Genomic DNA, 55,727 nt, shown 5'->3' with positions numbered 1-55,727 from the left:
AGCTGTTCAGCCAGTTGCCGACGGCGTTGCAGAATGTCGTCGGCGGAGCACCGACGACGTTCGAGCAGGTCTTCAACGTCTACAAGTGGATCGACCGCGGTGTGTCGGCGACGGGAGGACGCCCTTCCGGCGCCCTCTCGCCCGCGGGTGCCATCAATGGGCTGTTCTGAGATGGGCGAGTCACTGTCGGAATCCGGGTGGGATCTGAACTACGACGCCGCGTTGTTCATCCCCCTTCCCTCGGCGGAGGAGCTCGCCGCCGATCCGGAGCGCGGGCCGATCTGGGTCGGGGAGGTTCTCGAGCACTACGCGGCGTCGGCACCGCTGACCGAAGGCGATCGCCAGGGTCTGACGGTGACCGCCGAGGCACTCCTGAGCATGGCCGAGCCGTTCGTGATGCGCCTGTGGTTCGCTCCGCCCGGGTTCTACAGCGATGTGCTGGTGAGCCTTGTGGTGACCGACGCCGAAGGGGACTCGGCGAGGGAGATCGTCCAGCGTGTGACCGAGAATCCGGGAGCGACCGCGCCCGACGGGATCGCCATCGAGTCGGATACGCATGGCTCAGGAGTTCTGATCCGCCGCACCGCCGGAGTGCAGGCTCAAGACTCGAGCGCACTGCTGGTCGCCCAGTGGGATCTGCTGCTCCACGTGCACGGTGTGCTCATCGCCGCCAACGTCATGGCCACCACGCTTCCGGTGCTTGCCCAGCTCGAGGGTGAGCTGCTGGCCCTCGTCGAAGGCATCGTGCTCCCCGACGCCGTCATCGCATGATGCCGTCTCGGGGGCTTTTCCTGTGAGGATGGGGAGATGAACGATCTTCGTGTGGAGCTGCGGTACGGCATCCCCCCGTTCCGAATCGCGCTGCCGCCGGGGTGGCATCGAAGGGCTGCGTCGACGGCGACCGAGAAGGCTGACCTCGCACGTGCATCGGAGCTGTTCCGCCAAGCCGGACGCCCCGATCTCGAGGCACAGTATCGGGCGATGATGGCCCGTGTGCGTCAGGGCATGACGCGGGCGAAGGTGTTCGCGATCTACCGGCAGGAGGATGTCGAAGCCGACGAACTCCTGCCGATGTCGATCACGGCGTCGGCGGTCGATGGCGAGGGTGGCCGCAATCTCGACGCCTGGATCACGGATGCGTTCCGGCTGCGTGGAGCGAGCTTCCTCGAGGATGCCAAGCATGTCGTGCGGTGGGAGGGCCCGGCGGCCCAGGCGCCCCGTGGCGCGGAGCTCGAACAGGTGACCGGACGAACGATCACGTACGCCCTGCCGGTGCCGGAGACCGACCGCACGCGCGCGCTGGTGTTCACGACGACCATCCTCACGCCAGACGGTGGCGGGATCTCCGACGAAGCGATTCAGGGCATGACACTGCTCAGCGATCTGATGATCTCCACCGTTGCGTGGGAGCAGGCGATGCCGGAGACGGTCCCGAGCTCGATGTGAGCGAGTGCGGCTTTGTTCCGCCATCCGGTGGGGGACGGGTCGGTGATGGGGAGTTGTCCCCATCGACGGTGTTTGTGGCTGCCGCGTAGGGTGGTGTTATTCGGGCCGGAGGGGTCCGGTTCTTTCGATTTGCGGAGGTGTGGACGATGGCCGATTTCGGTGCGTCTTATGCAGAGATGGAGCAGGTGGCGTCGTCGCTGTCGCAGGCTCGTGATGACATTCAGGGTCAGTTGGACACGTTGAAGGGTCAGGTGGACACTCTTCTGGGTGAGGACTTCAAGACGCAGCATGCGTCGGGGAAGTTCGGTGAGGGGTACACGGAGTTGACGACGGGTCTGAAGACCGCGGTCGACGGGATCAATGACATGTCGGAGTCGCTGCTGGGCATGATGCGTGCGATCCAGGATCTGGATCAGCAGCTCGCCGGTAGCTGACGAACGGCGCGGTTTCACGGAGAGGGTCGACCATGTGGTCGGCCCTCTTCGTCGTCAGCGTGCGGCGTCGGCGAGGTGCCGGGCGTCGTGGCCCAGGACCTTCACGATGATCCCGTGGCGGCGCAGCTCGGCGACGGTGCGGGCGCCCTCTTCGGCGTCGCGGCCGAGAGCCTTGATGTTCACGACGACCAACACATCGCCGTGTGTCAGAGTCGCGATCAGACGCGCGAGACGGTCGTTCCAGCTCTCCAGGATGTCGGGTGCCGGGTGACGGAACCCCTCGATCGGCACGCCGAAGCGGGTGAGGTCTTCGCGCTGCTTGACGACCGATGGCATGCCCTCCCGAGCGACGACGAGACCGACCAGGCGCGAGCCGTCAGGGCGTGCGGTCCAGAAGTTGCGGTTCTGCTGCAACTCGGTGAAGCACTTCGGGCACGCCGCGGCATCATGAGGCAGGTGCAACGGGCTCGTCAGCGCCTCATCGACGGCAGTCGCCTTCATGGGATCGATCGTCTCGCTCATCGCGCACCTCCGGCATCCATTCTGCCCTGTCGGACGGCGCCGCGGCGACCGGATTCACAACAGACCGAGGGCTTGCACCGTCTCTCGCTCCTGGAGCAGTTCCGCGACGGACGCGTCGATCCGCGCGCGTGCCCACTCGCTCAGCTCCAGCCCTTCGACGATCTGCCACGCACCGTCGACGGAGCGCACGGGGAAGGACGAGACGAGACCCTCCGGGACGCCGTATTCGCCGTGCGAGACGACGCCGGCCGAGGTCCAGTCGTCGGTGCCCCGGACCCAGTCGCGCACGTGCTCGATGGTCGCGTTCGCGGCCGACGCCACCGACGACGAACCGCGCACCGCGATGATCTCCGCTCCGCGCTTCGCCACCCGCGGGATGAACGTTTCGTCGAGCCATGCCGGCACGTCGCCGACGATCTGTTCCAGAGCCGGCGCCACCGGACGGCCGGCGACTGTGGCGTGCGAGATGTCGGGGAACTGCGTCGCCGAGTGGTTGCCCCAGATCGGCACGCGGCGCACGGTGTGTACCGGGGTGCCGAGGGTCTGCGCGAGCTGGGCCCGCGCGCGGTTCTCGTCGAGTCGCGTCAGGGCGGTGAAGCGCTCGGCGGGTACGCCGTCCGCCGACGCGGCCGCGATCAGGGCGTTGGTGTTGGCGGGGTTCCCGACCACCGTGACGCGCACTCCCGCCGCCGCGTTCGCCGCGATGGCCGCGCCCTGCGGGCCGAAGATGCCGGCATTGGCGGCGAGCAGGTCGGCGCGCTCCATCCCGGGCCCGCGGGGGCGGGCCCCCACGAGCAGGGCGAGGTCGCACCCGTCGAAGCCCACCGCGGCGTCATCCGTCACCTCGACGTGTTCGAGCAAGCCGAACGCGCCGTCCTGCAGCTCCAGTGCGGCGCCCTCCGCGGCACCGAGTCCCTGCGGGATCTCCAACAGGCGGAGCCGTACCTTCTCGTCCGGTCCGAGCAGGTCGCCCGCCGCGATGCGGAACAGCAGTGCGTAGCCGATCTGGCCGCCGGCGCCGGTGAGGGTGATCGTGGTCGTCATGCCCCGAGCATACGTCCGATCACGCCGGTCGTCCCTCGGAGTACCCTCGTCGCATGACCTTCAATCCCGACGCCGACATCTCGGGCAACACGACCCGTCGACGCGGTCGCACCGCAGCCATCGCCGGGGGTGCGGGAGTGGGCGTGCTCGGCATCATCGCGCTCATCGCGGGCCCCCTCCTCGGCATCGACCTGACCGGGCTGCTCGGGGGTGGGGCGCCGAGCGGGAGCGGCGAGCCCGTCGGGGGATCGGTCATCGAGAACTGCGACACCGGCGCGGATGCGAACGCGGACATCGACTGCCGGATGGCCGGCGCGCAGCTCGCGCTCGATGACTTCTGGGCGGAGAACGTCGACGGGTATCGCGCGCCGCAGATGATCGTGGTCGACGGCTCCACACCCACGCAGTGCGGAACGGCGTCCAATGCCGTCGGACCGTTCTACTGCCCGCCCGAGGAGGGGGTCTACGTGGACCCCACGTTCTTCCAGCTCATGCAGCAGCAGTTCGGGGCGTCCGCCGGTGACCTTGCTCAGCTCTACATCGTCGGGCACGAGTGGGGCCACCACATCCAGAACATCACGGGCTACATGGACCGCTACCCGAACAACGGGACGGGCCCGGGCAGCAACGGGGTGCGGATGGAACTGCAGGCGGATTGCTACGCCGGGGCCTGGATCGGCCGGATCTCGGAGGAGACCGACAGCAAGGGTGTCCCGTACCTGAAGCCGACCACCGAGGCGCAACGGGTCGACGCCCTGAACGCGGCGGCAGCGGTCGGTGACGACAACATCCAGGCGCAGTCCGGTTTCGTGAACCCGGAGAGCTGGACGCACGGCTCCAGTGATCAGCGTCAGCGCTGGTTCGCCGAGGGGTACCAGAACGGGCTGGGCGCCTGCGGCCAGGTGTTCACCCTCGCCGAAGGTGACCTCTAGCAAAGGGGCACCCGCGAGGCAGGTCCGTTACGGTGGAAGAGGCAGTACTGCACGACCGGCTGGGGGGCCGATGATGACGAAGACAGACGCACTGTATCCACCGATCGAACCGTACGACACGGGGGAGATGCTCGTCGGAGACGGTCACCGCATGTACTGGGAGGTCAGCGGCAACCCCGAAGGCAAGCCGGTGGTCTTCCTGCACGGCGGCCCCGGCAGTGGAACCTCGCCCTGGCAGCGGCGGTTCTTCGACCCGGAGGCTTATCGCATCGTGCTGTTCGATCAGCGGGGGTGCGGGCGCAGCACACCGCATGCGAGTGCTCCCGATGCCGACTTCCGTCACATCACCACCGCCCACCTGATCGCCGACATCGAGCTGCTGCGCAAGAACCTCGGCATCGATGAGTGGCAGGTGTTCGGCGGGTCGTGGGGGAGCGCCCTCGCACTCGCCTATGCGCAGGCACATCCGTCTGCGGTGACCGAACTCGTGCTCCGCGGGATCTTCACGCTGCGTCGCGAGGAGCTCGAGTGGTTCTACGAGGGCGGGGCAGCGGCCCTCTTCCCGGACCTCTGGGAGAGCTTCCTCGCGCAGATCCCGATCCTGGAGCGCTCGCACCTGATCGAGGCATACCACCGCCGACTCTTCGACCCCGACCCGGCGGTGCACGTGCCCGCCGCGATCGCCTGGTCGACCTGGGAGGCGGCGACCGTGACGCTCACACCGGATCCCGCGCAGATCGCCGCCCTGTCCGATCCGCAGAAGGCCACCGCGTTCGCCCGCATCGAGAACCACTTCTTCGTCCATCGCGGGTGGTGGGACGAGGGGCAGCTGATCGCCGGCGTCGACGCCATCCGCCACATCCCCGCGGTCATCGTGCAGGGTCGACACGACGTCGCGACCCCGATGATGACGGCGTGGGATCTGCACCGGGCGTGGCCCGAGGCGGAGTTCATCGTGGTCGACGATGCCGGTCATGCGGCGACCGAGCCCGGCACGCAGAAGGCGCTACGCGCGGCGACCGACCGATTCGCCCGAGCCAGCCGCACGACGTGAAGGAGATCTCGGGGAACGAAGGAGTGGATGCGCGACCGGCTCCTTCATTCCATGAGTTCTCCTTCGCTTCGCGCTGACCGTCAGGCTCGTTTCGCGCTGACCGTCAGGCTCGTTTTGCGCTGACCGTCAGGCTCGGAGAGCCTTCGTCAAAGTCTTCACGAGCCCCAGGAGACTGCCGTCGACCCGGTAGCGGGTCAGTCCTTCGCTGACGGCCGCACCGGTGCGCGCGGAGACGAACCACGGCGGCTTGGGCAGGATCGTGAACCGTCCACCGCCGTTCGCGATCGGCAGTGAGCGCGGGAGGGGGCGGAACGGTCCGCGGAGCACGGAACGCTCGACCCCGTCGAGCAGGAGCGCGTTGTGCACGATCCCCAGGCCGCTGCCGACCTCGTCGATCGTGCCGCCCGGGAACGCGCCCCAGGTCAGTGTCGGGGTGATGAATGCGAATGCCGTCCAGCTGTTGATGGCGATGGAGCCGTAGTGGAGCGCGGCGATGGCCCGTTCGAATCCGGCACCGAGCGACTTCTCCGTGGCAGGGTCGATCAGCAGGTTCGCGCCGAGGGTGCCCTCCAGCCTGTCGTTCGCATGGGCGACAGCGGCATCCAGGAAGTCCTGGCCGGTTCCCGGCACGGTCACGACTCCCAGCACCGGGGCGAAGTACTCGGTGGTCTCCAGCGCGGTCGCGTCGTCGTCGGCGTCGATCTCGACGAGCAGCCGGTCGCCCAGCACGAGGGCGTCGGGGTAGGCGTCGGATGCGAGCTCCATCCGCGAGGCGGAGCCCGGGTACCAGGTCGGACGTTCGGGGGCGTTGGCGTATGCACGGCGCAGCGCGGCTCGGAACGCATCGGCTTGATCCCACTCCGACGACATGATCACCACTTGGCCCGCGATGCAGTTGTGTCCGCAGTTCTGCAGGCGCATGGTCGCGATGTGCTCGGCGTGGTACGTGAGGTCGGCCTCCGTCCACGCGCCGGGCACCACGATGATCGGTGAGACGCCGCCGAGCTCGGCCGTGATCGGCTTCTTCAAGCGCGGGCGGTTCTCGCGGCGACGGCGCTTCGTGGCCGCGGCACCCTCGCCCTTCGACGGCCCCCACACGATGGTGTCGAACGTCGCGGCGGACCCGGTGATGTGCACGTGCGCGAGTCCGGGGTGGTCGGTGAGGAAGGCGCCGACCGCCGGGCCGCCTCGCACGATGCGCAGGAATCCCGGCTCGATGAGGGGCGCGAGCGCACGCTTGTACACCGGCACGAGAGCGTCCTGAGTGGGGTTCACCTTCAGCAGCGCCGTGCGGTTGTGGGCGAGCAGCTCGTAGAACACGTCGAGGACAGGGATCGAGGTGATGTTGCCGGCACCGAGCACGAGTCCGACGCCGCCCGATGCGGTAGGTGTGCGCTGCGCGAGACCGGCGGATGCGCGCGCGGCGTTCGGAGTGATCCCGGGCTCCAGCCAGACCTCGCCCGTGAAGCCGGACAGCAGGAACCTGTCGATCCCGGTCAGGGGGAAGGCGTGCACCCGGGTACGCCCACCCGGGGCGCGGTCGATCGTGATGCCGTCGAGCGGGTTGGTGCCGTCCGCCAGGCGGGAGAGGGTCGCGATGTAGGCGTCGAGCGCGCCGATCACGCTGTAGGGGCCGCTGAGCCATTCTTCGCCCCGCAGCGGATGCGCCCCGTCGAGGCCCTTGGAGGCGGAGGCCGTGTTCGCCCAGTCCTCGGCGGTGGCGGCGACGCTCGTGCGCACCGCGCGCAGCAGGGTCACGCGTTGAGCGATCGTGAGGGCCGACCACGTGCGTGCACCGGCGTGCAGGTCGTCGACGGCGGTGTCGAGCCGTTCACGCTCGCCCGCGCTCATCCCGGGAGCCTCGGTCTTCGGCGCGCGCTTCGGAGCGGGCGTGGCGGCGGTGGAGGTGCTCGCAGAAGTCATCGATGTCTCCTTCGGACGGGATCCCAGCTTAGGCGTCGAGGCTCGCCACGGCGTCGATGTCTTCCCTGCGCAGGCGATAGCGGCGGAGGGTCAGCAGGCTCGCCGCCATCAGTGCAGCGGGGAGGACGCTGAAGCTCAGGACGATGCCCGTGATCGCGGCCGCCGGTTGCTCGACGGTGGCGCCGGCGACGGTGGAGATGTAGCCGGTGGTGGCGAGGGTCAGTGACACCGCGGTCGCGCCCAGGGCGAAGCCCACGGTCTCGCCCGCGGTCCAGATGCCGGTGAACGTGCCCGCCTGTCCCGGCCCGCTGGTGCGCTCGTCGTGCGAGATGACATCGGGCAGCATCGCCATCGGCAGGGACTGGAGCCCCGCGTAGGCGATGCCGGCGACGGCGACGGATGCGTAGATCCACGCGCCGGGCGTCCAGACCGCGATGACGAGGGTTGCCGCGGCGGCGGTGAACAAGCCGCTGGCGATGGCGAATGCGCGTTCCTTCCCGGTGCGCCGGGCGAGCGCGGTCCACGCCGGCGTCGCGAGCAGCGCGGGTCCGACGAGGGCGACGAACACGAGCGTCACCGCGTCTTCGGATCGCAGGACCCAGGTCGCGACGTACTGGGCGCCGGCGAGCATCGTCCCCGTCGCGAGCGCCTGCAGGACGAAGGTCCCCAGCAGGGCGCGGAACGGTTGACTGCGTCCGAGTGCCCGGAAGCCGGACATGTACTGGTCGCGCCACGTCGAGGACACGATCGGCGCCCCGGGGGCGTGCGCGGTGCGCCGCGCCGCGATGTCCGCCGTGCGGGCGGCGATCAGCATGCCGATGCCGATCGCGAGGCCGGAGGCGATCCCCATCAGGAGGTATCCCAGGACGGGATCGGAGCCGGCGTTGCGCAGCGCCGGACCGCCGGCGCCGAAGAGCAGGATCGCCGCGGTGAGCACGACGACGCGCCAACCCAGCAGGCGGGTGCGCTCGTCGTAGTTGCCGGTCAGCTCTGCGGGGAGCGCGACGTAGGGCACCTGGAACAGGCTGAAGGCCGTCGCGGTCGCGAGGAACGCCAGCAGGACGCTGATGGCACCCGTCACCGGTCCCCAGGAAGGGGGGACGGCGAAGGTGAGTGCGAAGAACAGCGGGAGCGCGAGGGCGCCAGTGACCATGAACCCGCGACGGGACCCCGTGCGTGCGAGCTGTCGATCGGAGGCCGCGCCGATCAGGGGATCGATCAGGACGTCCCAGATCTTCGCCGCGGTGACGATGAGTCCCGCGGCCAGCGCGGCCACGCCGAGGTTGTCGGTCAGGAAGTACGTCAGCACCAGCCCGGGCAGGGTGGCGTAACCGCCGGTCCCCAGCGACCCGATCGCGTACAGCACGATCGTGCGCGGGGAGAGGCGGACGGATGCTCGTTCGGGCCGAGCCTCAGTGCTCATCGCGCCAGTGTAGCGGCGCCACGGCGACCGTTCAGATCAGTGCGAGCTCGCGCAGCTTCGACTCGACATCGGCGTTCGACGGCTCGACGTGGTGCGAGGCGTCGGGGTACACGACGACCGGGATGTTCGTGCGCCCCGAGATGTCCTTCGCGATGTCCGCGGCAGCGGGCTCCGCGACGAGGTCGACATAGGTGTACTCGACGCCGAGCGCATCGAGCTGCTTCTTGGTGCGGATGCAGTCGCGGCACCAGTCGGCGCCGAACATCGTGATGGTGTCGGAGGCAGGAGAAGTCATGCCTCCAGCCTACGGCTGCGTGGATGGGGTGGCGCTGAGAAGCCTCTTGATAGGTAAGGCTACCCTTATCTAAGCTGGTGGCATGAGCAACGCGTGCGAGCACCTGGATGACCCCGACTGGGACAGCATCGAGGGGGCCGTGCTCATCGCCGGCGATGCGGCCGATGCCGGTACCATCGCCGGCATCGCGGCGCGGCTGCCCTGGGACGCCCAGGGGGTCATCCTCCTCGAGGTCGCGGCGCGCATCCAGTTCCGCCACATCGATGTTCCCGAGGGCGTCTCGGTGCGGTGGCTCGTGCGTGGCGACGGCATCCGTGCACACGCTCGCGGTGAGAGACTCGCGAACGCCGTCCACGCCTGGTGCGTGGAATGGGCATGCGGCGAACCGTGGTCCCCGTGGACCGTCTGGCTGGGCCCGCACACCCCTCCACACGTGGCGCGGATGGCGCGCAGCCTTCTCGGCGTCGCGAACTGAGCGACGCCCGAAGGTCAGCGGGTCGCGGCGACGGCCGGGGCGTTCGCGCCGGCCGTGATCGCGTCGAGCGCTCGGCGCAGCGATGAGCTCGAGGTGTGCGCCGTGTACGGGAAGTACACGACCTCGACGCCGACCTCGGCGAACTCGCGCTCGAGGCGCAGGCCCTTGTCGGTTCCGCGCCAGTCGTCGCCCTTGAAGAAGTGCGTGAAGTGCACGTCGCGCCAGGAGTCCATCTTCGATGGTGTGGTCTCCACGTAGACGTCGTCGACGAAGGAGATGTGCTTCACGATCTCCGCGCGCTCGGACGTCGGGATGACGGGCTCGATGCCCTTCACCTGGCGCAGCATCTCGTCGCTGACGACACCCGCGATCAGGATGTCGCAGTGCTGCTTGGCGTGACGAAGTAGATTCAGATGCCCGACGTGAAAAAGGTCGAAAGCACCAACGGCATAGCCGATACGCGTCCCCATGATCTCCCCAGATCAGTAGTCCCCAGTAAGCGGATCCCCACCCGCTCAGCGACTCCCACAGCCGCAAGTCGAGAGTCTAGCAGGTTCGGGTTTCTTTCCCCACAGGAACACATGGAACGATGGAGGCCGCAGGCATTGCGCGTGCGGAAGAGGGGGCTGACGTGGGGACACCGGTCACGGTCATCGTGCCGACGTTCAACGAACGCGACAACGTCGCGGAACTCGTCGCCCGCATCGCCGGCGCGCTCCCCGAGGGGGATGCCGAGATCCTCTTCGTCGACGACAGCACCGACGACACCGCTGCCGAAGTGGCGCGCGTCGCCGCCGATGCCCCGGTCCCGGTGCGCGTCATCCATCGCGCCGAGAACCACGGCGGTCTGGGCGGGGCCGTGGTCGTCGGGATCGAAGCCGCGTCCTTCGACGTCTGCATCGTCATGGATGGCGATCTCCAGCATCCGCCGGAGCTCCTGCCCACCCTGCTCGACCGCTACGACGCGGGGGATGCCGATCTCGTCGCCGCGTCCCGCTACGTCGGTGGAGGGGACACCCGCGGCCTCGGGACGGCCGTGCGGTTCGGCGTCTCGCGCGCTGCGACCTGGCTGACCCGGGCGATGTTCCCGATCCGGCTCGCTCGCAGCACCGACCCGATGACGGGCTTCTTCCTGGTGGACCGGAAGCGCCTCGACGTCGCGAATCTCCAGCCTCAGGGCTTCAAGATCCTCCTCGAGATCCTGGCCCGCAACGACCTGCGCATCGCCGAGGTGCCGATGGAGTTCGCCGAGCGCCGGCACGGCACGTCGAAGGCGAGTCTGCGCCAGGGAGCGACCTTCATCGCGCACCTCGCACGTCTGCGATTCGGGAAGATGTCCTTGTTCGCACTGATCGGCGCGATCGGCGCCGCCGCGAACCTCGGGATCATGTGGGCGCTGACCGCCGCCGGCGTCCCTTACATCTGGGCGGCCATCATCGGCGCCGAGGTCACGATCATCGGCAACTTCTTGCTGCAGGAGCGCTTCGTCTTCGCCGACATGCGCACCGACGCCCGTGGCCTCGGGGTCCGCTTCGCCAGTTCCTTCGCCTTCAACAACGTCGAGGCGGCACTGCGGATCCCCGTGATGGCCTTGATGGTCGAGTCCTGGCACATCTCGAGCGTGCTCGCGACGGCCCTCTCCCTCATCGTGGCCTTCTTCGCGCGGTTCCTGTTCCACTCGCTCGTCGTCTACGCCCCGAAGCGGCGCCGGAACGACGACGCGGCGGCATCCGAGCCGAAGCCGGATACCGCCGCGCTGCGTGTGATTCGGGCGATCGATACCGAAGTGATGAAGCCCGGCGAACTCTAGGGCGCGGAGACCCCGAGGCCCGACCACGGAGCCGTGAGCGCCTCCGGTGCGCGCTGAGACAGGTAGCCGAGGAGGACGACATCGTCGCCGACCGGAACCGTACGGTTCGCCCGCGCGGTCAGCTGCCAGTCGGGCTCCTCGGAGCCGACCGTCCACGCCTTGGCTGACACCTTGCCGTCCACGACGCGAAGGGAGACCTGCACATCATCGCCCGGACCATAGCTCCCGCGACCGCCGACGTAGACATCCTCGAGAACCGTGCTGCGGTTGCCGGTGACGCTCGCCATCGTGAGGCGGAGGGAGCCGGACGCCTTGAGGGATACGGTCGCGCGGTAGCCGTTGCGGCCGTCTTCGGAGGAGAGCACCTGGAGCGAGTGGTACATCACACCGGACCCGATGTTCTCCGGCACGGTGAAGGCGACGGTCGCCTCGGAGCCGCTCGTGTCACCGCTGTCGTAGGCGTGGCGGATCTCCTTGCCGGGCCGCAGCTCGAAGGCGCCGGACTCGATGGCGGGCGGCTGCTCGACCGGAGGTTCGACCACGGGAGGTTCGACCACGGGAGGTTCGACGACCGGAGGTTCGACCACGGGAGGTTCGACGACCGGAGGTTCGACCACGGGAGGTTCGACCACGGGAGGTTCGACCACGGGAGGTTCGACCACGGGAGGTTCGACGACGGGAGGTTCGACGACCGGAGGTTCGACCACGGGAGGTTCGACGACCGGCGGTTCGACGACCGGCGGCTCGACCACGGGGGGCTGCTCGTCGGGGTTCGCCATGCGCCAGATCTTCAGGCTCGACAGGTTGATCGTGCCACCCTTCCAGCCCTTCGCGGGGAGACCGATGCCGCAGTCGGGCTCCACCGGGGCGCAGCCGATCTGGAGCGTGACCCGCGGATACCAGGTGGCACCGGGTCGTTCGAAGATGGCGTTCCAGTCGAAGCCGGGACGCACGTCCTCCGGTCCGGCATCGAGCATCACGTGTCCGTCGACGCTGATGACGATGCGGTTCGGCGTCTTCTCCATCACATAGGTATGCACACCGGTGGGGTCGGAGTTCGGCAGTTTCTCCCAGCGGACCGAGCCCTGAAGGCTGCGATGGGTGGGGCCGTACTCATTGTGGATCGTGGCGGCCGGGCGCGCATCGTCACCGAAGACCTCCATCAGATCGATCTCACCGTGCGCGCTGTCGAGCGGCCGCAGCCACATCAGCGCCGGCCACAGCCCGGGTCCGAAGGGCACGGAGCCCGTGGCCTCGACGCGGGAGTAGTTCGGGATCCTGATCCCGAAGCCCTTCGCATCACCGGAGGTGTAGTCGGCGGTGGAGCGGCTCTCTGCCGCGCCTCGAACGCTCAGACCCGAGGGGCCGAACGAGACGTTGCTCGGGATGTCGTATGACGACGTGTTCGACGATTGGCCCGTCTCCAGCGTCCAGCGGCTGGAATCGGACAGGTCGACATCTTCCTGGAAAGTCCATCCAGGAAGATCCTCGTCAGCCGCGACCGCTGGTGCGGCACTGAGGAGGGACAAAGTGAGGATCGTCGCGCCGAGCGCAGCGATCGTCGTTCTTCGCGAGGTTCGCATGATTCGAAAGACTCATTCCGTCGGACCCCCTCCGCGGAAAATAACGAGTTCATCACAGCATGATCGGGCGTCGAGGTCAAATCGGAAGTCGGGCTCAGCTGCGGATGTCGGATGCCGGAGACATGACCACAGCTCCCGCCGGAACGTCTCGGAAGACGACCGCGTTCGGTCCGATCCGCGCGTTGGTACCGACGGTCACCGCGCCGATCACGACGGCCCCGACGCCGATCTCCACCCCGTCTTCGATGACAGGGCAGTCGTCCGAGAGCTTGCGGTTCCCGAGGGTCACTCCCTGTCGCAGCATCACGCCGGCGCCGATCCTGCTCGCCGGGTTGACGACGATTCCGACACCGTGGCGGAGGCGGAGGCCGGGTCCGACTTCGGTGCTCACGGGTAGCTCGATCCCCATGAACCCCTCGGTGACGAGCTTGTAGGAGCCGCCGACCGCGAGGAAGAGCAGCCGGGACAACGGTCCGCTGCCGGCCCGCCAACGCTGAGCCGAACGGAACCAGCGCAACACGAACCTGCTCTTCGGGTAGGCGGCGTTCGCCTTCCGGTCGGCTGCCCACACTGTCCGGAATCGTTCTCGGGGGCTCTGTGCTGTCGTCATGTCGCCACTGCCTTCTCCTCGAGCCGTGCAGACAGCCACGCCCGGCGCTCCGCGAGCTTGCGTCGCAGTGCGCGCTGGGCAGCGGGCGCGTGACCGTGCAGCGCGCTCTCGAAACGCTCGGTGAAGCGGTCCAGCTCGGCCTGCTTCTCATCCGGAGTGCGGGAGTCGTCGATCGACAACGATGTGATCCGTACCGCGGGGGCGCCGATGAGTCGCTCGGCCAGAGCCGAATACGCGGCGGCGAGGTCCGTGTTCTCCCACGATGCGCGACGCCACTGCGCCGATGCGGTCACCTGCCCCGGGTGCACGCGGTAGGCGAGCCCCGGCAGCGCGAGCCTGCGCAGGCGTGCGCCGTTGGCAGCCATACGCAGCCACAGGTCGTAGTCCTCGGTCGGCAGCACCCGGTATCCGCCGACGTCCTGCACGGCCGACCGGCGGGCGAGCATCGTCGAATGCGCGACCGGGTTCGTCAGCAGCAGGTGCAGGCCGAAGTCTTCCTCCGAGATGGCAGACGGGCGCGGAAGACCGGGCACGCCCGAACCCCACGTCACGACGGTGGTGAACACCGCGTCCACGGTGCCGTCCATCGCGCCGAGCTGCCTCCGGAAGCGCCCGGGGAGCACGAGGTCGTCGGCGTCCATTCGGGCGATGTATTCGCTGTCGGTTGCGCCGATGAGATCGTTCAGGGTGGCAGCGACGCCACGATTGGAGCGCGAGAGTACGCGCACGCGGGCGTCCAGGACACCTCGTGCGGCTTCTGCCGTCGCGTCCGAGCTGCCGTCATCGAGGACCACGATCTCGGCATCGCGCGGGAGGGCGTTCAAGGTCGACCGGATCGCCGACGCGATCGTCCCCGCGGCGTTGTAGGCGGGGACGATCACGGAGAGACGAGGCATCTACATACCCCGTCCGCGCTTGTTCAACGCGGAGACCACCCGCTCGCCGGAGACGAACCCCATGCCGACGAGCATCGCGAGGTAGGCGCGCGGCTGACGAGCGTCGTGGCCGATCGCGCGACGCGCCCAGGAACGCGCCTGTGGGCGATCACCGAGAGCACCGTGGGCGAAGGCGATCTGGCCCTCGATCCGGGCCTGGCCCTCGCCGCTCCGTGTGAACTCCGGATGCTTGGCGAGAAGGTAGCTGAGGCCATCGACGATGCCCTGCCACTTCTCGCTGAAATACGACGTGCGATCCCAGTGGATGATGGTGTGCGCTTCGGGGACCGCAGCGACGCGGCCGAACTTGGCCGCCCGCAGGAGCAGGTCGTAGTCCTCGCCGTACGAGGCAGGAAGCTCTTCGTCGACGAGACCGAAGCCGGTCTTGAGGGCCTCTGCGCGGATGACGAAGGAGCTCGGGTGCAGTTCGGTGATCCGCGATCGGAGGAGATCGTCCAACTCGACGGTGGCGGGGGAGAGCCGCTCGTGGGTGCCCCCCGCGGAGTGGATCTCGATGCCGGTCGCCGTCAGCACCACGCCGGGGTCCTCGAACAGGGGCAGCTGCGCGGCGAGCTTGCCCGGTTTCCACTCGTCATCGTCGTCGCAGAATGCGATGAGCGGCGCACTCGCCTCGAGGATTCCGGTGTTCCGCGCGCCGGCGAGCCCGGCAGTCCTGGTGTTGTTCACCGCCCGTAGGGTGTGCGGTCCACGCTCGAGGTCCTCGAGTTCGTCGATCGGTGTGCCGTCGTAGACGAGCACCACTTCGATCGGATGGACGTGTTCCTGTGCGAAGACGGACGCCACGGCGCGACGAAGCAGCTGTGGACGGTCTCGTGTCGCCATGACGACACTAACGATCGGTTGCACCATCGACTCCCCTAAGTCTTGGTCGAACTGTCGCGCTTCCCCAAAAGCGCGATCCGGGCAACTCTACCGTGTCGGCGGCGGCGGTGCCAACGCTGTACTGCGCAGTTCGCGGATCGCGAGCGCCGCAGCGGGGAAGGTCAGGATCAGACCGTTGGGCAGCACACCGTAGAAGAAGACCTCGACGAGGATCACCAGCTGCACGGTGTTGAGGATGAGCATCGCGGTGCTGCGCCCGCGGATCGTCGCGAAGAACATCCAGGCCAGCGCGGCCATGAAGCAGATCAACGCCGGGAAACCGTGCGAGAACATCACCATCCACAGATGCCCCTGCGTGCCGGCGGAGGGCGCACCGTCCGTGAACGATGGTCGGGGCGCCCCGTAGCCGAACAGTGGAGAGTGCAGCGTACGGACGAAGGTCTCCTCGTAGAGGTTCGCCCGGTCCTCGGTCGACGAGCTGGTCTCGACACGGTCGGTGAGCTTGCTCCCCACGTCGAGCGCTACCGCGGCGATGCCGGCGATGATGCCGATGACGCTGAGGAGCGCGACTGCTCGGAGTCGGCCGGCAAGGACGAACCGGACGAAGAGGTAGGCCGCGGCCACGGCGAGGCCGATGAACATGCCACGGTTCAGCGTGAGGAACGCCGGGATGAGGGACAGCGGGATGGCCAGGATCAGCAGCCAGAACCGTCGGCCGCGGGGGATCACCGTCAGGTAGGCGACGACCATCGGGAGAGTGATCGAGTAGACGTTGCCCCAGCCGTTCGTATAGAGGAACGGTGCGGACGGCCGTGGGTCGAGAGCGAGCCAGCTGTCCGGGTTGTATTGGGTGAGGCGTCGGACGACCATCTCGCCGATGAGTTCGTTCGCCTGCAGCCCCTGTGGGAGGACGTAGGACAACGGCGTCCGGAAGGAGAATTCCGGGGCGACGATGCCCGCGAAGCCGCCCAGCACGGCCCACAGCCAGAACAGGGTGAAGACTCCGAGCATGTAGCGCAGCGTGAGCGTCTCACGGGCGTTGTAGACGTAGATGAAGACGATGGTGATCGCGATGTAGAGAAGCGCGCGATAGACGAAGCCGATCAGGCGCCCCGACGTGTCGATACCGATGACCGATGCGCACATCAGGACGATGAACAGAAGCCAGATCGAGAAGCCGCGGGGCACCTGGATGCCTCCGCGGCGGATCATCAGCACCGCCATGCAACCGGCGAGAGGAATCCACGCCATCTCGGCGAAGCCGAGGACCCACCACAGGGGGAAGAAGGCGAGCATGGCGGTGAAGGGCCAGCGGGGGAGGGCCGATCGCGATGCGCCGAGGGGGCGCGCAGGCGTTCGCCCTACCACTGTCGCGTGCGTGTTCACCCGTCCTCCGTGTTCACTCAGGGTTCGCCCCTAGGATAGGTGCAGAGGCTGTGACATCGGCGGGAGAGCAGTGGGGGCTGTTCCGCAACGGTGTGAAGGCGAGGGGGAATTTCGTCCATGAATGAGGATCAGACCGGCGCGGCGTCGCTGGGCTTCGAGCAGTACGTCTTCGTGCTGAAGCGGCAATGGCGTCTGCTCATCGGTGCCACGGTCATCGGGGGGCTCGTCGCCGCCCTGTACCTGCTTCTCGCGCCGCAGACCGTCACCGCGACGACGACCCTCAATCTGAACGTCATCACCACCGAGCCGTTCAGCGCACAGCGCGCGGCCTCCGGCCTCCTCGACGACGCGACGGAGACGGCGATCGCGCGGTCGCACGTCGTCGCGTCCCGCGCCTCCGATCTCCTGAAGGACTCCCTCTCGCCCAACGAGATCCGTAGCGCCTCCACCGTCGCGACCACTTCCGGCGCGGCTGTCGTCACCGTCGACTTCGAGGCATCGACCGCCGCCGATGCGATCCGTGGCGCGGACGCGGTGGCCTCCGCGTACCTCTCGTTCCGCAGTGACCAGGCGCAAGAGCGCATCGATGTCATGGTGAGCAACCTCACCGAGCGCATCGACGCCTTGAACAAGACACTCGGCGAGGTCAACCAGCAGCTGGTTTCGGCCGACCCGAGCAGCGCCGCGTATGCGCAGGCGACCACTCAGCGTCAGCAGATCCTCACCGAGCTCGACGGCCTGCTGTCGGAGCGCAATGGACTCCAGAGCGTCGACACCACGGGCGGTATCGTCCTCTCCGCCGCGGAGGACAACGAACTGGCCTATTCGCCGGCGCGCACCGTCACGCTGCTCACCGGCCTCGCCGCAGGCCTCGTCGTCGGCATCATCGCTGCCTTCGTGTGGAACCCGTTCGACCGTCGACTCCGCAACGCCAAGGAGATGTCGCGGGAGCTGCGGGCACCCGTCTTCGCCACGCTCGACGCCCGCCGCGAAGACGTCCCCGCGCGGGGCGACGCCGCAGATTCGCTGCGAGTGACCCGCGAGCGCCTGCTCGTGGACATCTACCTCGGGTCGACGGTTCTGGTGATCGACGCCACGCACCGTGGGGAGACGTCGCCCACCGCCGTCAACCTCGCCGTGGTCACTGCGCAGGCAGGGCACAATGTCCAGCTCATCGTGCCCGAGGGCTCGGAGAAGTTCCGCGACCATCTGCGAACGGCGCTCGCGCTGGAAGCTGCGTCGGGTGGCACTGCCTACTCGAAGACGGTGCCTGCCCTGCGGGTGTTCTCGGCCACGGATGACGGAGACGAGCTCCAGGGCGACCTGTTGCTGACGGAGCAGACGCACGTGGCCATCGAGAACGCGGGCGCCGAGGAGATCACCTTCCTCGTGCTCTCGTCCTCGGCGCATCCCGCGAGCATCCTCGCCGGTCTGCGTGTCTCGCGGTCTGTCGTCATCGTCACGCGGGAGAAGGACACCACCAGCGCCGAGATCCGCTGGCTTCGCGAAGAGGCCGACGGAATCGAGACGCCCATCCTCGGCGCTGTCGCGGAACGCGCGGTGTCCCGAGGAGACCGCGGAGAAGCGGGTATCGCCTGGCCGCTCTCCGCTCGCTCCGAGCGCACGGCGTCCTCGCGGCACAGCGCCCGCACCGACGTGACCGCGGCGGCCCGGGACGAGGAGTCCTCTGTGGTGTCCGGGGCTTCCTGATCCCGGGACGGCTTCGCGCTGGTCTCTCGTTCGAAGCTCCGAGTCGCCGTAGCGCTTCCTCTCGAAGATCGCCCCGCGCAGGTGCCTCGACGTCGATCTCCGGGCATCGGGAAGAGGCCCTGACCGAACGTGGCCAGGGAAGGTGTGAACTCCGAGGGCCGACTTCGCGTGTCACCTTCCTCGCGCGCAAGAAGAACCCCGTCGCCGAGTGGATGGGCGACGGGGTTCTCCGCTCGAGCGCGGGATCACGTGGCGTGATCAGCGAAGGGTGAGCTTGCGGTACTTCCGTCGCATCGACGCTGCGGTGTGCACGAAGTTGATCACGAACAGCAGCGCGTAGACGACCGCGAACAGCGGCGGGAAGATCCAGCACGCGAAGCTCCAGCAGAGCACGCCGGTGTCGGTCGGGAGGAGGAACAACGACTTGCGGAGCCCGTTGGACTCGGCCTCCTCGCCCCCGGAGTTGCGGACCAGCTGCTCGGCGAGGATCTGGCTCATGAACTGGCCCACGCTCATCACCGTGAACAGCAGGGCGACCACCGCGAGCCAGGCGAGTTCCGGGCGGTGCAGGACGACGACCACCGCGACCGTGAGGTGGATCGCGGGCGTGCGGATGGCGTCGACCACATGATCGAGCCACTCGCCGGCAGGACTCGACGCCCCGGTCAGACGGGCGACCTGACCGTCGGCCGAGTCGAAGACGTACCCTGCCGCAAGCAGGGCGGCGGTGAGCAGCGCCGTCCACCAGGTGGGGCCGACGATGACCAGCACCGCGAGTCCGGCTGCCGAGAGGGCGGCGCTGATCATCGTCACCGCGTTCGGCGTCAGCCCGAGGGCCGCCGACGCCGCGGCGACCCCTCGGGCGAGCCGACGGTTGACCCAGCGCGTATAGGCCGGGACACCTGCGCCGCTCTTCTGGGCGCGGTTCAGATCGGCGAGATACTCTCGGAATCCGTTTCGGGGTGCGGCCATCACACCTGTCATGATGTCACGGCGGAGAGCTCGAAGCTGTGGCTCGGAGTGGAGCGGTAGTTCGAGTGCACTTCGACCGCGATCACGTTGGTGCCCACCTGGAACGCCGACGCCGGCACGTCGAACACGAACGGGGTGTTGACGGCGTTCGTCGCGGACACCGCGGCGTTCGCGTAGGTGTTCTGTGTGACGGTCCCAGGGTCGATGTTCTTGCGGGCGACTTCGACGCCGTTCACGTAGACCACGATGCCGTCATCGGCGCGGGTGGTCACCGTCAGTTTGTCGAAGTCGACCGCGGTCAGGGTGACCGGGTGACGGTAGTAGCTCGTCACCGGTCGCGGCGACTGAGCCGTGTCGAGAGGCGTGGCGAGGCCGCTGTGTCCCCACCCGAAGGCGCCGGCCCCGGTCGTCCACGCCGAGGCGTCGAAGTCGGTCGCCGCCCAGTTCGCCGGAATCGCGTCCGTCGAGAACTGGTAGGACCAGTCGGATCCGGCGGCGATGACGCTCGTGTCGGCGGGCTCAGGCTCGGGGTCGGGCTCGGGCTCGGGCTCGGGCTCGGGGTCCGGCTCCACGGGCGGTGCCGGCTGCGTGCCCATCGTCGCCACCGCTTCGAGCTCGAAGCTGTGACTCGGGGTCGAGCGGTAGTTCGAGTGGACCGACGCCGTGATGACGTTGGTGCCCGTGGTGAACAGGTAGCCCGGAACCGTGACTGTCTGAGGGTTCGCCAGCGCTGTCGCCGCTCCGACCGCAGCATTCGCGTAGGTGCCCACGCCAGCCGTGCCGGGGTCGACATTCTTCCGGAGGACCTCCGTGCCGTTGACGTAGAGGACGATGCCGTCATCAGCGCGTGTGGTGATCTCCACGGACTCGACCTTCGAGGCATCGGCGACCTGGAACGCCTGTCGGTAGAAAGAGGCGAGCGGCTTCGGCGTGACGCTGGTGGTCAACGTGGTGCCGAGAGTTGCCTGGCCCCATCCGAGAGGAGCCGCACCGGTCTGCCAGGAAGACGCGTCGTAGGACGTGGTCGTCCACGCGCCCGTCGGACCCGTGGCGTTGTAAAGGTAGGACCACTCGGACCCGGCCGCGATGAACGTCTCGGTGGTCGGCTGCGCCGGCGGGGCGACCGCCGTGACACCGGCGGTCGATGCGGAGGCGTTGCCGCGAGCGTCGATCGCGCGGACGAAGTAGAGCGTGTCGGCGGGCGCGGCCGGCAACGTGGTGGTGGTCCCGGTCACAGTCGCGACCACACGATCCTTCCGGAGCACCTGGTATGCGGTCACTCCACGGTCATCGGTGGAGGCGTTCCAGCTGAGTGCGACGCCGTCGTCCGCAGTGTTCACCACGAGACCCGTCGGCGTGGTCGGCGCCGTCGTGTCGCGCTGGGCGTGGCGTACGAAACCGCCCGACCATTGCCGCACGTAGCCGGCCTGCGTCGAGTAGCTCCAGTCACCGCCCTGCCAGAGCGTGCCCTTCGAGTCGACGAACAGAGCCCACGAACCTGCGCCACGCTGCGTGTCGAAGTCGCCGTTGAAGCTGGGGATCCGGTCACCGGTCGATGCGCTCCACGCTCCCGAGCCATACACAGCGTCTGCCGCAGTCCAGGTCGTTCCGATCGGGTTCCAGGTCGTCGCACCCTGGTACTGGGTTTCGAAGCAGTGGCATCCGCCGTAGACGGCGTTTCCATCGGTGGCGATCGCTTGGAAGTCACCGCCGGCGTTGCCGACCGACGAGCTCATCAGCGTGAGACCGTCTCGGGAGTAGCTGAACAGCGAGTGCTCGGACCCACCGAGCCAGACGCGGTCCCCGACCTCGAGGACAGCCTGCTGGTATCCGCTGCGTCCGCTGTTGCGGTTGGAGAAGACGACAGACCACGGGTAGAGGTCGGTGTTGCTCGCGGACATCGCGGCGGCCTTGTCCGCCGGGCGAGACTTCGACTGCGTGAAGAATCCGGCGAAGTACACGCGATCTCCACGGGCCGAGGCGTCGACGCTCATGACCGTTCCGTTGAACTCCGGGTTCCAGGAGCCGTCGGGCGTGCCGTTGGTCACCGAGAAGCGGGCGGCACCGCGCGTGTAGTTGGACGAGGAGGACGATCCACCGGTCGAGTGCGTGAAGACGCCGGCCGCGTACAGCCAGCCGTCCTGGACATCGAGGGTGCGTACAACGGGCACGCCGCCGCTCAGCGCATTCGTCAGGCGCCCTGTGAACGTCGGGTCGATCTCACCCGTCGTCGCGTTCAGCACGACCAGACCGGCGACGTTCTGGCCGTTCACCTGGGTGAAGTAGCCGCCGACCGCGATGCGGTTGTTGGGCATTGCCGCGAGTGCCTTGACCTGGTTGTTGAAAGTCGGGCGGAACGTCGAGACGAACTCCGCCGAGTCACGCTGGAACGCGGCAAGATACGACTGGGACTGGGCGCTGCCGCCGCCCGCGGTCTTCTGCGCGGAAGTGAAGTTGCCGCCGACGAAGACCGTGTTGCCGACCTCGGCGAACGCCGAGACCTCGTTGCTGCCCTCGATCGACGCGGGTCCGTTGCCGAGGCCGGCGACGCCCCAGTTCTGCGTCTGCGCGAAGCTGTCGACGACGGCCTGGTTCGCGATCGCTCCCGTGCCGGACGACGGGATCGCGGTGAGCGACGCCGTCGAGATCTGCGGACGGATGAACACCTGCGTGAACGGGCGGGCGTAGCCGGTGTTCGTGTCCTTCGACCACAGGTAGCTCGTGTCGCTCGGGTTGCCCTTGATGTTGCTGCCGAATCCGAAGCCCATCGCCCAGCCTTCGGTCGAGCCGGTGATGGTGCGGACGCGGTTGTAGTTGTTGTCGCTTCCGAAGTTCGACGTGTTGCCGCCGGTCCTCGTGACGCCGCCGATCTTGTACTGCGCCACCCGCTGCTCGTTGTTGAACATCCAGGTCCACTTGTCGCGCGGGCTGGAGAACGTGAACGTCATGTCCTGCCACGTCGTGCCGGCCGTGTTGGTGGCGCGGACCAGGCGGATTCCCTCGGCGAGGTTCTTGACCGGCTGGTTGTTCACCAACTGGTCGATGAGCTCGCCCGACAGCTGGCGCGGCTTGAACGCCGCGGGGCCGGTGATGTCGGTGCGAACCTGCTCGGGCGAGCCGGAGCCGTTGGTCGACGTCGCCCAACGCTCACGTCCGCGTCCGACGAGCAGCCAGCCGCCTCCGCTGGTGGTCTGGTCGCAGTAGAACTGGTCGGCGGCGACCATTGCCGGCGTCTTCAGCCAATAGATGCCGTCCGAGGACTGCGGGTCGCGCTGTTTGATCTCCCAGCACGATGCCGCGGCGGTGATCTCGGACAGGCCGTCCGCCGTGGGCAGCGTCGGTTCGGCGGCGGACGCCGCGGATACCGAGGTGAACATCGCTGCGATCGTGAGGGCGGCGGTCGCCGCTGCGACCGCGACGCGGCCGGTGCGGCGAGAGGTGTTGCGAGTCATTTCAGGGCGCCTTTCGTCAGCGGCCGAGGTCAGCATGTCGGGTCGTTCGGGAAACTGTGGTTGGCGATCCGCCAGATGTCGTCGCTGCCCTGCACCAGCGTGAAGAGGTGCAGTGCGCGAGGCGTCTTCGCAGAATCGTCACCGATCGGATCGCCGTTGGCGTCGAGGATCGACACGGCGGAAGAGTCGATACACGCCGTGATCTGAGCTGTCGGCGGATCGGAGTCCGAAGTGAGGCTGGTGACCTCGCTCGTCACGAGTGTGGGCGAGCCCTTGATGCTCCAGCCCTGAGAGATGAGCTCCTGCCACTGCGCCTCGAGCTCTGCGGCGTACGAGTCGACGGCGATGTCCTTGAGGAGAGCCTCGAGGTCGGCCGACGTGCCCACCGTGCCGATCGGAGCGGCCAGCGCCGTCTCGATGGTGACGAGTGCCTCGTCATCATCGAGCTCGCCCGCCACGGTCGGCGGACCGGCCGGCGCGGGTGTCGCTGTCACCTGCGGTGTCGGCGACGCCGCACCGGGCGTCGAACCGTTGCCACTGTTCGTGGACAGCGCGAAAGCGATGATCGTGCCCGCGGCGATGAGAACCACCGCGACGATCGAAATCCATAGAGCCTTGCTGCGCCTCTTGGCGTCAGTAGGCGTCCCCAAAACGTCCCCAGACATTACTTTTCCCCAGTTGTAAGTTGCTCGTCCCACCGAGCGGCCTCCGACACGACTCGGTCAGAAGCTCCCCAGGCGGCATACTAGCACGCGTCTCGACAGGCGCACTACCCCTCGCGAGTCGGGCTGCTGGGCGGACGCCGGAGCTCCCCGAGGTGAAGACGCCGACGGTCCCAGCGGCACCATGCGAGAAACAGTGCGCCACCGACGAGGGCAGCAACGATGAGACCCACCCAGGTCGCCCCCAGGAGCATTCGGGACGCGAGAGCGGGTATGCCGATCGTGAGCGTCGCCACCAGGAGCGGGTAGAGGCCGGGTAGGGGCGATACGTTCAGCTTCAGCACGTATCGAACCTGCAGGGAGGCGAGGAGGGCATCCAACGCGCACGCCACGGCCCAAGCGGCCGCCGCGCCGGTGATGCCCCACAGCGGCACGAACGCGTAGATCAGTGCCACGTTGACCGCGACCGCCACCGCCTTGTTGGCCGCGGCCAACCCACTGCGACCGCTCATCAGCAGCACGGAGTGGATGTTTCCTGCGAGGAAGGTCACGATCGAGCCGACCGACATCACGATCAGAACCGCCTGACCCTCCGCGAAGGACTCACCGAGCAGTGAGAGCGCGACCGGAGCGAAGATGGCGAGCAGCAGATAGACCGGTGTGCTGAAGAGGACGAGCCACACGGTGGCCGTGCGATAGACCGACTCCAGCTCGTGTCTGTCCCCGCGGTGCAACATCCGACTGAACATCGGAGAGACGACGACGCGTAGCGCGGTGTCGACGATCATTCCCGCGGCGACGAATCGACTCGCGGCCCCGTACACCCCTGCCGCCGCCGGACCTGCGATGGCACCGACGATGATCACGGCCACCCAGATCAGCAGTTGCTCCAACCCCGATGACACGACCCGAGGGAGGGCATAGCGGAGGGTGCGGCCGGGCACGCCCGATCGCAGGAATCCGGGCTGCGTCGCACTGCCCAGCCGCCGGAGCTGGATGAGCACCACGATGACGGCGACGAGGGCGGCAGGCACGAGTGGCAGTGCCCAGGCGACGGTCGACCCGAGGGCACCGGCGCCGAGGCCGACGGCGGCGGCGATCGCCAGCGGACGCAACGACGGGAGGAACACGTTGCCCACGAGCACGTAGGCGGTCACCTGGCCGAGGGCCCGCGTCGCCGACAGGGCCGTCAGCATCACCGAGGCGACGGGAAGCAGCCACACGATCGATCTGATCGCTTCTGCCACGGGGTCACCGGGCGCTTGTGCCTCGACGATCAGCGCGCCGGCGAAGAGGACCACTGCGCAGACCAGGCCTGCGACAGCCGAGGTCAGGAGGAGGAACGCGCTAGTGGGGCGGAGGAGCTGCCTATCGTCTTCCAGCTGGCGCGGCAGGATCCAGATGGCGGCGGAATCCATGCCGAATCTGGCGACGCCGAGCGCGATCGTGAACGCGCCGACTGCCTGCAGGACGACGCCCGAGCCGGCGTCACCGAGAAGGCGGCCCAGCACGATGATGAGCACCAGGCCCATCACGGCGCTGATCGCGGAGCCGACGAAGCTCAGCGCCCCACCGCGCGCCAGCTCGCCGCGCGAGGTGGTGGCTGCGCTCATGCCCGCGACCCGCGGAGCTTCTGTCTCGCGACCGCGGCCATGAAGGAGGGGTTACCCAGCAGATACCGCTTGGCGAGGCGGCGAGGCTCGATGATCAGGCGCCAGAGCCACTCGAGCCCTGCACGGATCATCCACTCCGGTGCGCGCCGGTTCGATCCGCTCAACCAGTCGAAGAGTCCTCCGCAGGTCAGCACCGCGGGGGGGAGCCGGTCGCGGTGCGCATCGACCCAGAGCTGCTGAGCGGGATCGCCCATTCCGACGAACAGGATCCGCGTGCCGTGGGCGGCGATGTCGTCGAGCACGCCGTCGATCTGATCGGCGGAGACGTAGCCGTGATGAGTGCGTAGTGCGAGGCCGGGGATCTTCGCGCGCAGTTTGGTCGCCGCGCTCTCTGCCACACCATCGGCCGCGCCGAAGAAATAGACAGGGATGTCCGATCGCGCGGCCGCACGAAGAATGGGCTCGGCGATGTCGGTGGTCGCGAGACGGCCCGGGAGCGGCAGGCCGAGCACTTTTGCCGCCCACACGACGGACTGCCCATCGGCGTACGTCGTGCTGGCGTCGAGCAGCTGGCTGAACCGCTCGTCCTTTCGGGCGAGGTTGCACACATGCGCGTTCACGCCGACCGCCACTTCCGTGCGGTCGCCGGACGACATGGTGAGGACCCGGTCTATCAACGTCGACTCGGAGTACGAGTCGACGCGCACGCCAGCGACGTCGATGGACTCTACGCCTGCGGGTGGATGTCCGTCACTCATCCGTTCAGTATGCCCCGCTCGGCTGGACCATGACCTTCGCCGTGCGCCACATGATCTGCAAGTCGTTCATGACCGACCAGTTCTCGACGTAGCGCAAGTCGAGGCGGACGCTCTCGTCCCACGAGAGGTCGCTGCGTCCGGACACCTGCCACAGCCCGGTGATACCCGGCTTGATGTAGAGGCGACGGAACACCGTGCCGTCGTACGCGGTGACCTCGCTGGGCAGCGGCGGACGCGGGCCGACGACGCTCATGTCTCCGGTGAGGACGTTCCAGAACTGAGGAAGCTCGTCGAGCGACAGCTTGCGCAGGATCTTGCCGATGCGGGTGACGCGCGGGTCATCCTTCATCTTGAAGAGAAGGCCGGCGCCTTCGTTCTGTGCCTTGAGCGCTGCGAGCTGCTGCTCCGCGTCGGTCTTCATCGAGCGGAACTTGACCATCTTGAAGGTGCGACCGTCTCGTCCGACGCGCTCCTGGAAGAAGAACACCGGTCCTGGCGAGTCGAGCTTGATGAGCGTCGCCAGCACCGGGGTGATCAGGCCGATCGGGATGAGAGCGAGCGTCGCCACCGCGATGTCGAGCGCACGCTTGAGCATGTGCACGCCACCCTCGTAGGTCGGGATCTTCACCTGGATCAGGGGGAGACCGTCGACCTGGCGGAGGGAGATGCGGGGTCCTGCGACATCGGTCAGCCGACTCGACAGCACGAGCTCGGCGGCAGTTCCTTCCAACTGCCAGCTGAGCTGCTTGATGAAGTCGGGGTCTCCCTCGGGGCGGCTCGCCACGATGATGGTGTCCGCCCCGAGCTGCGCCGCGGCTGCGGCGACAGAGTGAAGATTGCCCACGACCGGGTAAACACTCTCCCCGATCGTGAGCGTGCCGGCATTGCGATCCAGCAGCGTCGTCCCCACGACGTGGTAGCCGTTCTCCGCACCCTTCTGCAGAGAATCGATCACATACTCGACGTCCCCGGTATCGCCGACGACCAGGGTCCTCGACGCGTACTGGCCCCTGAGGCGCTGCCGCTGCAGCCAGCGGCGCCAGGTCCAGCGTGCGAAGAGCAGCCCGAGCATCCCGACCGGGAGCGCGGCGAAGAACAGCGGCTGCAGTCCTTCCCACTCCAGGAGGACGCCCGCGATCGCGGCGATGCCGAAGGCGAGACCGCCGGCGTGTGCCACGCGGCGGTACTCGGTGGCTCCGGATCCGAAGATGGCGGCCGCCCGGGTGTTGAGGGCCGACAGCATCAGATACCAGGCCAGGCCGAGAAGCGCCGCGTTGCGCAGCGCTTCGGCGGCCCACACGTCGGTGATCAGCTGGATCGCCGCCGTCAGACCGACCGCGAACAGGATGACAGCCGCATCCGTGATCCGCAGGCGCATCCGATAACCGCGCTCCCACTGCCGACGTCGTTCCAACGTCGCCGATGCGCGCGGTGTGACCACCGTGCGCGTCACCGACTTGGTGGCTCGCGGAGCCGCCACCGGCGCGAAGCCCGTACGAGCGATGCTCAGAGCATCCTCGACGGAAGTCATGCCGAGGCCCCTTGAGCCGTGAATGTACGCAAAATTCCCCAGTGCGTCATTTGATTCCCCAGATTCCCCAGACCATGAACCCCACGTTCACGGCATCGTCTGCGTCCCGACCCCTCGGGTCCTGCTGAAACTCTCTGTGATTCCCACATCACGGAGTGCGTTTTCGCCGTCCCACACGGCGTTCGCTGACAGCAGGCACTGCAGACCTTCAACACTGTAGCGGAACATGCGGGCGACCGAAAGGTAATTCTCCCGAATGGACGAACCGGTGTCGCCGCGGGGATGAACCCTGGCGCTATCCTGTCGCCGTGACCGCGAACCCGACCACTGCGCGCTTCCACCTCCGCCCGATGCTGCCGCGCGATCCTGCCCAGCCGCACCGCACCGCCAGCACGCTCGAGCTGTTCTTCGACCTCGTGTTCGTCGTCGCGGTGAGTATCGCATCTGCGCAGCTGCACCACGCGCTGAGCCATGGCGACTTCCTGCACGGCATCACTTCGTACGCGATGCTGTTCTTCGCGATCTGGTGGGCCTGGATGAACTTCACGTGGTTCGCGACGTCCTTCGACACCGACGACTGGCTCTATCGCGTGACGACGTTCGTTCAGATGGGTGGTGTCCTCGTGGTGGCGGCGGGTATCCCACGGGCGTTCACCGACGGTGACTTCACTATCACGGTCCTCGGATACGTTGTCATGCGCATCGCGATGGTGGCGCAGTGGCTGCGGGCATCACGCTCGGCCGGTCCCTTGCGTTCGGCGACACGGCGATACGCGTTCGGCATCGCCGCGGTCCAGGTGCTGTGGATCCTCTTCCTCGTGATTCCGAGCGGGCCCTGGCAGATCGCCGCGTTCGTCGTCTTCGCCCTCATCGAGATCGGCATCCCGGTGTTCGCCGAGTACCGGAAGCAGACGCCCTGGCATCCTCACCACATCACGGAGCGCTACGGCCTCTTCACCCTGATCGTGTTGGGGGAGAGTCTGCTCGCGTCCGCGAACGCCATCATCGAAGCGATCGAGGAGGTCGAGAGCCTCGGTCCGCTGATCGCGATCTCGGTGCTCACGCTCGTCGTCACGGCGTCACTGTGGTGGATCTACTTCTGGCCACCGCACCACCGGGCCATCACCAGCTTCCAGCGCTCACTGCGATACGGCTACACGCATTACTTCGTGTTCGCAGCGGCCGCCGCCTTCTCGGCCGGGATCGAGGTCGAACTCGACGTGTTGACGGGGGAGAGCCATCTGTCCAACGTCGCGGCCTCCTTCACCGTCACCATCCCGATCGCGATCTTCCTGCTCGGCATCTGGTGGATCGCGATCCGGGAGAACGCCGACCGCGTGGTGAACACCGTCGTCCCGATCGCTGCTCTTCTCGTGCTGCTGGACCCGGTGCTTCCGGTCCCCGTGACATTGACGGCTCTGATCCTCGTCGGCACCGTCGTGGTGCTGATCCTTCGGCCGCCGGTGGCATCGGCAGACGGCAACGAGGTCTCGCGCGAGCCACGGCGCTGATCCAGCGCGCCACAGCGCGATGCGGCGGTCTGCTATGCTGGTCATGCAACGTGTGTGCATCGCCCCTCTCGGCCGCCACGTCGCCACTGATCAGGGCCATCACGGACCGCGCACATCGATGCGTGCGGAATCCGCCCTCGATCTCACATCTTGCGGAGCGCCACGCGTGTCCGCCACACAGCAATGAGCATGACCATGAGCACGACCACTTTTCCTCCATCCGATCCGTTGACCTGGAAGCAGGCTGACGATGACGTCCACGTCGCGACCCGTGCCGGCGAATTCGCCGGTTTCGTCGAGTTCGATGGCAGCGCCCATCTCGTGCGCGACAACCACGGCGCCGAGCTCGGCGCATTCGGCTCGCTCGACGAGGCCTTCCGTGCGCTCGAAGACGCACACGAGCCGACCCCACAGGGTCCTGCCTTCCTCCCGCGAGCCTGGCGGCGCCGCGCTCGCCGCGCCCGCGCCTGACCGAGCGGCGGAACGCCGGACCGAGCGTGCCTGGGCGCTCGTCGTGAGGTTCCGATGTATTCCCTGACGCGTATGCGGTGGGGGCTACTGTGAGGTAAGCGTTGGGCGGCTGCCTTGGGCTTTCACAGCTCAAGGGCTCCGAACGTCAGGAGAAGATCATCTCCATCACACAGATCGAACCGACCGCGGCAACGCTGGGCCCGATTCGTCAGACGTACTCCGGCAATGCGGATTTCCCGCCGATGGCCAAGGCGTACAAGCAGGTGTCGCAGGTGGTCAAGGAGACCGGGCTGCTCGGCCGGACGCAGTGGTTCTACGTCTTGGTGTCCGTCGGCATCGCCGTCGCTCTCGGCGGCCTCATCACCGGCTTCATCCTGCTCGGCGACAGCTGGTTCCAACTGCTCATCGCGGCGGGCCTCGGCATCGTCCTCACCCAGATCGCGTTCCTCGGACACGAGGCCGCGCACCGCCAGATCCTCACAACGGGTCCCGCGAACTTCAAGCTCGCACGCATCGTGATCGCCAGCATCGGCATGAGCTACTCGTGGTGGGACTCGAAGCACACCAAACACCACGGCAACCCGAACCAGGTCGGCAAGGACCCCGACATCGAGGTCGACACCATCTCGTTCCTCGAGGAGGACGCGGCGAAGGCGAAGGGCTTGACCAAGCTGATCACCCGCAAGCAGGGGTGGCTCTTCTTCCCTCTTCTCACGCTCGAGGGATTGAACCTCCACTTCCTCGGACTGAAGTACCTCCTGACGACCAAGAACGTCAAGGGACGCTGGACCGAGCTGAGCATCATCGCACTGCGGTTCGCCCTGATCCTCGTGCCCGTGTTCATGATGCTCCCGCTCGGGATGGCGTTCGCGTTCATGGGCGTGCAGTTCGCGGTGTTCGGGGTCTACATGGGGGCCGCCTTCGCGCCGAACCACAAGGGCATGCCGATCGTCGATCCCGCCGCCCGTCTCGACTTCTTCACCAAGCAGGTCCGCACCTCCCGCAACATCAGCGGGGGATGGTGGACGACCTGGCTCATGGGCGGACTCAACTACCAGGTGGAGCACCACCTCTTCCCGAGCATGCCGCGACCGCATCTGGCGAAGGCGCGGGAGATCGTGCGCGACTACTGTGCCGCGAACAACGTGCCGTACACGGAGACCAGCCTCGGACGCTCGTACCTGATCGTGATCGAGTACCTCAACCGGGTCGGCCTCGCGGCCGGCGCCGACCCGTTCGACTGCCCTGCGGTGGCGCAGTTCGGTCGGGCGTAGCCCGCAGACACCATCCGGGCGCTGACCAGTCCGGGAACGAGAGAGGCGCGAGCAGGAATCCCTGCTCGCGCCTCTCTCGTCTGCGTGACTACTTGGAGGACTTCTTCTTCGTCTCCACCACGTCGATCGTGATCTTCTCGAGCGGGCTGTCGTCGTCGAGCTCATCCTCGAGGACCTCATCGCCGAGGAAGGTCTCTTCCGGGGTCTCGTCCGCGACGGCCTCTGCGGGGGCTGCGCCGGGTGCGTCCGCTCCGGTGATCTCCGTCGGCAGCGCGTCGTCGGAGAAGATGCCGTCAGGACGGATCAGCTCGCGCACCTCGGCCATGAAGCTCGAGAGCTGCTGCTGCTGCCACCGCAGCTGACGCGTGCGGTCCTCCGCATCGTGCAGCACTGCCGTCGTGTGACCGGTGACCGAGTCGACGATCTTCTGCGCCTTCGCGCGAGCGCGTTCGAGCGTCTCGCGAGCACGGACCTGTGCGTCGGCTTCGATGGCCTGCGCCTGCGAACGGGTCAGGCGCTCGTAGTCCTCCGCCCGCGCCGAGATGCGCTGGGCGTGTTCGAGCGACGCCGAGACCTGCTCGTTGGCGTCGTTGGTGATGCGCTCGGCGTGCGCCACGGCCTGGTTGTGCAGAACGAGGAACTCCTGCTGCGCGTCGTCCTGCCGACGGGTGAGGGTCTCCTCGAACTCCAGCACTCGGGCGTTCATGTCGCGGACGTCGCGCTCGGCGTCGGCACGCAGCTGGGTCGTCTCGCGCGTGACGAGGGAACGCAACGCGGCGGCGCCCTTCTCCGCCTCGGTGCGGATCGCCGTCGCCTCCTGTGCGGCCTGGTTCACCTTCTCCGCAGCATGTGCGGCCTCGCGTTCGATGCGGGCCTCGTGCGCCGTGTACTCGGTGTCCATCTTCAAGCGCACCTGGTCTGCGTCGCGCTGCGCCTGGTCCTTGATGCGCTCAGCGTCGGCTTCGGCCTCGGCGCGCTGCGCGGTCACTTCCTCACGGGCAGAGGTCATCAGGCGGTCGGCCTGCACAGCCGCGTTCTGGATGAGGACGTTCGCCTGCTCCTCGGCGACGCGGAGGATCGCCTCGAACTGCTGACGCGACGGGGCCTCTTCGCCGTCGGGCTGCGGGGTGTCGACGAGCTCGGAGGTGAGCGTGGCGACCTGCTGCTCGGCGTCGGAGGCCTTGGCGTTCGCGGCCGCCAACTCGCTCTCGAGGGCTTCGCGGGCCTTGCGCTCCTCTTCCCGGACCGTCTCGACGGCCTCTTCCTCGCGGGCCTGTGCCTCGGCGACATCGGCGGCAGCCTGCTTGAGCTGATTGCGGAGGGCCGCGAGCGCAGAGTCGACCTCGGCCTTGTCGTAGCCGCGGAAGCCGACCGTGAAGGCGCCCTGCTGGTCGCGCGGCGTGGTCTCGATCAGCTGGTCGAAGAAGTCCGGCGAGCGCTCGTCGTCGCGGCCGGCGTTTCCGGGAGAATCGCTCATGAGGTTCGTGCCTTTCTGGCGTGGACACACGGCGGGCTGCGGCTCCATCCCGGAGTGCGGGACCGTGCGACCGGAGGAGGAGGTCGTCTGGGCTCACGCCGCCATGACCGGGAAGGTCCGGACGGCGAGGCGCTCCTCCCAGCCTAGTTGCGACGGCGCGAAGTTGTGAGCCTGTTTTGCCGGTCTCGGAGGGAGGGCACAGCTCCGGCCGACGGCACATCCGTGACCCCCTGCCTCCTCCCGGCCCGCGGCGCAACCCCGTTTCGACGAAGAGCCGAGTCGCATAGCGTCAGCAGCGAACCGGAAGAAGATGACGACGACCGGAGGCGAGATGTACACGATCATGCGCACGCGGATCGCGCTCAACGAGGCGGAGTACTTCCTGGCGGAGGGCCAGGATGTCGCAGACCTCAGACGGAGGATCGAAGAGGCCATGCGCTCGGGCGGCGGATTCGTCGAGTTCGACGTCGCGGGGGAGCGGTCGGTGAGCGTCCTGATCAGCTCCACCACACAGGTCGTGATCTCGACCTCGACGGCCGATGAGGGTGGGCACGACGACGGCGACGGCGGGACACCCTACGGCGGGGAGTACGACCTGGTCTGATCAGGACGGCGCCGGTGGCAGTGGATCCATCGGTTCCTCGGTGGCGCTCGCGGGAGACCTCCGCCGCACTGGTACGGTGACGGCGGAGGGCATCACGTCCCTGGGGCCGCCGAACAAGAGAGAACGTCGAGATGAAGCGAGCATCCCGCGTGCGTCTCGGTCGCATCGGGATCGCGACCGTGCTCGCACTCGTGATCGGCGCATCTGCGCCATCGCTGTCTTCGAGCACGTCGGCTACCGCGGCGAGTGTTCCCCAGATGGTCTATCCGGCATCGGGCAACATCCAGTCGAAGGTCGGCGACGGCTGTCGGGGCAACTACCGCGCCCACGACGGCATCGACATCTCCGGGGCCGGCGGCACGCCCATCGTCGCGTCCTACGACGGTGTCATCAAGTCGCGCACCGCGAACAGCGGCTACGGCAACTACACCGACGTCGAGCATCCAGGCGGCTACGTCACGAGGTATGCGCACATGGCCTCGCCGGGGATGTACGCCCCGGGCACCCGGGTGGTCCGCGGCCAGAAGATCGGCATCGTCGGCAACACGGGTAACTCCCCGGCCTACCACCTGCACTTCGAGGTACGGCTCAGAGGTGCGGTGTACACCGCGGTCAACAACGGGTTCGTCTGCCTCTCGAACGTCGTGCGCGGCGCCTCGCTTCCCCTGTACTTCCCGGGCCTCGGAGACGGACAGGCCCCCGGTGTCGGATCGGCCGATTACACCGGTGACAAGAATGCCGATCTTCTGGCGATCTCCGGGAACGGTGACCTCCGTCTCTGGCCAGGCACGGGGGCGGGGCGCTTCTCCTCCGGGAATACCCTTTTCGCAGGGTGGGGTGACACTCGTCGACATCTCACCCATGCCGACTTCAACAACGATGGCAAGGCCGACATCCTCGCCGCACGATCCGATGGCGTCCTCGAGTTCTATGCGGGTAACGGCGCAGGCGGATTCGCATCAGCCGTATCGGTGGGCACAGGTTGGTACAACATGCTGCATGTGGTCTCCGGGGCCGACTACACCGGTGACGGGAGGCAGGATGTCCTCGGCGTCTCCTCGTCCGGCATCCTGACCATCTATCGCGGCAACGGCTCCGGAAGGTTCGGGTCTCCGAACATCACCGTCGGCAAAGGATGGGAGTCGTTCCACTTCCTCGTCGGTGGTGACTTCGACAATGATGGGCGCGGAGATCTGATGGCGATCGACGGCCTCGGAACGCTCTACTTCTATCCGGGGGTGCCGGGGAAGTTCGGGACGCGGCGTGCGGTCGGATCGGGGTGGGTGGAGTTCACCGCCCTGACCGGAGGCGTCGACTACAACGGCGATGGTCTCGCAGATCTGGTCGCTCGCACCCCCGCCGGTCAGCTCTACCTCTACCCGGGACTCGGCAACGGCAATGTCGGCACCAGATCGTTGATCAGTGCGGACTGGGCCGACCAGCTGACGATCGAGTAGTCCAGGTCGAGCCGCGAACCGACGCTGGAGAAGGTGTGCGGCGTATCGTGGGCGCATGGCCGACCCCACCTTCGAGGAGATCGCGGCCGCTCTGTACGCGGGCTCCCCGGAAGCCTTCGTCGCGTCGCGGAAGGACCGGGCCTCCGAGTGCGAGGATGCGGAACTCGCGTCCCGCATCCTCGCACTCCGCAAGCCCTCGATCGCGGCCTGGGTCGTGAACGTGTTCGCGCAGGAGCGGGCCGGTCAATTGGGGGAGGNAGGAACCCCCCCCCCCCCCCCCCCCCACTCCGCAAGCCCTCGATCGCGGCCTGGGTCGTGAACGTGTTCGCGCAGGAGCGGGCCGGTCAATTGGGGGAGGCGCTGCGGCTGGCGGCCGAGCTTCGTGAGGCGCAGGACGAACGGGATGCGTCTGCGCTGGCGAAGCTCGGCAGAGAACGTCGCGCCCTCACACGACGGCTCGCGGAGACGGCGGCCGAGCTCGCGGGCTCTCGCGGCGAACGCATCACACCAGCGACGCAGGAAGCCGTCGAGCGCAGCATCTCGGCAGCGTTCTTCGATCCCCTGGCTGCGAGCGCGGTCGCCTCCGGGCGGCTGTTGCGGGCGCTCGAACCCACGGCGTCGGCCACCGACATCCGGGACGCTGTGGCTGGCGACATCGATTCGCGGGAAGCCGCCCCGCAGCGGCCGACCGACGAGTTGCAGGAGCGGCGCGCGCGGAGAGAAGCCGAACGTCGCCTCGCCGCGGCCGAGAAGGACCAGGCGGCCGCGGAACGGGAGCTCGCGAAGCAGGAGACGGAGCTGCAGGGACTCCGAGACCGGGCGGCCGAGCTGGCCGAGAAAGCGGACGAGCTCGAGGCGGAACTCACCCGGACCCGCGTGGCGGCGAGCCACGTCGAACGGGACATCCCGGAGGTGCAGGAGCGCCGGGCGATTGCCGCAGAGCGGGTGGACGACGCCGCGGAGGCAGCAGCGCTCGCGCGGAAGGCCCTGGACGCCCTGTAGCGTGCAGTTTCCGCACAGCTGATTCGAGTCGAGTCACGCGGGACGGAGACGACCGCGGAGGAAGGGAAGCGCCGGGGCTCGGTACTCCCAGTTCGCGTCATCCTCGGGGGTGAGGGAGGCTTCCGCGCGACCGAAGCGCCAGAGGCGGTTGAAGAGGAACACTTCGATGACGACGGGACCATCGGTGGGGATCTGCCAGGTGCCGGGACCCCACTGCGTCGGCTGACCGCGTTCGCCGATGACGAGCGTGGGCCTGACTCCTGCGTAGAGCGCGAAACGGGGGCGCCGCATCGTGAGTTCGATCCGGCGGACGCTCGCTCCGGGACCCCGTGCCGACCTCTCGTCATCCATGATGACCGAAGCCTACTTGGCTTGAGTGAGATCAGCCGCTGGCGGAGAGCAGGGCGGCTAGTACTCCTTTCCGGCATGGAAGCGTGCGTGCAACGCGGCTTCCTCCGCCGAGATCGTGGGGTCCTCGAGATGGACACGAACCTCGCCGATCACGCCAGTGAACGGAGCTCGTCCCGAGTAGTCACGAGAGACCGGCGAGCCGGTGTCGATGCCGACATCGAAGGTGTCGATGCCGAATCTCCCCGGTACGGTCTGCTCGATTCTGCCCCGGCCTACTTCGACGCCGTCGAGATAGAGCGTGGCGGTGCCGCCCTTCCCGACTCCGCCCCCGTCGTAGAGGAACTCGAGTCGGATCGTACTCGCGCCGTCCGGGAGGGGATCGGTCGAGGTGATGGTGAGTTTTTCCTTGCCGAAGAAGTTGTAGTGATAAACCGGGCGACGGTCTTTGACGTAGAAGACGAACCCCGCTGTACTGCCACCGACGGCGAGCAGGACACCCTCCCCCGGACGGGCGACGTCGATGTCGATCGAGTGCGTGCGGTTCTTCGTGTTCGGGGCTGCCGCCTCGGGCAACCGCACGGCACCGGGGTAATAGACGAAGTCCGTCCGGTTCGGATCCGCGCCACCTGGTGGTGGCTTGGGGACGGAGAGGCGTGCGGCGCCTCGATCGTCCAACGGGTAGACGGAGTGCTTCCGTGCCTCTTCGTCGAACACCGCTTTCAGCTCGGCGACCTTCTCCGGGTAGTGCTCGGCAAGGTCGTTGTTCTCACTGAAGTCCTCATCGAGGTTGTAGAGCTCCCATCGGTCCTCATCCCAGTTGCCCGGTGCGAGGTCCTGCCTCCAGGGAAGTGTGTGTTGGGCGCACGCGATCCATCCCCCGTCGTAGATCGCTCGGTTGCTCAGGATCTCGAAGTACTGTCGTTCGCGGACTGCCGGCGCATCTGGTGAGTCGAACGTGGTGGTGATGGGGACGCCATCCAGAGGCCGCTGAGGGATGCCGTCGACCGAGTCGGGAGAAGGGATACCGGCGGCATCGAGGATGGTCGGCACGATGTCGATGAGATGGGTGAACTGCGAGCGCAATCCACCCTGCTCCTGGATTCGCTTCGGCCAACTCACGACCATCGGGTTGCGCGTCCCGCCGAGGTGGCTGGCGACCTGCTTCACCCATTGGAACGGCGCGTTCCCCGCCCACGCCCAACCCAGGGGATAGTGCGGCTCGGTTCCCGGATCGCCGATCTCATCGATGGCGTCGAGTGCGTCCTCGATCGTCGACGGATAGCCGTTGAGGTTCATGATCTCGTTCATGGTGCCCGTCGGGCCGCCCTCACTGCTGGCGCCGTTGTCGCCCACGATGAAGAAGATGAGCGTGTTGTCCGCGTCCGGCAATTGCGCGATGGCGTCGAGCAGGCGGCCGCACTCGTGGTCGGTGAACGCCATGTATCCGGCGTAGTTCTCCATGAGACGGGCGAACAAGCGCCGTTCGTCCTCTCCGAGGGAGTCCCAAGCCTGCACCCAGTCCGGCCGGGGGGTGTTCTCCGTGCCTTCGGGGATGATGCCCATCTTCAGCTGACGCTGATAGGTCTCCTCGCGGACGGCGTCCCACCCCTTGTCGAACTGTCCCGCGAATCGGTCGCGCCATTCCTTGCCGACCTGATGAGGCGCGTGCATCGCCCCGGGCGCGAAGTACAGGAGCGCAGGCTTATCGGGGTTCACCGACTTGGAATACCGCAGCCAGTCGATGGCGCGGTCGGTCATGTCGGTCATGAAGTGGTAGCCGTCCTCGGGAGTTGATCGAGGCTCCACCGGCACCGTGTTCTCGAACAGGATCGGGTAGTACTGATTCGTCTCCCCCTGGTTGAACCCGTAGAAGTAATCGAACCCGAGCCCCGTCGGCCACCGATCGAACGGCCCGACGACGCTCGTCAGCCAATCTGGGGTGTTGTGGTTCTTGCCGAACCACGCCGTCGCGTATCCGTTCTCCCGGAGAACTCGGCCGACCGTCGCGGTCTCCTTCGGGATGAGCGTGTTGTACGACGGGAAGCCCGTCGCCCACTCCGCGAGGAACCCCGATCCGGCGACGTGATGGTTGCGTCCCGTCAGCAGTGCGGCGCGCGAGGGGCCGCAGATGGCTGTCGTGTGGAACCTGTTGTAGCGGAGTCCTTGTGCGGCCAGTTTGTCGAGCGCGGGAGTGGGCACGGGACCCCCGAAGGTTCCGGCCTGCCCGAAGCCCGTGTCGTCCCACATGATGAGCACGACGTTCGGCGCTCCAGCGGGCGCCGAAGGGTCCTGGGGCCAGTCGGGTGTCGACTCCTGGTACGTTTCGCCGATCACACCACCGAAAGGCGGATCCGACATCGGCAAACTCGCTCGGCTTCCGTGCTCCGGCATCTGCGCCTCCTCGCCTCGGGGTGAGGCACAGCCTAGGAGCTTCCGCTTTACGCCTGCAAGAGATCGCGGGCAGCGATATCCGGATCGGGCTTCGAAGCCCACACGATTGGGGGAGCCGCTTCTCACCAGGGCAAAGCAAAACCCCCGCCATGTAGAAGCTAGGCGAGGGTTTCTGGAGTGATTGTAACGATCACTCGTGTGGCTCCGACCGGCATCGATCCGGTGACCTTTCGATTTTCAGTCGAACGCTCTACCAACTGAGCTACAGAGCCGCGCGACCGGCGAACCTGTCGCGTCCTAGACGAAGAGCCCTCTCCGAAGAAAGAGCTCATCGCACGGAGCGACCCTGACGGGACTTGAACCCGCGACCTCCGCCGTGACAGGGCGGCACGCTAACCAACTGCGCTACAGGGCCATACTTGTTTTCAATTGTATCGGAAGGTGTGACCCCAACGGGATTCGAACCCGTGCTACCGCCGTGAAAGGGCGGCGTCCTAGGCCGCTAAACGATGGGGCCGAGTCAGTCCCGGAGGACTTCCTTGCCGACGCTCAAGCATAAGGGATGATCCGGGCAAATCGCGAATCGAGGGCGAGGCGGCTACCCCCGGGCGTGTTTCAGGAGGACGATGGGAGGGTCAGGCGTGCGATGACCGTCGTCGGATCGACCCTGGTGCGGATGTGAAAGTTGTTGTTAGTGTGGCATTTGTGAAACCGGCGGAAGGGGCCGCGTGAACGACGACCAGACAACTCTGGATGCTGCGGTTGCCGCGGCTTCAGATGATTGCGGCTGCGCGCCCAGTCCTGCCGAGCGCCGAGCGTTCGGCAAAGACGGCCTCAGCCGCCGAGGCGCTCTCGGCCTCGGCGTGCTCAGCGTCGTCGCGCTCAGCGCCTTCGGCATCTCCCAGGGTGTGACCGCCGCATACGCCGCGACGTACCCGAGTTGGGACGATGTGCAGCGGGCGAAGCAGAGCGAGGCCGCCAAGGCCGCCGAGGTCACCCGCATCGAGGGCCTCATCCAGTCCCTGACTCAGAAGGTCGCCGAGACCCAGGCGGCCGCGAAGGTCGCCGCGGATGAGTTCTACGAGGCGCAGCAGAAGTTCTTCGCCGCGTCCACCGAGGCCGACTCGCTGCAGGCCAAGGCCGACGAGCAGTCCGCGAAGGCCGACGCGTCCGCGAAGAAGGCCGGCCAGGTCGCCGCGCAGCTGTATCGCAACGGTGGCGATGACACCTCTCTCGAGCTGCTCTTCACCGGATCCGCCGACAATGCCGACGAGCTGCTCGCGCGCCTCGGCACGATGGACAAGCTGTTCGAGTACAACCAGTCGGTGTACGACGATGCGGTCGCCGCCCGGAACTCCGCGCAGTCCATGAGCGACCAGGCGGTGCTCGCTCGTGATGAGCGCGACCGCCTGCAGAAGATCGCCGAAGACAAGATGGTCGTCGCTCAGCAGGCCGCCGACGCCGCTCAGGCTGCGCTCGACGAGCAGTCCGCGAACCTCGCCACCATGCAGGCGCAGCTCGCCGCTCTCAAGGACGCGACGACCAAGACGGTCGCGGGCTACAAGGCCGGTGTCGCGGCCGAGGAGAAGAAGCGCAGAGAGCGCGAAGCTGCGGAAGCTGCGGCCAACGCCGGCGGCAACAGCGGCGGCGGCGGCTCTCAGGGCAGCGGTGGCTGGTGCCGTCCTCACGGCGGCGGCAAGAGCTCCGGCTACGGACCCCGTTCGCAGCAGTGCGGCCCGCAGGGCTGCTCCTCGAGCTTCCACTACGGCACGGACTTCGCGAACGGCTGCGGCGCGGCGATCTATGCCGCCCAGTCCGGCACGGTCGACTACGCGGGCTACAACGGCGGCTACGGAAACTACATCCGCATCCAGCACGGCGGGGGAATCGGCACCGGCTACGCGCACATCCGCGACGGAGGCATCGTCGTGCGCTCGGGCCAGTGGGTCAGGTCCGGCCAGGTCATCGCCTACGCGGGCAACACCGGGCGCTCGTTCGGCTGCCACCTGCACTTCGAGGTCTACGACCGCGGTAGCGCCATCAACCCGGTGCAGTTCCTCGCTCGGCATGGCGTCTCCGCCTGATCAGCACCTCATCTTCGACGAGAAGACCCCCGGCCGCAGTTGCGGAACCGGGGGTCTTCTCGTCGAAGGCACGGGGATCAGTGGCCCTGCGCTCCGAAACGCACGATGGCTTCGTCGAGGATGCGCTGCGCTTCGGCGGCGCTCCCCCACTCGTCGACCTTGACCCACTTGTTGGGCTCGAGGTCCTTGTAGTGCTCGAAGAAGTGCGCGATCTCCTTCTTCGTGTACTCGGCGATGTCGTCGATGTCCTGGATGTGCGCCCAGCGAGGATCCTTCGAGAGCACGGCGACCAGCTTGTCGTCTCCGCCGGCCTCGTCGCTCATCTTCAGCACGGCCACGGGACGGACCTCGACGACGACGCCCGGGTAGATCGCGTGGTCCAGCAGCACGAGCACGTCGAGCGGGTCGCCATCCTCGCCCAGCGTGTTGTCGAAGTAGCCGTAGTCGGCGGGGTAGCCGAAGGTCGTGTAGAGAACGCGGTCGAGGTGCACTCGTCCGGTCTCGTGGTCGACCTCGTACTTCACGCGGCTGCCGCGCGGGATCTCGATGACGGCGTCGTGTGCGCCCATGCGTGTACTCCTCAGGAAAAGTTCGGTTGGATACCGCGGACTAGCCTACCCGCGGCTCCTCGGCGTCCGACCCCCGCCCGCGACGGTGTGCGATGCGGTTGAGCAGGCGCGAGAGCGGACCGTTCAGCAGGAGGAGGAGCAGGGCGAAATAGCCGTTGGGCACGGTGAGCACGGCGATCACCAAGGAGACGGCGAACAGGATGATCGCGGCGAGGTCGCCGACGATCCCCGCTCTCAGCACCTCCGTCGGTGCCGTCGTGAGATCGGGGTGGCGACGCAGGTACATCCACCCGGCCAAGGTCGTGACCTGCGTCATGATCAACGTCCCGATGTAGACCACGGCCTGGAGGGCGTCGGAGTCCAACTGCCCGAGCATCGCGGTGGGCACGGGCAGCCAGACGATGGTCGCCATCCAGGCGACGTTGATCCACAGGAGCGGCGTGGTGATCAGCTCCACATCGCGGTATTGGCTGTGGTGTCCCATCCAGAACGTCGCGATGAGGACGAAGCTCAGCCCGAAGCTCACCAGCTGAGGCGAGTGCTCGGAGAAGAACTCCGCCGTCGTCAGCCTCCCGGACGCCGCGTCGGAGACGGACTCCAACAACGGCAGGATGAGCAGCGTCATCGCGATCGCCACGACGGCATCGACGAACGCCTTGAAGCGTTCGGTGCGGAACTGCTGCGTGCGGGGCTGAGCTGTCACGGCGCCAGGATAGCCCTGAGGGTGCACCGGCGCACGGACCGGGGCCGTGCCCTACCGTGGAACCGTGCCTTCCCTGTCTCCCGCCATCGCCGAGATCCGCCTGGCCGTGCGCACCGCGCTCGCCGACATGCCTGAGGGGGCCACCGTGATCGTCGCCCTCTCCGGGGGAGCGGATTCCCTCGCGCTCGCTGCCGCCACGGCCTTCGAAGCTCCCAAGCTCGGGCTCCGCGCGGCGTCGCTCACCGTCGATCACGGTCTGCAGGAAGGATCGGACGCGGTGGCTTCGCAGGCGGCGCGGGCGGCGGCGGCGCTCGGTCTCGACCCGCTGATCGTGCGTGTCGACGTCGCCGGGGAGGGTGGGCCGGAGGCCGCGGCGCGTGAGGCGCGCTACGGGGCGCTGCGGGATGCGGCGGCGGACGTCCGCGCCGCTGCGGTCCTGCTCGGGCACACCCTCGATGACCAGGCCGAGACCGTGCTGCTCGGTCTCGCCCGCGGATCCGGGGCCACGAGCCTGCAGGGCATGGCGCCGGTCCGCGAAGACGCCGACGGTGTGCGGTGGGTACGCCCGTTGCTCGGCGTCCGGCGGGAGACGACCCGGGCCTTCTGCGTCGCCTCCGCGCTCACGCCCTGGGACGACCCGCACAACCGTGACGAGCGCTACGCCAGGGTTCGAGTGCGCGAGCGCGTGCTCCCGGTGCTCGAGACAGAACTCGGTCCAGGGATCGCCGATGCGCTCGTGCGCACCGCCGAGCAGCTGCGGGAGGATGCGGAAGCCTTCGACGAGATGATCCACGAGACGATCGAAGACATCGTCGAGCACGCCGAGGCCGGCATCTCCGTCAGCGTCGCGGCGCTCGCCGCGAACCCGGCGGCGCTGCGCAACCGGATCATCCGCCTGGTCGTCGACAGTGAGTTCGGCGTCAGCCTGACGAGGACGCAGACCATCGAGGTCGCGCGGCTGGTGACCGACTGGAACGGTCAGGGGCCGATAGACCTGCCCGAGTGCTCGGCCGTGCGCCGCGGTGGGCGCATCGTCTTCACTGCATCCAGTCGCTGAGCGAGGGGGAAGCCCTACTTCTTACCGCCGAAGAGACCGCCCAGAATTCCGCCGAGGTCGATGCCGCCGCCCGATCCGCTGCCGTTCCCGCCGCCGAGCAGTCCGCCGATCACGTCGCCGAGCCCGCCTCCGCCGGAACCACTGCTGCCGCCTCCGCCGAGAAGGCCACCGATGAGGTCGCCGATCCCGCCAGAGCTCTCGGCTCCGGTGTCCGTCTTGGCGGTCTTGTCCTTGTTCGCATTGGCGATGAGGCCCATCACGATCGGCGCCAGGATGGGGAGGAGCTTGCCGAAGTCGATGCCGGGAGTCGCCTTCGACTCCGTGAGCTCCTTCGTGACCTCCTTCTCCTTCGAGCCGAGGATGTGCGCGACGATCTTGCCGCCGTCGGCCTGATCGATGTCATCGACCTTCGAGGCGCCGGCGGTGCCCTCGTGCTTCTTGAGCGCGTTCTGGATCGCTGCCGAGCCCTCGTCGGTCTCCGCGTTCTTCGCGAGGCCGCCCAGGAGCACGGCGCCCCCCTGTTCGACGGCGACCTTGGCCTCGTCTCGCGAGACCCCCAGCTTCTCCGCGATGTCGTCGATCGGTACCTGCGCGAGGATGTCGTCAAGAGCCATGGTGAATCCTTCCCTCAGGGGCGTCCGCCCGCGTCACCGCTCACAGTAGTGCGGATACCGGAGCATGGGGTGGCGTCGCCTAAAATCGATCCATGCGCGCCGCGGAGATCCAGGACGACCTTGCACAGATCCTCGTCACAGAGGAGGAGATCCTCGCCAAACTCGAGGAACTGGCGGCGCAGGTCGCCCGGGACTACGAGGGCAAGGACCTCGTCCTCGTCGGCGTCCTCAAAGGCGCCGTGATGGTGATGGCCGACTTCGCGCGGGCACTGCCCTTCCACGCACCGATGGATTGGATGGCGGTCTCGAGCTACGGTGCGAGCACCAAGTCGAGCGGCGTCGTGCAGATCCGCAAAGACCTCGACACCGATCTCAACGGCAAGCACGTCCTGATCGTCGAGGACATCATCGACTCCGGTCTCACGCTCAGCTGGCTGCTCGAGAACTTCGGCTCGCGTGGAGCGGAGTCGATCGAGGTGCTGGCCCTCCTGCGCAAGCCCGAGGCCGCGAAAGTCGTCATCGACTGCAAGTACGTCGGCTTCGACATCCCCACCGATTTCGTCGTCGGATACGGCCTCGACTACGACGAGCGGTACCGCAACCTGCGCGACGTCGCCGTGCTCGCGCCGCACGTCTACTCCTGACGCGCGACGACGGTGTGCTGCCGGGGTACGCCGTGGGTGAACGCACAGCGACCCCCTAGGGCGCGCGCGATACGCTGATCCGATCATGGATGTGAAGAAGCTCACCCGGAATCCGCTGATCTACGTCGCGCTGATCGGCGTGCTGCTCTTCGGCGGATTCCTGCTGATCTCGAATCTGGGTGCGCCCAAGCAGATCACGACGCAGGAGGGGCTCAAGCTCCTCTCCGGCACCACGGTCACCGAGGTGGTCACCACCGACGGCGATCAGCGCGTGGACATGACACTCTCTAAGCCGTTCGAGGGCTCCGAGAACGTGCAGTTCTACTACGTCGACGCACGCGCCGACGAGGTCGTCTCGGCGATCAACGAGGCCGCTCCCAAGGACGGCTTCAACGACGCGGTGCCCCGGGCGACCTGGTTCGACGGCTTCCTCTCCCTCCTTCTCCCGCTGGTGCTGCTGGGCCTCCTGTTCTGGTGGCTCCTGTCGTCGATGCAGGGCGGTGGCGGCAAGGTCATGCAGTTCGGCAAGTCCAAGGCCAAGCTGGTGAGCAAGGAGACCCCGACCGTCACCTTCGCCGATGTCGCCGGTGCCGACGAGGCCATCGAGGAACTGCACGAGATCAAGGAGTTCCTGCAGGATCCCGCCAAGTTCCAGGCGATCGGTGCCCGCATTCCGAAGGGCGTCCTGCTGTACGGCCCCCCAGGAACGGGCAAGACGCTGCTCGCCCGCGCGGTGGCCGGGGAAGCAGGAGCCCCCTTCTATTCGATCTCCGGATCGGACTTCGTCGAGATGTTCGTCGGCGTCGGAGCGTCGCGTGTGCGCGACCTCTTCGGCCAGGCCAAGGAGAACGCCCCGGCGATCATCTTCATCGACGAGATCGATGCCGTCGGCCGTCACCGCGGCGCCGGTATGGGCGGCGGAAACGATGAGCGCGAGCAGACCCTCAACCAGATGCTGGTCGAGATGGACGGCTTCGATCCGAACGCCAACGTCATCGTGATCGCGGCGACCAACCGTCCGGACATCCTCGACCCCGCGCTGCTGCGCCCCGGTCGCTTCGATCGCCAGATCGGCGTGGACGCCCCCGACCTCAAGGGACGTCAGAAGATCCTCGAGGTGCACAGCAAGGGCAAGCCGCTCTCCAAGAACGTCGACCTCGAGGTCGTCGCACGCAAGACCCCCGGGTTCACGGGTGCCGACCTCGCGAACGTGCTCAATGAGGCGGCTCTGCTGACCGCGCGCTCGAACGCGCAGCTGGTCGACAACCGAGCTCTCGACGAGGCCATCGATCGTGTGATCGCCGGTCCGCAGCGCCGCACCCGGGTGATGCGCGACAAGGAGAAGCTCATCACCGCGTATCACGAGGGCGGGCACGCGCTCGCCGCCGCCGCGATGAACTACACCGACCCGGTGACCAAGATCACGATCCTGCCCCGTGGCAAGGCTCTCGGCTACACGATGGTGCTGCCGCTCGACGACAAGTACTCCGTCACCCGTAACGAGCTCCAGGACCAGCTGACCTACGCCATGGGCGGCCGCGTCGCCGAGGAGCTCGTCTTCCACGATCCGACCACCGGTGCCTCGAACGACATCGAGAAGGCGACCTCGATCGCTCGCAAGATGGTCATCGAGTACGGCATGACAACCGAACTCGGTCCGGTCAAGCTGGGCACCGAGGGTGGCGAGCCTTTCGCCGGGCGCGACATGGGCCGCGGACGTGAGTACTCCGAGACGATCGCCGAGCGGGTCGACACCCAGGTCCGCGCGCTCATCGAACAGGCGCACAACGAGGCCTACGAGGTTCTCAGCGCGAACCGCGACATCCTCGACAAGCTCGCTCTGGCCCTGCTCGAGGAGGAGACCCTCGACCACAACCAGATCGCCGAGATCTTCACCGAGATCAAGAAGCTTCCGGAGCGCCCGTTGTGGCTCTCGAGCGAAGGTCGTCCGGTGTCCGAGCGTCCTCCGATCGAAGTACCGAAGAAGGACGTCTCGCTCGCGGCATCCGTCGAAGCCCCGGCCGGTGCCCCGCGCACGCAGCAGGGTTCGGCGGGAGCCGGGCATCCGCGGCCCGCGACGGCGTGACGTGACCGTCGACAGACAGCGTGTCGAGCGGCTCACCCGCGAGCTTCTCGAGGCGATCGGTGAGGATCCGGATCGACCGGGATTGAAGCAGACCCCGTCGCGGATGGGGGAGTTGTACTCCGAGTTCTTCTCCGGGGTGGGGGAGGATCCGGCGGAGCCGCTCGCCCGCACGATCAGCGTCTCCCGCGGCCCGGCGCCCGACACCCTGCCCTCCGGCGCTGTGCTGCTGCGCGACATCCGCTTCCGCTCGGTCTGCGAGCATCACCTGCTGCCGTTCGCCGGGCACGCCCACATCGCGTATCTTCCGGGGGAGCAGGTCGTGGGGCTCGGGGCGCTCGTTCGCGTGGTCGAGATCCTCGCCGCACGCCCTCAAGTGCAGGAGCGACTCGGAGAGCAGATAGCGGACACGATCGCCGAACACCTCGACACCCGCGGCGTGCTGGTGGTGCTCGACGCCGCCCACGGCTGTGTGACGATGCGGGGCGGTCGGCAGACCGAGACCTCCACGCTCACGATCGCCGCCCGGGGCGAGTACACGGACGCCGTCGCCCGGACCGAGCTCATCACGTTGATCGGGGCGGCAGGGTCCGGAGCAGCACGCTGATGACGGGCATCTGGGGCATCGTCAACGTCACTCCCGACTCCTTCAGCGACGGCGGGCGCTACCTCGATGTCGATCATGCGGTCGCGCACGGTTTGCGACTGCGTGCCGAGGGAGCGACCGTGCTGGACGTCGGCGGTGAATCCACCCGGCCGGGTGCGGAGCGGGTCGGCGAGCACATCGAGCAGCAGCGCGTCATCCCCGTGATCGAGCGACTCGCCGCTGCCGGTGTGCCCGTGAGCATCGATACGCTCAGTGCGGCCACCGCTGCCGCGGCCGTGCGTGCGGGCGCCCGCATCGTGAACGACGTCTCCGGCGGGCTCGCCGACCCGGAGATGCGTGCGGCCGTCGCCGAGTCGGGCGCGGACTTCGTCATCGGCCACTGGCGCGGCTTCTCCGCGGACATGTACGCGAACGCCGAGTACCGTCGTGTCGCCCGCGAGGTCGCCGGCGAACTCCACGAGCGCATGGGGGAGGCGGCCGTGGCCGGGATCGCCCCGTCGCGCGTGATCGTCGATCCGGGTATCGGCTTCGCGAAGACCGGGGCGCAGAACTGGGACGTGCTGCGCGGACTCGAGGAGATCGTCGCGCTCGGGCCCCGGGTCCTGATCGGCACGTCGCGCAAGCGCTTCCTGGCGGAGACACTGCGCCAGGAGACCGGCACCGACGACGAGGTATCGGAGTCGCGGCGCGACCTCGCAACGGCTGTCACGAGCGCGCTCGCCGCGCAGGCCGGAGCGTGGGCCGTGCGGGTCCACGATGTGGCCGCCACCCGCGATGCGCTCGCGATAACGCATGCTTGGACGGGCTGAACGTCCGCTCAGCCGCCGGAGGGCGTCCCCCGTACGCTAGAGGCATGGATTTCCTCGATGAGATCGTCCTCACCGGCCTGACCGTCTTCGGCCGCCACGGCGTCTATGCGCACGAGCGGGAGGACGGGCAGGAGTTCTCGATCGATCTGCGTCTGCGGATGTCGCTGGACCAGGCGGCGGCGTCGGATGACGTGGCCGACACCGTGCATTACGGAGAACTGGCCGAGAAGGTGGCAGCGGTGGTGGGGGGCGAGCCGGTGAACCTGATCGAGACGCTCGCCGAACGGATCGCCGCCGTGGCGCTGGGAGACGTGCGCGTGCAGAACGTCACCGTCACCGTGCACAAGCCGCACGCCCCGATTCCGCTCAGCTTCGCGGATGTGGCCGTCACGGTGCACCGCAGCCGTGCGCCCGAGGCGATGGAAGACATCACGATATGAGCCGCAACCTCGCGAACCCGCTCGATCTGCCGGACCGCCGCGCCGGCCGTCCCGAAACCGTGGCGGTCGTCGCGCTCGGCGCGAACCTCGGGGACCGTCAGGGGACCATCCGTGCGGCGGCCGAGCGGATCGCCCGGCTGCCGTTGGTGAGCGACGTCCGGCTCTCGCGCTTGTTCGAGACCGTCGCGCTCCGCCTGGACGGTCCGGATCCCGACGCGCCCGGCTACGTCAATGCGGTCGCTTTGGTCACCACGCGGCTCGCGCCCGAGATCCTTCTCGGGATGCTCCACGCCATCGAGGACGAGAACGGCAGGGAGCGCCGGGAACGGTGGGGCGACCGCACCCTCGATCTCGACCTGATCGCGTACGGCGACCTCGTGTCGGACGACCCGCGCCTGCAGCTGCCGCATCCCCGGGCGGGTGAGCGGCTGTTCGTCCTCGATCCGTGGCTCGATGTCGACCCCGAAGCCGAACTGCTCGGCAAGGGAAAGGTGTCGGACCTCGTCGCCGGGCTTCGAGCACGGGGCGAGGGATGAGGCGCACGTCCCTCGGCGTCCTCGTCGTCCTCGCGCTGCTCGCCGGCGGCGGTGGATTCCTGCTCGATCACATCCTCACGGTGTCGGGCCGCATCACGTTCACGCCGTCGCTGCTGCTGCCCGTGCTGCTCCTCCTGATCGCCGCCGCCTCGGTGGGGGTCGCCTGGCCGGTCAGGCGCAGCGTGCGGTCGGGGATCCGCATCGATCCGTTCCGCGCCCTCCGTGCGGCGACGCTCGCCCGTGCCTCGAGCCTGCTCGGGGCGATCATGGCCGGCTTCGGGGCCGGCCTGCTGGCGTTCCTCCTGTCCCGTCCCGTCGTTCCGCAGGTAGGGTCGACTGTGGCCATGCTGGCCCTGATCGGAAGCGCGATCATCCTCGTGATCGCCGCTCTCGTCGCCGAACAGTTCTGCACCCTGCCGAAGGATCCTGATGACTCAGAACCCAGAGACCACGCCCCTCAACCCGGCGGAGGGCACTGATCTCGCCGCCCTCGACCAGGGCACCTACTCGAAGCTGCGCACCGCGCGCAACGAGGCCCGGCTGGAACTCGACGGCACCTGGCACCAGATCTCGCCCCGCTACGTCGTGTCCCAGATCGTGCAGAATGTGATCTTCATCGTCCTGGTGGCCGTCGCGGCCGTCGTGCTGAACCTGGTGCTGCACCAGCAGTGGGTGTGGATCCCCGCCGGCGTGATCCTGTTGATCACCGTCTTCGCTCTCATCATCCTGCCGCGCCAGGCCAGGGCGATCGGATACATGCTGCGCGCCGATGACATCGTCTTCCGCAAGGGAATCCTCTGGCAGCGCATGATCGCGGTTCCCTATGGACGCATGCAGCTGGTGGACATCACGCAGGGACCGCTCGATCGCGCCTTCGGTATCGCCCAGTTGAAGATGGTCACCGCGGCGGCGACGACCGGCGTGCAGATCCCCGGGCTCACCCAGGAGGCCGCGGAGGCACTGCGCGACACGCTCATCCACGTTGCCGAGACCCGCCGGACCGGCCTGTGAGCGAGCCGCAGCTCCCGCCGTCCCCGAGTGCGCAGGCGACGGCCTCGGAGCCGTCCACGAGCCTCGCCAACGGCGAGTGGCACCGCATGCATCCGCTCACCCCGCTCTTCAAGGGCGGGCTGGTGCTCATCATCGTCGCCGGCATCACGATCGCGAACATGCGCGATCGCCTCATCGCATGGGCCGTGGCCCTGTTCGCGCCGGAGGAGGCGCGTTATGGTGACTATGCCGGGGCCGACCCCGTCGAGTGGGTGCTGGCGAACAACCTGATCCTGGTCGTGCTGCTCAGCGTGCTCGGTCTCGCGATCGTGCTGATACTGATCTTCTGGTTCGTCTGGCGCTTCCAGCAGTTCCGCATCACCGGTGACCACGTCGAAGTGCGCAAGGGCATCATCTTCCGCTCGCACCGTCGGGCACCGCTCGATCGGGTGCAGGGCGTCAACCTCACCCGCCCCTTCCCCGCTCGCATCATCGGCCTCGCCAAGCTCGAGGTCGTCGGCGCGGGCAACGACGCGAACGTGGAGCTGGAGTATCTCGCAACGGCTCGCGCGGAGTCCGTCCGGTCGGACATCCTCCGCCTGGCTTCCGGAGCGAGGGCGGCACGCGCTGCGGCCCAGAACCCTGATCCCACTGCCGCGGCGGATGCGCCCACCTCTGCTCGCGCGCAGCTGGTCGGCTCGATGAACGAGGGCGTCAACGGACTCCTCGCGGGGGTGGACCTCGCCGATGTCGTCCCCGAGAGCGTCGTCAAGATCCCGACGGGCCGTCTGGTCGGCTCCCAACTGATCTCGGGCCTGCTCTGGTTCGTGTTCTTCGGCGCGATCTTCGCGATCGCTTTCGGCAGCGCGCTGATCGGCATGTTCGTCGACGGCGACACGGGCGGCGGGATCGTGCTGCTCGGCCTGGGCCTCGGCATGGGTGTGCCGATGGTCATCGCGGTCGTCGGTATCACCTGGGCGCAGATCTCGAAGTCGCTGCGCTATTCGATCGCCCCGACGCCCGACGGCGTGCGCATCACCTACGGTCTGCTCACCACGGTGACCGAGACGCTTCCGCCCGGACGCATCTTCGCGGTCGAGGTGTCGCAGTCCCTGCTGTGGCGTCCGTTCGGCTGGTGGACGATCCGGATCAACCGGATGAGCGGCAAGAGCGCCGCGCAGCAGTCCTCCGGAAGCGGGCAGCAGTTCAACGTGGTGCTCCCGGTCGGCAAGCGGGCCGACGTCGAGCGTGTCCTCGGGCTGGTTCTGCCGGACGTTCCGGCGGCGAACATCCCGGAACTCTGGGAGCACGGCATCGTGGGTCCGGGGGAGGGCGATGCCTACCGGACGATGCCTCGTCGAGCGCGGTGGCGGCGTCCGTTCTCGTGGAAGCGGCACGGCTATCTCGTGACCGATTTCGGGCTGCTGCTTCGTCGCGGGATCGTGTGGCGCAAGCTCGCCGTGTTCCCGCTCGCGCGCCTGCAGGGCGTGTCCCTCAGCCAGGGGCCGATCGATCGAGCACAGCGGGTGTCGGGGGCACAGGTTCACACCGTTCCCGGTCCGATCACGGGTTACCTCTCCGGACTCGAGCGTGCCGATGCCCTGGCGCTGCTCGACGGTGTCGTGGTCGCCGCCGCTGAGGCCGCGTCGCGCGACAGGAGCCACCGATGGAGCGAGCATTCGCCCACCGCATCTGAGCCGACTCCTCCGGCGCCCCCGGCCTACACGGGGCCGCCTCCCGTTTCTCCTCCCCCTCCGTACTCCGGGCCTCCCGCCGCGCCGCCGCTTCCACCGGCGACACCGCCGCAGCCGCGGTCGGAGCAGTGACAGTGCCGCGGGATGGGCGACTCGGCGTCGGGATCATCGGCGCCGGGCGCGTCGGTCCCGTGATCGGAGCCGCGCTCGGTGGGGCCGGGCATGCCGTGGTCGGGATCACGAGCGGCTCCGACGATGAGCGTGCCTCTGCGGTCCTTCCCGATGTGCCGGTGCTCGACCCGCTCGACGTCGTGCGTCGCGCCGAGCTCGTGGTCATCGCGGTCCCCTCGGAACAGCTGCCCTCGCTCGTCGCGGGTATCGCCGAGGTGGGCGGTTGGCAGGTCGGACAGCTCGTGCTGCACACGGATCCGGCGTTCGGCATCGAGGTTCTGAGTCCTGCCGCCGCACGCGGTGCGATCCCCCTCGCCGTGCACCCGGCGATCACCTTCACCGGGACGTCGATCGACCTCCGCCAGCTGCAGGCCGGCTTCGCCGCGGTGACCGCGCCCGCTGCTGTGCTGCCCATCGCTCAGGCGCTCGCCGTGGAGATGGGCTGCGAACCGGTCGTGATCGCCGAGGCCGACCGTCCCGCGTACGCCGACGCGATCGCCACCGCGACCGAGTTCTCCCGGTCGATCATCGGGCAGTCGACCGCAAGGCTGCGTGAGATCGGCGTGGAGAACCCGGGCGGATACCTGTCGGCGCTGGTGCAGTCGACCGTCGAACGCGCCCTTCGCGAGGCATCGGATCCTTCTCCGCTGATCTGACCGTGTTGCGCGCACGAGTCCTGGAGCGAGTGCTTGTACCCGGTAGGCGCCAGGTCTATCTTGAGGGCATCGGAGCGCCTGAGAGGAGGTGGCCCCATGGTCATCGGTCGAGAGCGTCCGCTGGCCGCCGCCATGGATCTCCTGATGGCAGGCGTCAGCGTCGACATCGTGGGCGGGCGGGGGAGCGGTCGGAGCACATTCCTCCGTGCCCTGGCCTCCCGCCTCGAGGATCGGGAATGGACCGTCGTCAAGGCACGAGGCATCGCGTCGTTGCGGCAGCACAGCTTGGGCGCGCTGCACCTCGCCGGGTTCGGTACCGCGGCGGGTGCTCGACCAGCGACTCTGAATGAGACGGCACGCGCGCTGGCCGAGCGACTCCGTGCGCGGACAGGGGTGCTGCTCGTGGACGACTGGGATGATCTCGACGAGTCATCCTGGGGAGTGGTCGAGTACGTCCGCCGAGACGCCGGCGTGCCGGTCGTGATCTCGCGCCTCCAGGGCCTTCGTGCACGCCATACCCCGACGGGCTTGCCCGCGTCGACGCTCGAGCCTGCCTACGTGATCGACATCGAGCCCCTCCGGTTCGACGAGATGGAGTCGGTGCTCAGGGAACACCTCGACGCACCGGTCGAAGCGGGAACGATGAGCCGCCTCTTCGCGAAATCCGGAGGAAATGTCGGACTTCTCCTCACCCTGGTCGACGCCTCGATTCGCGAACAGCGCATGTCTCGTCGGAGCACCGGGGAGTGGGAGGCATCGCGCGACCTCTGGAGCGGAGCTCTCCGTGCGGTGCTCGAAGCGCATCTCGAGGGCTTCGAGGATCACACGCGGGACGCGTTGGAGATCATCGCGGTCGTCGGCGTCGCAGACCTCGAAACGGTGCGGAAACTCGTGCCGTGGGAGATCCTCGAATTGCTCGAGGAACGGGGGACGATCGCGATCGTCCCGAGCGCAGGACGACGACTCGTGACGGTCGTTCCTCCCCTCCTCGTCGAGTACTTCCGGCATGAGCCGCTGGCGACGAGAAGGACTCGCCTCATCGAACTCGTCGAGGACAAGCTCGGGGCAGGGCTCGGGGAGCAGGAGACGGAGCCTGACGAGCCGCGGCGCAGCATCAGCAGCGTGGACGATGCTCTCTTCGTGCGTCTCCTCCAGGAACGTGCGCGGACGTTGCGCCTGGTCACGGCTGCGGAATGGGCGGTGAATCCGTCACCGGCTGCAGCGGTCCGATACGCTACGGCGCTCATGCACGCGAGTACCGAGACGGTGCGATCCACGGTGGAAGGGATCATCGACACCGTCGATCCGAGTCTGGGGGACGGCGCGAGTCTGGCCGAGTTCGTGGTCCTGCGAGCACAGTGGCGCGCGTACGTGGCGGGGGAACTCGACGAGGCGATCGCGCAACTCCGATGGGATGCCGCTGATCTCTCCTTGGGGCCGTATCGACGTCTCCTCGATGCGGCTCAGGTGCGGTTGCTCGTCAACCTCCGTGAAGTTCCCCAGGACTTCACCTCGAAGCTCGAGGTCGAGGATGATCTGCCCGGCCCTGTGAAGATCACGCTGTGGGAGACGCAGATGCTCGTGCTCGTCTGCCTCGGTCGATTCGACGATGCGAGGCGGGTCTTCGCGGAGGTGTCGACGCTCGACGACGGACATGCTTCCCACCTTTCGCGGGCGCTCATGGGACTCGCCCTGCTCGGAGCCGGCCGGCATCGGGAGGGGATGGACTTCCTCGGCCGCGGCTTCGACGAAGCGCACGGGTATCTCGATGTGGACGCGTTGCGCACGTTCGGTGCAGCCCTCGCCCTGGGGCACATGCTCGCAGGAGACTACACCGCCGCCGATGACGTCTTGGAGACCCTGCATTCCGCGGGTGATCCGGCCGTCTATCCGCCGGGCATCCCGCTCGCCTTGCTGTCGATCAGTGCGGTGATCAACATCCGACGAGGCAAGGTCTCGGCGGGGGAGCGGTTCGCCGCGGAGATAGAGAAGCTGGAATACCCCGACGGCCCCTTGCCCGGGCAGTCTCGAGCCTGGCCGAGGGCGCAACTCCTGGCCTTCGAGGGCGATGTCGCTCAGGCGGGGGAGGTCCTGTGGAGTTCCGGCACAGATCTGTGGAATCGCAATGCACGATACGCAGGGGTGACGGAGCTCCTGTCCTCGCTCGAGCTGGTGCCGTCTCCCGAACGCCTGGCTGATGTTCGACAGAAACTGCGAGACCTCCCCGATGCTCGCTCGCTCGCCGCATATGCGGACTTCGTCGCGGCGGGCGTGGCCGGAGACCCCGCGGCGATGCTCGCGTCCGTCGACGTTCTGGAGGACCGCGGTCTGGCAGGTCTGGCTCTCTCCGCGTGCAAGCTCGCCGCAACGGCGTTCGCCAAGGCTGCGGATCCGGAGCGGGAAGCCGCGGCACGGGCACGAGAAGAGCGTTTCCGGACCGACCTTGCCGGGCGACAGATAGACACCGCTCGGTTCGCCGCAACGGCCACTGCGCTCACCGAAAGGGAGAAGGAGGTCGGTCGGCTGGCGGCCGAGGGCCTGACGAATCCGGAGATCGCGATTCGACTCGTTCTCAGTGTCAGGACGGTGGAGAGCCATATCCATCGACTTCTCCGCAAGCTCGATCTGCAAGGGCGACAGGGCCTGAGCAACCACCTGGAGGCCCTTCGCTGAGTCGCTCCGACCGGGCGTCGCGTGTCGGTGATCGCGTCGGCCACCGCGATCCCGGAAGATCGCGGTGGCCGAGGGGGCGATCCGTCAGTCGTCGCCGAGCGTGATGGCGGGGGACTCCGAGCCGGTGTACACCTCTTGCACGCCGCCGTCGATGAAGGTGGCGATGGCATCTAACGACGCCTCCGGCTGCAGGGCCCATGACCGGTGCTCCGCCCCTTCGATGTAGACGACCTGCATGTCACGGTTCGCTTCGACGTAGGCGTACTGTGCCGTCCAGCTCACGTAGTCGAACTGCGGCTTGAGCATCATCGTCGGGATGTCCAGCTCTTCGAGACGCCGGATCGTGTCCGGCATGTGCTCCGTGAACTCGGAGTTGAGCTCCATGGTCGACATGAAGTTGAGTCCGAAGCCCGAACCCAGGGCTGTCGCCGACCACCGCTTGAGCTCGTCCTGCGACGTGAGGTTGGACGCGGCGCCGGTCATGCCGAGTCCCTGCAAGGCGACTGTCGCGAGGACCCGAGGAGTCAGCTTCTCCTGCATCGTCGCGATATCGCCACTGCGGTTGTGGAAATCCGGGTCGAGACGCTCGAGCTCTGCCCCTTCGACGGCCTCCGCTGCCGTGATCTCGTCAGACGAGAGGAAGCCGCCGGGAGCGGTGAGGATCGCCTGCTCGACGTGGTCGGGGTAGTTCGCCGCATAGGCCTCCACGATGTACCCGCCGGCTGACTGGCCGATCAGGATGGCTTTTTCTGCTCCGGTCTCTTCGCGGACGGCGTCGAGGTCCGCAAGCCACCGCTCCTCGGTGTACTCGTCGAGTTCGATGTCCGGCGAGAAGCCTGCACCCGGCTGATCGTAGAGATAGACATCGTGTCCGGTCTCGGCCAGCCGGGGGATGAAGTCGAAGTCCTTCTCGTCGTTGAAGCCGCCGGGGCCGCCGTGGACGTAGATGATCGGGGTGGACGACGGCTCGTCCCCCTGTGCCTCGTATTCCCAGTACGCGATGCGGGACCCGGTCTCGAGGTTCCAGAAGCTGGGCTCCGGCACGGCCAAGGGCGTCTCGTCCCCTTCGATCGGCGCGAGCACGGTGGTGCCGGCGGCCACAGAGGCGACGACCAGAGTGGCGCCTGCGACCAGATAGGGAGACTTGCGTCGGCCCAGCGCGGGGCGCGGTCGCGTGTCCGAGGGCGGCCACGTCTTGTGGGCGAGGGCGGTCAGCAGCCAGGTAGCCCCGAAGAGGGCCACGGCACCGGAGATCAGACCCGCGACCAGGCTGAGGTGCAGCCCGAGAACGGCGAAGACGACGGCGAGTGCAACGCCGACCACGATGGCCAGAATGGAGAGGATGATGGCGGCTGTGGTTCGGCCGAAGCGCGCTCCTCGGGAAAGAGGGCGTGAAGGACTGGGGTGCATGGGGTTCTTTCTTTGCATGGTGAAACGCGCGGGAGC

52 protein-coding genes and 3 tRNA genes (1 of these 55 only partly in view) are annotated in these 55,727 nt (G+C 67.7%); 28 read left to right on the top strand and 27 right to left on the bottom strand.

The window, feature by feature from the left end; translation table 11 throughout:
- From ACLF6J_RS08545 to ACLF6J_RS08530, 4 genes are all read left to right on the top strand, one after another.
- Positions 1-170: the final stretch of a putative T7SS-secreted protein gene (locus ACLF6J_RS08545; protein ID WP_134352900.1), read on the top strand. It extends 1,147 nt beyond the left edge of the window; only the last 170 of its 1,317 coding nucleotides appear in the window; the start codon falls outside the window, past its left edge; its stop codon occupies positions 168-170.
- A 1-nt stretch (position 171) separates the two neighbouring features.
- A complete protein-coding gene (locus tag ACLF6J_RS08540; RefSeq protein WP_134352901.1) occupies positions 172-771 on the top strand; it encodes a hypothetical protein in 600 nt (199 codons plus the stop codon).
- A 36-nt stretch (positions 772-807) separates the two neighbouring features.
- Positions 808-1,446, top strand: a complete 639-nt coding sequence (locus tag ACLF6J_RS08535; RefSeq protein WP_134352902.1) for a hypothetical protein — start codon at positions 808-810, stop codon at positions 1,444-1,446.
- A gap of 146 nt (positions 1,447-1,592) precedes the next feature.
- Positions 1,593-1,880: a WXG100 family type VII secretion target gene (locus tag ACLF6J_RS08530; protein ID WP_028501988.1), complete on the top strand. Its 288-nt coding sequence runs from the start codon at positions 1,593-1,595 to the stop codon at positions 1,878-1,880.
- Positions 1,881-1,934: 54 nt separating this feature from the next.
- Here the strand turns inward: ACLF6J_RS08530 and ACLF6J_RS08525 are convergent, their stop codons facing one another.
- Positions 1,935-2,402, bottom strand: coding sequence for a recombinase family protein (locus ACLF6J_RS08525; protein ID WP_047521344.1), 468 nt, complete (start codon positions 2,400-2,402; stop codon positions 1,935-1,937).
- Positions 2,403-2,456: 54 nt separating this feature from the next.
- Positions 2,457-3,446: a malate dehydrogenase gene (locus ACLF6J_RS08520; RefSeq protein WP_134352903.1), complete on the bottom strand. Its 990-nt coding sequence runs from the start codon at positions 3,444-3,446 to the stop codon at positions 2,457-2,459.
- A gap of 53 nt (positions 3,447-3,499) precedes the next feature.
- Between ACLF6J_RS08520 and ypfJ the strand changes: the two genes are divergently transcribed.
- Together ypfJ and pip are read left to right on the top strand one after the other, a co-directional pair.
- Positions 3,500-4,378 (top strand): KPN_02809 family neutral zinc metallopeptidase, encoded by an 879-nt coding sequence (ypfJ, locus tag ACLF6J_RS08515; RefSeq protein ID WP_134352904.1) that lies wholly within the window; start codon positions 3,500-3,502, stop codon positions 4,376-4,378.
- Between the two features lie 70 nt (positions 4,379-4,448).
- A complete protein-coding gene (gene pip, locus ACLF6J_RS08510; protein ID WP_134352905.1) occupies positions 4,449-5,432 on the top strand; it encodes a prolyl aminopeptidase in 984 nt (327 codons plus the stop codon).
- 126 nt (positions 5,433-5,558) lie between these two features.
- Here pip and ACLF6J_RS08505 read toward each other — a convergent pair whose 3' ends face one another.
- The 3 genes from ACLF6J_RS08505 to ACLF6J_RS08495 are packed head-to-tail and all read right to left on the bottom strand — an operon-like array spanning position 5,559 to position 9,073.
- A complete protein-coding gene (locus tag ACLF6J_RS08505; RefSeq protein ID WP_134352906.1) occupies positions 5,559-7,355 on the bottom strand; it encodes an aldehyde dehydrogenase family protein in 1,797 nt (598 codons plus the stop codon).
- A gap of 28 nt (positions 7,356-7,383) precedes the next feature.
- Entirely contained in the window at positions 7,384-8,778 is a 1,395-nt protein-coding gene (locus ACLF6J_RS08500) for an MFS transporter (RefSeq protein ID WP_244093588.1), read from the bottom strand.
- A 31-nt stretch (positions 8,779-8,809) separates the two neighbouring features.
- The gene (locus tag ACLF6J_RS08495) at positions 8,810-9,073 is read right to left on the bottom strand and encodes a glutaredoxin domain-containing protein (RefSeq protein WP_047521334.1); all 264 of its coding nucleotides are present in this window, start codon (positions 9,071-9,073) and stop codon (positions 8,810-8,812) included.
- A gap of 82 nt (positions 9,074-9,155) precedes the next feature.
- On the opposite strand from ACLF6J_RS08495, the gene ACLF6J_RS08490 reads away from it, so the two are divergent.
- On the top strand, positions 9,156-9,548 hold the full coding sequence (locus ACLF6J_RS08490) for an SIP domain-containing protein (RefSeq protein ID WP_134352907.1): 393 nt from the start codon (positions 9,156-9,158) through the stop codon (positions 9,546-9,548).
- Between the two features lie 14 nt (positions 9,549-9,562).
- Here the strand turns inward: ACLF6J_RS08490 and ACLF6J_RS08485 are convergent, their stop codons facing one another.
- Entirely contained in the window at positions 9,563-10,018 is a 456-nt protein-coding gene (locus ACLF6J_RS08485) for an adenylyltransferase/cytidyltransferase family protein (protein ID WP_131492979.1), read from the bottom strand.
- A 119-nt stretch (positions 10,019-10,137) separates the two neighbouring features.
- On the opposite strand from ACLF6J_RS08485, the gene ACLF6J_RS08480 reads away from it, so the two are divergent.
- Complete coding sequence (locus ACLF6J_RS08480) at positions 10,138-11,358, top strand: glycosyltransferase (protein ID WP_134352908.1); 1,221 nt, start codon at positions 10,138-10,140, stop codon at positions 11,356-11,358.
- On the opposite strand, the gene ACLF6J_RS17655 is transcribed toward ACLF6J_RS08480, so the two are convergent.
- From ACLF6J_RS17655 to ACLF6J_RS08450, 5 genes are all read right to left on the bottom strand, one after another.
- On the bottom strand, positions 11,355-12,941 hold the full coding sequence (locus ACLF6J_RS17655; RefSeq protein ID WP_134352909.1) for a glycoside hydrolase family 16 protein: 1,587 nt from the start codon (positions 12,939-12,941) through the stop codon (positions 11,355-11,357). The genes ACLF6J_RS08480 and ACLF6J_RS17655 overlap by 4 nt on opposite strands.
- A gap of 94 nt (positions 12,942-13,035) precedes the next feature.
- A complete protein-coding gene (locus tag ACLF6J_RS08465) occupies positions 13,036-13,551 on the bottom strand; it encodes a serine acetyltransferase (protein WP_134352910.1) in 516 nt (171 codons plus the stop codon).
- A complete protein-coding gene (locus ACLF6J_RS08460; protein ID WP_134352911.1) occupies positions 13,548-14,447 on the bottom strand; it encodes a glycosyltransferase family 2 protein in 900 nt (299 codons plus the stop codon). Before ACLF6J_RS08460 ends, ACLF6J_RS08465 begins: the two co-directional genes overlap by 4 nt.
- Positions 14,448-15,356, bottom strand: a complete 909-nt coding sequence (locus tag ACLF6J_RS08455) for a glycosyltransferase family 2 protein (protein ID WP_134352912.1) — start codon at positions 15,354-15,356, stop codon at positions 14,448-14,450. It abuts the gene before it with no gap.
- A gap of 60 nt (positions 15,357-15,416) precedes the next feature.
- Positions 15,417-16,625 (bottom strand): O-antigen ligase family protein, encoded by a 1,209-nt coding sequence (locus tag ACLF6J_RS08450; protein WP_134352913.1) that lies wholly within the window; start codon positions 16,623-16,625, stop codon positions 15,417-15,419.
- Between the two features lie 207 nt (positions 16,626-16,832).
- Here ACLF6J_RS08450 and ACLF6J_RS08445 point away from each other — a divergent pair, with 207 nt between their 5' ends.
- Positions 16,833-18,425 (top strand): hypothetical protein, encoded by a 1,593-nt coding sequence (locus tag ACLF6J_RS08445; protein WP_134352914.1) that lies wholly within the window; start codon positions 16,833-16,835, stop codon positions 18,423-18,425.
- 258 nt (positions 18,426-18,683) lie between these two features.
- Here ACLF6J_RS08445 and ACLF6J_RS08440 read toward each other — a convergent pair whose 3' ends face one another.
- The 6 genes from ACLF6J_RS08440 to ACLF6J_RS08415 all read right to left on the bottom strand — a co-directional run bounded on the left by ACLF6J_RS08440 (position 18,684) and on the right by ACLF6J_RS08415 (position 27,413).
- The gene (locus ACLF6J_RS08440) at positions 18,684-19,397 is read right to left on the bottom strand and encodes a CDP-alcohol phosphatidyltransferase family protein (protein WP_134352915.1); all 714 of its coding nucleotides are present in this window, start codon (positions 19,395-19,397) and stop codon (positions 18,684-18,686) included.
- 8 nt (positions 19,398-19,405) lie between these two features.
- Positions 19,406-22,849: a fibrinogen-like YCDxxxxGGGW domain-containing protein gene (locus ACLF6J_RS08435; protein WP_134352916.1), complete on the bottom strand. Its 3,444-nt coding sequence runs from the start codon at positions 22,847-22,849 to the stop codon at positions 19,406-19,408.
- Between the two features lie 29 nt (positions 22,850-22,878).
- Positions 22,879-23,439 carry a hypothetical protein gene (locus ACLF6J_RS08430; protein WP_134352917.1) on the bottom strand — a complete coding sequence of 187 codons (561 nt, stop codon included), beginning with the start codon at positions 23,437-23,439 and terminating at the stop codon, positions 22,879-22,881.
- A 179-nt stretch (positions 23,440-23,618) separates the two neighbouring features.
- Positions 23,619-25,124 carry a polysaccharide biosynthesis C-terminal domain-containing protein gene (locus ACLF6J_RS08425; RefSeq protein WP_134352918.1) on the bottom strand — a complete coding sequence of 502 codons (1,506 nt, stop codon included), beginning with the start codon at positions 25,122-25,124 and terminating at the stop codon, positions 23,619-23,621.
- On the bottom strand, positions 25,121-25,882 hold the full coding sequence (locus tag ACLF6J_RS08420; RefSeq protein ID WP_134352919.1) for a WecB/TagA/CpsF family glycosyltransferase: 762 nt from the start codon (positions 25,880-25,882) through the stop codon (positions 25,121-25,123). The genes ACLF6J_RS08425 and ACLF6J_RS08420 overlap by 4 nt, the downstream gene beginning before the upstream one ends.
- Positions 25,883-25,886: 4 nt before the next feature.
- The gene (locus tag ACLF6J_RS08415; RefSeq protein WP_134352920.1) at positions 25,887-27,413 is read right to left on the bottom strand and encodes a sugar transferase; all 1,527 of its coding nucleotides are present in this window, start codon (positions 27,411-27,413) and stop codon (positions 25,887-25,889) included.
- Between the two features lie 350 nt (positions 27,414-27,763).
- Here ACLF6J_RS08415 and ACLF6J_RS08410 point away from each other — a divergent pair, with 350 nt between their 5' ends.
- From ACLF6J_RS08410 to ACLF6J_RS08400, 3 genes are all read left to right on the top strand, one after another.
- Positions 27,764-28,924, top strand: coding sequence for a low temperature requirement protein A (locus ACLF6J_RS08410; RefSeq protein ID WP_134353946.1), 1,161 nt, complete (start codon positions 27,764-27,766; stop codon positions 28,922-28,924).
- Positions 28,925-29,119: 195 nt separating this feature from the next.
- Entirely contained in the window at positions 29,120-29,395 is a 276-nt protein-coding gene (locus ACLF6J_RS08405; RefSeq protein ID WP_134352921.1) for a hypothetical protein, read from the top strand.
- A gap of 101 nt (positions 29,396-29,496) precedes the next feature.
- Positions 29,497-30,669, top strand: a complete 1,173-nt coding sequence (locus tag ACLF6J_RS08400; RefSeq protein ID WP_208526510.1) for a fatty acid desaturase family protein — start codon at positions 29,497-29,499, stop codon at positions 30,667-30,669.
- Between the two features lie 88 nt (positions 30,670-30,757).
- Here ACLF6J_RS08400 and ACLF6J_RS08395 read toward each other — a convergent pair whose 3' ends face one another.
- The gene (locus tag ACLF6J_RS08395) at positions 30,758-32,146 is read right to left on the bottom strand and encodes a cell division initiation protein (RefSeq protein ID WP_134352922.1); all 1,389 of its coding nucleotides are present in this window, start codon (positions 32,144-32,146) and stop codon (positions 30,758-30,760) included.
- Between the two features lie 310 nt (positions 32,147-32,456).
- Here ACLF6J_RS08395 and ACLF6J_RS08390 point away from each other — a divergent pair, with 310 nt between their 5' ends.
- From ACLF6J_RS08390 to ACLF6J_RS08380, 3 genes are all read left to right on the top strand, one after another.
- Entirely contained in the window at positions 32,457-32,750 is a 294-nt protein-coding gene (locus ACLF6J_RS08390) for a hypothetical protein (protein WP_231554993.1), read from the top strand.
- 131 nt (positions 32,751-32,881) lie between these two features.
- Positions 32,882-34,207, top strand: a complete 1,326-nt coding sequence (locus ACLF6J_RS08385; RefSeq protein ID WP_134352923.1) for an FG-GAP-like repeat-containing protein — start codon at positions 32,882-32,884, stop codon at positions 34,205-34,207.
- Between the two features lie 315 nt (positions 34,208-34,522).
- Complete coding sequence (locus ACLF6J_RS08380; protein ID WP_421076854.1) at positions 34,523-35,209, top strand: hypothetical protein; 687 nt, start codon at positions 34,523-34,525, stop codon at positions 35,207-35,209.
- Between the two features lie 33 nt (positions 35,210-35,242).
- On the opposite strand, the gene ACLF6J_RS08375 is transcribed toward ACLF6J_RS08380, so the two are convergent.
- The 5 genes from ACLF6J_RS08375 to ACLF6J_RS08355 form a co-directional block, all read right to left on the bottom strand.
- A complete protein-coding gene (locus ACLF6J_RS08375) occupies positions 35,243-35,560 on the bottom strand; it encodes a hypothetical protein (RefSeq protein ID WP_134352925.1) in 318 nt (105 codons plus the stop codon).
- Between the two features lie 57 nt (positions 35,561-35,617).
- Positions 35,618-37,918, bottom strand: coding sequence for an arylsulfatase (locus ACLF6J_RS08370; RefSeq protein ID WP_208526511.1), 2,301 nt, complete (start codon positions 37,916-37,918; stop codon positions 35,618-35,620).
- 232 nt (positions 37,919-38,150) lie between these two features.
- Positions 38,151-38,223: transfer RNA gene (locus ACLF6J_RS08365), tRNA-Phe, on the bottom strand.
- A 69-nt stretch (positions 38,224-38,292) separates the two neighbouring features.
- Positions 38,293-38,366 (bottom strand) — tRNA-Asp (locus ACLF6J_RS08360).
- A gap of 29 nt (positions 38,367-38,395) precedes the next feature.
- Positions 38,396-38,468 (bottom strand) — tRNA-Glu (locus ACLF6J_RS08355).
- A gap of 211 nt (positions 38,469-38,679) precedes the next feature.
- On the opposite strand from ACLF6J_RS08355, the gene ACLF6J_RS08350 reads away from it, so the two are divergent.
- On the top strand, positions 38,680-40,035 hold the full coding sequence (locus tag ACLF6J_RS08350; protein ID WP_134352927.1) for a M23 family metallopeptidase: 1,356 nt from the start codon (positions 38,680-38,682) through the stop codon (positions 40,033-40,035).
- A gap of 77 nt (positions 40,036-40,112) precedes the next feature.
- Here ACLF6J_RS08350 and ACLF6J_RS08345 read toward each other — a convergent pair whose 3' ends face one another.
- Entirely contained in the window at positions 40,113-40,604 is a 492-nt protein-coding gene (locus tag ACLF6J_RS08345; RefSeq protein ID WP_134352928.1) for an inorganic diphosphatase, read from the bottom strand.
- Between the two features lie 40 nt (positions 40,605-40,644).
- Complete coding sequence (locus tag ACLF6J_RS08340) at positions 40,645-41,307, bottom strand: TMEM175 family protein (RefSeq protein ID WP_131492951.1); 663 nt, start codon at positions 41,305-41,307, stop codon at positions 40,645-40,647.
- A gap of 64 nt (positions 41,308-41,371) precedes the next feature.
- Here ACLF6J_RS08340 and tilS point away from each other — a divergent pair, with 64 nt between their 5' ends.
- Positions 41,372-42,364, top strand: a complete 993-nt coding sequence (tilS, locus tag ACLF6J_RS08335; RefSeq protein WP_134352929.1) for a tRNA lysidine(34) synthetase TilS — start codon at positions 41,372-41,374, stop codon at positions 42,362-42,364.
- Positions 42,365-42,378: 14 nt separating this feature from the next.
- Here the strand turns inward: tilS and ACLF6J_RS08330 are convergent, their stop codons facing one another.
- Complete coding sequence (locus ACLF6J_RS08330) at positions 42,379-42,978, bottom strand: DUF937 domain-containing protein (protein ID WP_047521295.1); 600 nt, start codon at positions 42,976-42,978, stop codon at positions 42,379-42,381.
- Positions 42,979-43,070: 92 nt separating this feature from the next.
- Here ACLF6J_RS08330 and hpt point away from each other — a divergent pair, with 92 nt between their 5' ends.
- From hpt to ACLF6J_RS08275, 11 genes are all read left to right on the top strand, one after another.
- Complete coding sequence (gene hpt / locus ACLF6J_RS08325; RefSeq protein ID WP_047521293.1) at positions 43,071-43,622, top strand: hypoxanthine phosphoribosyltransferase; 552 nt, start codon at positions 43,071-43,073, stop codon at positions 43,620-43,622.
- An 85-nt stretch (positions 43,623-43,707) separates the two neighbouring features.
- Positions 43,708-45,708, top strand: a complete 2,001-nt coding sequence (gene ftsH, locus ACLF6J_RS08320) for an ATP-dependent zinc metalloprotease FtsH (RefSeq protein ID WP_047521291.1) — start codon at positions 43,708-43,710, stop codon at positions 45,706-45,708.
- 1 nt (position 45,709) lies between these two features.
- The gene (gene folE, locus ACLF6J_RS08315) at positions 45,710-46,312 is read left to right on the top strand and encodes a GTP cyclohydrolase I (RefSeq protein ID WP_047521289.1); all 603 of its coding nucleotides are present in this window, start codon (positions 45,710-45,712) and stop codon (positions 46,310-46,312) included.
- Positions 46,312-47,121, top strand: coding sequence for a dihydropteroate synthase (gene folP / locus ACLF6J_RS08310; protein WP_134352930.1), 810 nt, complete (start codon positions 46,312-46,314; stop codon positions 47,119-47,121). The genes folE and folP overlap by 1 nt, the downstream gene beginning before the upstream one ends.
- 44 nt (positions 47,122-47,165) lie before the next feature.
- Positions 47,166-47,561: a dihydroneopterin aldolase gene (gene folB, locus ACLF6J_RS08305; protein ID WP_047521285.1), complete on the top strand. Its 396-nt coding sequence runs from the start codon at positions 47,166-47,168 to the stop codon at positions 47,559-47,561.
- Positions 47,558-48,097: a 2-amino-4-hydroxy-6-hydroxymethyldihydropteridine diphosphokinase gene (gene folK, locus ACLF6J_RS08300; protein ID WP_047521283.1), complete on the top strand. Its 540-nt coding sequence runs from the start codon at positions 47,558-47,560 to the stop codon at positions 48,095-48,097. The genes folB and folK overlap by 4 nt, the downstream gene beginning before the upstream one ends.
- A complete protein-coding gene (locus tag ACLF6J_RS08295; protein WP_047521281.1) occupies positions 48,094-48,576 on the top strand; it encodes a DUF3180 domain-containing protein in 483 nt (160 codons plus the stop codon). Before folK ends, ACLF6J_RS08295 begins: the two co-directional genes overlap by 4 nt.
- Positions 48,527-49,108: a PH domain-containing protein gene (locus ACLF6J_RS08290; RefSeq protein WP_047521280.1), complete on the top strand. Its 582-nt coding sequence runs from the start codon at positions 48,527-48,529 to the stop codon at positions 49,106-49,108. Before ACLF6J_RS08295 ends, ACLF6J_RS08290 begins: the two co-directional genes overlap by 50 nt.
- A complete protein-coding gene (locus ACLF6J_RS08285; RefSeq protein WP_244093592.1) occupies positions 49,105-50,913 on the top strand; it encodes a PH domain-containing protein in 1,809 nt (602 codons plus the stop codon). Before ACLF6J_RS08290 ends, ACLF6J_RS08285 begins: the two co-directional genes overlap by 4 nt.
- 2 nt (positions 50,914-50,915) lie before the next feature.
- A complete protein-coding gene (locus ACLF6J_RS08280) occupies positions 50,916-51,608 on the top strand; it encodes a DUF2520 domain-containing protein (protein WP_131493016.1) in 693 nt (230 codons plus the stop codon).
- A gap of 96 nt (positions 51,609-51,704) precedes the next feature.
- The gene (locus tag ACLF6J_RS08275) at positions 51,705-54,281 is read left to right on the top strand and encodes a LuxR C-terminal-related transcriptional regulator (protein ID WP_134352931.1); all 2,577 of its coding nucleotides are present in this window, start codon (positions 51,705-51,707) and stop codon (positions 54,279-54,281) included.
- Between the two features lie 84 nt (positions 54,282-54,365).
- Here ACLF6J_RS08275 and ACLF6J_RS08270 read toward each other — a convergent pair whose 3' ends face one another.
- A complete protein-coding gene (locus ACLF6J_RS08270; RefSeq protein ID WP_166804696.1) occupies positions 54,366-55,604 on the bottom strand; it encodes an alpha/beta hydrolase in 1,239 nt (412 codons plus the stop codon).
- Positions 55,605-55,727: the final 123 nt, after the last annotated feature.

The organism is Microbacterium sp. IO18 (assembly GCF_049099505.1).
In the GTDB taxonomy this organism is placed as follows: Bacteria; Actinomycetota; Actinomycetes; order Actinomycetales; family Microbacteriaceae; genus Microbacterium; species Microbacterium aurugineum.
This window is presented reverse-complemented; position numbering and strand designations above follow the sequence as displayed.

What these genes read in the sequence shown, in the direction of transcription:
- ACLF6J_RS08540 (WP_134352901.1), top strand. Translation starts at nt 172, where the DNA reads ATGGGCGAGTCACTGTCGGAATCCGGGTGGGATCTGAACTACGACGCC.
- ACLF6J_RS08535 (WP_134352902.1), top strand. Translation starts at nt 808, where the DNA reads ATGAACGATCTTCGTGTGGAGCTGCGGTACGGCATCCCCCCGTTCCGA.
- ACLF6J_RS08530 (WP_028501988.1), top strand. Translation starts at nt 1,593, where the DNA reads ATGGCCGATTTCGGTGCGTCTTATGCAGAGATGGAGCAGGTGGCGTCG.
- ACLF6J_RS08525 (WP_047521344.1), bottom strand. Translation starts at nt 2,402, where the DNA reads ATGAGCGAGACGATCGATCCCATGAAGGCGACTGCCGTCGATGAGGCG.
- ACLF6J_RS08520 (WP_134352903.1), bottom strand. Translation starts at nt 3,446, where the DNA reads ATGACGACCACGATCACCCTCACCGGCGCCGGCGGCCAGATCGGCTAC.
- ypfJ (WP_134352904.1), top strand. Translation starts at nt 3,500, where the DNA reads ATGACCTTCAATCCCGACGCCGACATCTCGGGCAACACGACCCGTCGA.
- pip (WP_134352905.1), top strand. Translation starts at nt 4,449, where the DNA reads ATGATGACGAAGACAGACGCACTGTATCCACCGATCGAACCGTACGAC.
- ACLF6J_RS08505 (WP_134352906.1), bottom strand. Translation starts at nt 7,355, where the DNA reads ATGACTTCTGCGAGCACCTCCACCGCCGCCACGCCCGCTCCGAAGCGC.
- ACLF6J_RS08500 (WP_244093588.1), bottom strand. Translation starts at nt 8,778, where the DNA reads ATGAGCACTGAGGCTCGGCCCGAACGAGCATCCGTCCGCCTCTCCCCG.
- ACLF6J_RS08495 (WP_047521334.1), bottom strand. Translation starts at nt 9,073, where the DNA reads ATGACTTCTCCTGCCTCCGACACCATCACGATGTTCGGCGCCGACTGG.
- ACLF6J_RS08490 (WP_134352907.1), top strand. Translation starts at nt 9,156, where the DNA reads ATGAGCAACGCGTGCGAGCACCTGGATGACCCCGACTGGGACAGCATC.
- ACLF6J_RS08485 (WP_131492979.1), bottom strand. Translation starts at nt 10,018, where the DNA reads ATGGGGACGCGTATCGGCTATGCCGTTGGTGCTTTCGACCTTTTTCAC.
- ACLF6J_RS08480 (WP_134352908.1), top strand. Translation starts at nt 10,138, where the DNA reads ATGGAGGCCGCAGGCATTGCGCGTGCGGAAGAGGGGGCTGACGTGGGG.
- ACLF6J_RS17655 (WP_134352909.1), bottom strand. Translation starts at nt 12,941, where the DNA reads ATGCGAACCTCGCGAAGAACGACGATCGCTGCGCTCGGCGCGACGATC.
- ACLF6J_RS08465 (WP_134352910.1), bottom strand. Translation starts at nt 13,551, where the DNA reads ATGACGACAGCACAGAGCCCCCGAGAACGATTCCGGACAGTGTGGGCA.
- ACLF6J_RS08460 (WP_134352911.1), bottom strand. Translation starts at nt 14,447, where the DNA reads ATGCCTCGTCTCTCCGTGATCGTCCCCGCCTACAACGCCGCGGGGACG.
- ACLF6J_RS08455 (WP_134352912.1), bottom strand. Translation starts at nt 15,356, where the DNA reads ATGGTGCAACCGATCGTTAGTGTCGTCATGGCGACACGAGACCGTCCA.
- ACLF6J_RS08450 (WP_134352913.1), bottom strand. Translation starts at nt 16,625, where the DNA reads ATGCTCGCCTTCTTCCCCCTGTGGTGGGTCCTCGGCTTCGCCGAGATG.
- ACLF6J_RS08445 (WP_134352914.1), top strand. Translation starts at nt 16,833, where the DNA reads ATGAATGAGGATCAGACCGGCGCGGCGTCGCTGGGCTTCGAGCAGTAC.
- ACLF6J_RS08440 (WP_134352915.1), bottom strand. Translation starts at nt 19,397, where the DNA reads ATGGCCGCACCCCGAAACGGATTCCGAGAGTATCTCGCCGATCTGAAC.
- ACLF6J_RS08435 (WP_134352916.1), bottom strand. Translation starts at nt 22,849, where the DNA reads ATGACTCGCAACACCTCTCGCCGCACCGGCCGCGTCGCGGTCGCAGCG.
- ACLF6J_RS08425 (WP_134352918.1), bottom strand. Translation starts at nt 25,124, where the DNA reads ATGAGCGCAGCCACCACCTCGCGCGGCGAGCTGGCGCGCGGTGGGGCG.
- ACLF6J_RS08420 (WP_134352919.1), bottom strand. Translation starts at nt 25,882, where the DNA reads ATGAGTGACGGACATCCACCCGCAGGCGTAGAGTCCATCGACGTCGCT.
- ACLF6J_RS08415 (WP_134352920.1), bottom strand. Translation starts at nt 27,413, where the DNA reads ATGACTTCCGTCGAGGATGCTCTGAGCATCGCTCGTACGGGCTTCGCG.
- ACLF6J_RS08410 (WP_134353946.1), top strand. Translation starts at nt 27,764, where the DNA reads ATGCTGCCGCGCGATCCTGCCCAGCCGCACCGCACCGCCAGCACGCTC.
- ACLF6J_RS08405 (WP_134352921.1), top strand. Translation starts at nt 29,120, where the DNA reads ATGAGCACGACCACTTTTCCTCCATCCGATCCGTTGACCTGGAAGCAG.
- ACLF6J_RS08395 (WP_134352922.1), bottom strand. Translation starts at nt 32,146, where the DNA reads ATGAGCGATTCTCCCGGAAACGCCGGCCGCGACGACGAGCGCTCGCCG.
- ACLF6J_RS08390 (WP_231554993.1), top strand. Translation starts at nt 32,457, where the DNA reads ATGACGACGACCGGAGGCGAGATGTACACGATCATGCGCACGCGGATC.
- ACLF6J_RS08385 (WP_134352923.1), top strand. Translation starts at nt 32,882, where the DNA reads ATGAAGCGAGCATCCCGCGTGCGTCTCGGTCGCATCGGGATCGCGACC.
- ACLF6J_RS08375 (WP_134352925.1), bottom strand. Translation starts at nt 35,560, where the DNA reads ATGGATGACGAGAGGTCGGCACGGGGTCCCGGAGCGAGCGTCCGCCGG.
- ACLF6J_RS08370 (WP_208526511.1), bottom strand. Translation starts at nt 37,918, where the DNA reads ATGTCGGATCCGCCTTTCGGTGGTGTGATCGGCGAAACGTACCAGGAG.
- ACLF6J_RS08345 (WP_134352928.1), bottom strand. Translation starts at nt 40,604, where the DNA reads ATGGGCGCACACGACGCCGTCATCGAGATCCCGCGCGGCAGCCGCGTG.
- ACLF6J_RS08330 (WP_047521295.1), bottom strand. Translation starts at nt 42,978, where the DNA reads ATGGCTCTTGACGACATCCTCGCGCAGGTACCGATCGACGACATCGCG.
- hpt (WP_047521293.1), top strand. Translation starts at nt 43,071, where the DNA reads ATGCGCGCCGCGGAGATCCAGGACGACCTTGCACAGATCCTCGTCACA.
- ftsH (WP_047521291.1), top strand. Translation starts at nt 43,708, where the DNA reads ATGGATGTGAAGAAGCTCACCCGGAATCCGCTGATCTACGTCGCGCTG.
- folP (WP_134352930.1), top strand. Translation starts at nt 46,312, where the DNA reads ATGACGGGCATCTGGGGCATCGTCAACGTCACTCCCGACTCCTTCAGC.
- folB (WP_047521285.1), top strand. Translation starts at nt 47,166, where the DNA reads ATGGATTTCCTCGATGAGATCGTCCTCACCGGCCTGACCGTCTTCGGC.
- folK (WP_047521283.1), top strand. Translation starts at nt 47,558, where the DNA reads ATGAGCCGCAACCTCGCGAACCCGCTCGATCTGCCGGACCGCCGCGCC.
- ACLF6J_RS08295 (WP_047521281.1), top strand. Translation starts at nt 48,094, where the DNA reads ATGAGGCGCACGTCCCTCGGCGTCCTCGTCGTCCTCGCGCTGCTCGCC.
- ACLF6J_RS08290 (WP_047521280.1), top strand. Translation starts at nt 48,527, where the DNA reads ATGACTCAGAACCCAGAGACCACGCCCCTCAACCCGGCGGAGGGCACT.
- ACLF6J_RS08275 (WP_134352931.1), top strand. Translation starts at nt 51,705, where the DNA reads ATGGTCATCGGTCGAGAGCGTCCGCTGGCCGCCGCCATGGATCTCCTG.